This is a genomic window from Paenibacillus sp. FSL H7-0716 (assembly GCF_038002705.1).
In the GTDB taxonomy this organism is placed as follows: domain Bacteria; phylum Bacillota; class Bacilli; order Paenibacillales; family Paenibacillaceae; genus Paenibacillus_AQ; species Paenibacillus_AQ odorifer.
Genome location: NZ_JBBODA010000022.1, coordinates 1 through 57,671, shown reverse-complemented (window position 1 = coordinate 57,671; position 57,671 = coordinate 1). Strand labels below are relative to the sequence as shown.

The 57,671-nt window shown below is 46.5% G+C and carries 46 protein-coding genes and 1 riboswitch (1 of these 47 running past the window's edge); of the genes, 31 read left to right on the top strand and 15 right to left on the bottom strand.

Going from position 1 to position 57,671, the window contains the following annotated elements:
- On the bottom strand, nucleotides 1-688 hold the 5' portion of the coding sequence (gene mqnE / locus MHH60_RS23430; protein WP_036685236.1) for an aminofutalosine synthase MqnE. Its footprint begins 419 nt before the window's first position; 688 of the gene's 1,107 nt are visible here — the first part of the coding sequence; its start codon is at nucleotides 686-688; its stop codon lies off the left edge, out of view.
- 458 nt (nucleotides 689-1,146) lie between these two features.
- On the opposite strand from mqnE, the gene MHH60_RS23425 reads away from it, so the two are divergent.
- Complete coding sequence (locus tag MHH60_RS23425) at nucleotides 1,147-1,506, top strand: HesB/IscA family protein (protein WP_036685235.1); 360 nt, start codon at nucleotides 1,147-1,149, stop codon at nucleotides 1,504-1,506.
- A 106-nt stretch (nucleotides 1,507-1,612) separates the two neighbouring features.
- Entirely contained in the window at nucleotides 1,613-2,065 is a 453-nt protein-coding gene (locus MHH60_RS23420; protein WP_076128052.1) for a GNAT family N-acetyltransferase, read from the top strand.
- Nucleotides 2,066-2,502: 437 nt separating this feature from the next.
- Here MHH60_RS23420 and MHH60_RS23415 read toward each other — a convergent pair whose 3' ends face one another.
- Nucleotides 2,503-2,712, bottom strand: coding sequence for a hypothetical protein (locus MHH60_RS23415; protein WP_036685233.1), 210 nt, complete (start codon nucleotides 2,710-2,712; stop codon nucleotides 2,503-2,505).
- Between the two features lie 333 nt (nucleotides 2,713-3,045).
- Here MHH60_RS23415 and MHH60_RS23410 point away from each other — a divergent pair, with 333 nt between their 5' ends.
- On the top strand, nucleotides 3,046-3,708 hold the full coding sequence (locus MHH60_RS23410; RefSeq protein WP_076127972.1) for a YheC/YheD family protein: 663 nt from the start codon (nucleotides 3,046-3,048) through the stop codon (nucleotides 3,706-3,708).
- A 315-nt stretch (nucleotides 3,709-4,023) separates the two neighbouring features.
- Complete coding sequence (locus MHH60_RS23405; RefSeq protein ID WP_036685584.1) at nucleotides 4,024-4,167, top strand: sporulation histidine kinase inhibitor Sda; 144 nt, start codon at nucleotides 4,024-4,026, stop codon at nucleotides 4,165-4,167.
- Nucleotides 4,168-4,299: 132 nt separating this feature from the next.
- On the opposite strand, the gene MHH60_RS23400 is transcribed toward MHH60_RS23405, so the two are convergent.
- Nucleotides 4,300-5,274, bottom strand: a complete 975-nt coding sequence (locus MHH60_RS23400) for an NAD(P)/FAD-dependent oxidoreductase (RefSeq protein WP_076134261.1) — start codon at nucleotides 5,272-5,274, stop codon at nucleotides 4,300-4,302.
- A 331-nt stretch (nucleotides 5,275-5,605) separates the two neighbouring features.
- On the opposite strand from MHH60_RS23400, the gene MHH60_RS23395 reads away from it, so the two are divergent.
- Both MHH60_RS23395 and MHH60_RS23390 read left to right on the top strand, forming a co-directional pair.
- The gene (locus MHH60_RS23395; RefSeq protein WP_036685230.1) at nucleotides 5,606-6,799 is read left to right on the top strand and encodes an NAD(P)/FAD-dependent oxidoreductase; all 1,194 of its coding nucleotides are present in this window, start codon (nucleotides 5,606-5,608) and stop codon (nucleotides 6,797-6,799) included.
- 1 nt (nucleotide 6,800) lies between these two features.
- Nucleotides 6,801-7,079 (top strand): hypothetical protein, encoded by a 279-nt coding sequence (locus MHH60_RS23390; RefSeq protein WP_076134188.1) that lies wholly within the window; start codon nucleotides 6,801-6,803, stop codon nucleotides 7,077-7,079.
- Between the two features lie 67 nt (nucleotides 7,080-7,146).
- Here the strand turns inward: MHH60_RS23390 and hemQ are convergent, their stop codons facing one another.
- Nucleotides 7,147-7,905: a hydrogen peroxide-dependent heme synthase gene (gene hemQ / locus MHH60_RS23385; RefSeq protein WP_036685226.1), complete on the bottom strand. Its 759-nt coding sequence runs from the start codon at nucleotides 7,903-7,905 to the stop codon at nucleotides 7,147-7,149.
- 306 nt (nucleotides 7,906-8,211) lie between these two features.
- Between hemQ and MHH60_RS23380 the strand changes: the two genes are divergently transcribed.
- The 3 genes from MHH60_RS23380 (at nucleotide 8,212) to dnaI (ending at nucleotide 11,262) form a co-directional block, all read left to right on the top strand.
- On the top strand, nucleotides 8,212-8,508 hold the full coding sequence (locus tag MHH60_RS23380; protein WP_036685224.1) for a YuiB family protein: 297 nt from the start codon (nucleotides 8,212-8,214) through the stop codon (nucleotides 8,506-8,508).
- A gap of 240 nt (nucleotides 8,509-8,748) precedes the next feature.
- Nucleotides 8,749-10,287 (top strand): DnaD domain protein, encoded by a 1,539-nt coding sequence (locus MHH60_RS23375; protein ID WP_076134189.1) that lies wholly within the window; start codon nucleotides 8,749-8,751, stop codon nucleotides 10,285-10,287.
- A gap of 18 nt (nucleotides 10,288-10,305) precedes the next feature.
- Nucleotides 10,306-11,262 (top strand): primosomal protein DnaI, encoded by a 957-nt coding sequence (gene dnaI, locus MHH60_RS23370; protein WP_076134190.1) that lies wholly within the window; start codon nucleotides 10,306-10,308, stop codon nucleotides 11,260-11,262.
- Between the two features lie 195 nt (nucleotides 11,263-11,457).
- Here dnaI and MHH60_RS23365 read toward each other — a convergent pair whose 3' ends face one another.
- Nucleotides 11,458-11,616, bottom strand: coding sequence for a YqzM family protein (locus MHH60_RS23365; protein ID WP_094902239.1), 159 nt, complete (start codon nucleotides 11,614-11,616; stop codon nucleotides 11,458-11,460).
- A gap of 353 nt (nucleotides 11,617-11,969) precedes the next feature.
- Here MHH60_RS23365 and trxA point away from each other — a divergent pair, with 353 nt between their 5' ends.
- Together trxA and uvrC are read left to right on the top strand one after the other, a co-directional pair.
- Nucleotides 11,970-12,287: a thioredoxin gene (trxA, locus tag MHH60_RS23360; protein ID WP_036679814.1), complete on the top strand. Its 318-nt coding sequence runs from the start codon at nucleotides 11,970-11,972 to the stop codon at nucleotides 12,285-12,287.
- A gap of 121 nt (nucleotides 12,288-12,408) precedes the next feature.
- Nucleotides 12,409-14,361, top strand: a complete 1,953-nt coding sequence (gene uvrC / locus MHH60_RS23355) for an excinuclease ABC subunit UvrC (protein WP_269473518.1) — start codon at nucleotides 12,409-12,411, stop codon at nucleotides 14,359-14,361.
- 98 nt (nucleotides 14,362-14,459) lie between these two features.
- On the opposite strand, the gene MHH60_RS23350 is transcribed toward uvrC, so the two are convergent.
- On the bottom strand, nucleotides 14,460-16,136 hold the full coding sequence (locus tag MHH60_RS23350) for a CPBP family intramembrane glutamic endopeptidase (RefSeq protein ID WP_076134193.1): 1,677 nt from the start codon (nucleotides 16,134-16,136) through the stop codon (nucleotides 14,460-14,462).
- Between the two features lie 320 nt (nucleotides 16,137-16,456).
- A riboswitch (cyclic di-AMP (ydaO/yuaA leader) is annotated at nucleotides 16,457-16,634 on the top strand.
- Nucleotides 16,635-16,695: 61 nt separating this feature from the next.
- Here MHH60_RS23350 and MHH60_RS23345 point away from each other — a divergent pair.
- Both MHH60_RS23345 and MHH60_RS23340 read left to right on the top strand, forming a co-directional pair.
- Nucleotides 16,696-18,054: a TrkH family potassium uptake protein gene (locus MHH60_RS23345; protein WP_076134194.1), complete on the top strand. Its 1,359-nt coding sequence runs from the start codon at nucleotides 16,696-16,698 to the stop codon at nucleotides 18,052-18,054.
- Between the two features lie 13 nt (nucleotides 18,055-18,067).
- Nucleotides 18,068-18,739: a potassium channel family protein gene (locus MHH60_RS23340; RefSeq protein ID WP_036679808.1), complete on the top strand. Its 672-nt coding sequence runs from the start codon at nucleotides 18,068-18,070 to the stop codon at nucleotides 18,737-18,739.
- Between the two features lie 524 nt (nucleotides 18,740-19,263).
- Here the strand turns inward: MHH60_RS23340 and MHH60_RS23335 are convergent.
- The gene (locus MHH60_RS23335; protein ID WP_076134195.1) at nucleotides 19,264-20,166 is read right to left on the bottom strand and encodes a LysR family transcriptional regulator; all 903 of its coding nucleotides are present in this window, start codon (nucleotides 20,164-20,166) and stop codon (nucleotides 19,264-19,266) included.
- Nucleotides 20,167-20,568: 402 nt separating this feature from the next.
- Between MHH60_RS23335 and MHH60_RS23330 the strand changes: the two genes are divergently transcribed.
- From MHH60_RS23330 to MHH60_RS23300, 7 genes are all read left to right on the top strand, one after another.
- A complete protein-coding gene (locus MHH60_RS23330; protein WP_036679804.1) occupies nucleotides 20,569-21,234 on the top strand; it encodes a succinate dehydrogenase cytochrome b558 subunit in 666 nt (221 codons plus the stop codon).
- Nucleotides 21,235-21,279: 45 nt separating this feature from the next.
- Nucleotides 21,280-23,022, top strand: coding sequence for a succinate dehydrogenase flavoprotein subunit (gene sdhA, locus MHH60_RS23325; protein WP_076127961.1), 1,743 nt, complete (start codon nucleotides 21,280-21,282; stop codon nucleotides 23,020-23,022).
- Between the two features lie 75 nt (nucleotides 23,023-23,097).
- Nucleotides 23,098-23,862 carry a succinate dehydrogenase iron-sulfur subunit gene (sdhB, locus tag MHH60_RS23320; protein ID WP_036679800.1) on the top strand — a complete coding sequence of 255 codons (765 nt, stop codon included), beginning with the start codon at nucleotides 23,098-23,100 and terminating at the stop codon, nucleotides 23,860-23,862.
- A gap of 210 nt (nucleotides 23,863-24,072) precedes the next feature.
- Nucleotides 24,073-24,864, top strand: coding sequence for a DUF3891 family protein (locus MHH60_RS23315; RefSeq protein WP_076134197.1), 792 nt, complete (start codon nucleotides 24,073-24,075; stop codon nucleotides 24,862-24,864).
- 57 nt (nucleotides 24,865-24,921) lie between these two features.
- Nucleotides 24,922-25,851, top strand: coding sequence for a metallophosphoesterase (locus MHH60_RS23310; RefSeq protein WP_081388911.1), 930 nt, complete (start codon nucleotides 24,922-24,924; stop codon nucleotides 25,849-25,851).
- Nucleotides 25,852-25,889: 38 nt separating this feature from the next.
- Nucleotides 25,890-26,432, top strand: coding sequence for a GNAT family N-acetyltransferase (locus tag MHH60_RS23305; RefSeq protein WP_076134198.1), 543 nt, complete (start codon nucleotides 25,890-25,892; stop codon nucleotides 26,430-26,432).
- 209 nt (nucleotides 26,433-26,641) lie between these two features.
- The gene (locus tag MHH60_RS23300) at nucleotides 26,642-27,373 is read left to right on the top strand and encodes an NADPH-dependent oxidoreductase (protein ID WP_256715078.1); all 732 of its coding nucleotides are present in this window, start codon (nucleotides 26,642-26,644) and stop codon (nucleotides 27,371-27,373) included.
- A 143-nt stretch (nucleotides 27,374-27,516) separates the two neighbouring features.
- On the opposite strand, the gene MHH60_RS23295 is transcribed toward MHH60_RS23300, so the two are convergent.
- Nucleotides 27,517-28,326 carry a histidinol-phosphatase gene (locus MHH60_RS23295; RefSeq protein WP_076134201.1) on the bottom strand — a complete coding sequence of 270 codons (810 nt, stop codon included), beginning with the start codon at nucleotides 28,324-28,326 and terminating at the stop codon, nucleotides 27,517-27,519.
- 71 nt (nucleotides 28,327-28,397) lie between these two features.
- Nucleotides 28,398-29,300: a LysR family transcriptional regulator gene (locus MHH60_RS23290; RefSeq protein ID WP_038573173.1), complete on the bottom strand. Its 903-nt coding sequence runs from the start codon at nucleotides 29,298-29,300 to the stop codon at nucleotides 28,398-28,400.
- A gap of 254 nt (nucleotides 29,301-29,554) precedes the next feature.
- Between MHH60_RS23290 and MHH60_RS23285 the strand changes: the two genes are divergently transcribed.
- From MHH60_RS23285 to MHH60_RS23255, 7 genes are all read left to right on the top strand, one after another.
- Nucleotides 29,555-30,010 (top strand): chemotaxis protein CheX, encoded by a 456-nt coding sequence (locus MHH60_RS23285; protein WP_036679793.1) that lies wholly within the window; start codon nucleotides 29,555-29,557, stop codon nucleotides 30,008-30,010.
- Between the two features lie 28 nt (nucleotides 30,011-30,038).
- Nucleotides 30,039-30,815 (top strand): SDR family NAD(P)-dependent oxidoreductase, encoded by a 777-nt coding sequence (locus MHH60_RS23280; RefSeq protein WP_076134202.1) that lies wholly within the window; start codon nucleotides 30,039-30,041, stop codon nucleotides 30,813-30,815.
- 97 nt (nucleotides 30,816-30,912) lie between these two features.
- Entirely contained in the window at nucleotides 30,913-32,421 is a 1,509-nt protein-coding gene (locus MHH60_RS23275) for a DEAD/DEAH box helicase (RefSeq protein ID WP_076134204.1), read from the top strand.
- Nucleotides 32,418-33,164 carry an ABC transporter ATP-binding protein gene (locus MHH60_RS23270; RefSeq protein WP_036679788.1) on the top strand — a complete coding sequence of 249 codons (747 nt, stop codon included), beginning with the start codon at nucleotides 32,418-32,420 and terminating at the stop codon, nucleotides 33,162-33,164. The genes MHH60_RS23275 and MHH60_RS23270 overlap by 4 nt, the downstream gene beginning before the upstream one ends.
- Before the next feature lies 1 nt (nucleotide 33,165).
- Nucleotides 33,166-34,386: an ABC transporter permease gene (locus tag MHH60_RS23265; protein WP_076134205.1), complete on the top strand. Its 1,221-nt coding sequence runs from the start codon at nucleotides 33,166-33,168 to the stop codon at nucleotides 34,384-34,386.
- Nucleotides 34,387-34,647: 261 nt separating this feature from the next.
- Nucleotides 34,648-39,162: a glycoside hydrolase family 3 N-terminal domain-containing protein gene (locus MHH60_RS23260; protein WP_143766654.1), complete on the top strand. Its 4,515-nt coding sequence runs from the start codon at nucleotides 34,648-34,650 to the stop codon at nucleotides 39,160-39,162.
- 9 nt (nucleotides 39,163-39,171) lie between these two features.
- A complete protein-coding gene (locus MHH60_RS23255) occupies nucleotides 39,172-42,498 on the top strand; it encodes a chitobiase/beta-hexosaminidase C-terminal domain-containing protein (RefSeq protein WP_076134207.1) in 3,327 nt (1,108 codons plus the stop codon).
- Between the two features lie 561 nt (nucleotides 42,499-43,059).
- Here MHH60_RS23255 and MHH60_RS23250 read toward each other — a convergent pair.
- The 3 genes from MHH60_RS23250 to MHH60_RS23240 form a co-directional block, all read right to left on the bottom strand.
- Nucleotides 43,060-43,179 (bottom strand): YjcZ family sporulation protein, encoded by a 120-nt coding sequence (locus MHH60_RS23250; RefSeq protein ID WP_212592220.1) that lies wholly within the window; start codon nucleotides 43,177-43,179, stop codon nucleotides 43,060-43,062.
- 150 nt (nucleotides 43,180-43,329) lie between these two features.
- On the bottom strand, nucleotides 43,330-44,631 hold the full coding sequence (locus MHH60_RS23245) for an aminotransferase class I/II-fold pyridoxal phosphate-dependent enzyme (protein ID WP_076134264.1): 1,302 nt from the start codon (nucleotides 44,629-44,631) through the stop codon (nucleotides 43,330-43,332).
- Between the two features lie 111 nt (nucleotides 44,632-44,742).
- Nucleotides 44,743-45,360, bottom strand: a complete 618-nt coding sequence (locus MHH60_RS23240) for a pyridoxamine 5'-phosphate oxidase family protein (RefSeq protein WP_076134208.1) — start codon at nucleotides 45,358-45,360, stop codon at nucleotides 44,743-44,745.
- 143 nt (nucleotides 45,361-45,503) lie between these two features.
- Here MHH60_RS23240 and pdxR point away from each other — a divergent pair, with 143 nt between their 5' ends.
- The 3 genes from pdxR (at nucleotide 45,504) to gpmA (ending at nucleotide 49,545) form a co-directional block, all read left to right on the top strand.
- Nucleotides 45,504-47,009 carry a MocR-like pyridoxine biosynthesis transcription factor PdxR gene (gene pdxR / locus MHH60_RS23235; RefSeq protein ID WP_076134209.1) on the top strand — a complete coding sequence of 502 codons (1,506 nt, stop codon included), beginning with the start codon at nucleotides 45,504-45,506 and terminating at the stop codon, nucleotides 47,007-47,009.
- Nucleotides 47,010-47,225: 216 nt separating this feature from the next.
- Nucleotides 47,226-48,011, top strand: coding sequence for a helix-turn-helix domain-containing protein (locus MHH60_RS23230; RefSeq protein WP_036679782.1), 786 nt, complete (start codon nucleotides 47,226-47,228; stop codon nucleotides 48,009-48,011).
- 790 nt (nucleotides 48,012-48,801) lie between these two features.
- Nucleotides 48,802-49,545 carry a 2,3-diphosphoglycerate-dependent phosphoglycerate mutase gene (gene gpmA / locus MHH60_RS23225; RefSeq protein ID WP_076134210.1) on the top strand — a complete coding sequence of 248 codons (744 nt, stop codon included), beginning with the start codon at nucleotides 48,802-48,804 and terminating at the stop codon, nucleotides 49,543-49,545.
- A gap of 305 nt (nucleotides 49,546-49,850) precedes the next feature.
- Here the strand turns inward: gpmA and MHH60_RS23220 are convergent, their stop codons facing one another.
- The 3 genes from MHH60_RS23220 to MHH60_RS23210 all read right to left on the bottom strand — a co-directional run bounded on the left by MHH60_RS23220 (nucleotide 49,851) and on the right by MHH60_RS23210 (nucleotide 52,361).
- The gene (locus tag MHH60_RS23220; RefSeq protein ID WP_143766655.1) at nucleotides 49,851-50,036 is read right to left on the bottom strand and encodes a hypothetical protein; all 186 of its coding nucleotides are present in this window, start codon (nucleotides 50,034-50,036) and stop codon (nucleotides 49,851-49,853) included.
- Between the two features lie 352 nt (nucleotides 50,037-50,388).
- Nucleotides 50,389-51,180, bottom strand: a complete 792-nt coding sequence (gene asd / locus MHH60_RS23215; protein ID WP_076130450.1) for an archaetidylserine decarboxylase — start codon at nucleotides 51,178-51,180, stop codon at nucleotides 50,389-50,391.
- Nucleotides 51,181-51,266: 86 nt separating this feature from the next.
- On the bottom strand, nucleotides 51,267-52,361 hold the full coding sequence (locus MHH60_RS23210; RefSeq protein WP_076134211.1) for a YheC/YheD family endospore coat-associated protein: 1,095 nt from the start codon (nucleotides 52,359-52,361) through the stop codon (nucleotides 51,267-51,269).
- A gap of 217 nt (nucleotides 52,362-52,578) precedes the next feature.
- Between MHH60_RS23210 and MHH60_RS23205 the strand changes: the two genes are divergently transcribed.
- Complete coding sequence (locus tag MHH60_RS23205; protein WP_076134212.1) at nucleotides 52,579-57,267, top strand: WIAG-tail domain; 4,689 nt, start codon at nucleotides 52,579-52,581, stop codon at nucleotides 57,265-57,267.
- Nucleotides 57,268-57,671 lie beyond the last annotated feature (404 nt).

Genomic DNA, 57,671 nt, shown 5'->3' with positions numbered 1-57,671 from the left:
ATTCAATGGAGCCGTACAGCATAGTGGTATGGGTCTTCATCCCAAGCTGATGTGCTGTCCGATGGACTTCCAGATATTCTTCCACATTAGCTTTGTCTACACGCATTTTTTTACGATATTGGTCGGATAATATTTCTGCGCCACCACCAGTGAGTGTTTTGAGTCCAGCAGCACGTAATTGTTCCAGTACCTCACGAATACTCAAACCGCTAATACGGGTGAAAAAATCAATTTCAGCGGCAGTGTAGGCTTTTAAGGTAACCTCAGGGAAACGTTCGTTCAAAGCTTTTAAAGAATCCACATAATATTGGAAGGGAACCTTGTCGTTATGGCCACCAACAATGTGGAATTCGCGTACGCCTGGGTGGATATGCTGTTCGACATATTGCACCATTTCTTGACCGGAAAGGGTATAGGCTCCCTCTTCTCCATCATCTTTGCGGAAATTGCAGAATGCACAGTGCGATTCGCAAACATTGGTGAAATATAGACTCATGTTTTCGATAAAATATACCCGGTTGTGATTCTTGGCGATATTGACTTCATTCGCTAGCTGGCCAATGGTAAGTAAATCGTTGCTTTGATATAAATAAACGCCATCTTCCAAATTCAATCTTTCGCCGCTGCGAACCTTATCAATAATGTTCGCCATTCGGGCATCCGTGTGGGGGGTAAAAAGAGTAGACATATTATGATTTCCTCCTGAAAGTTTACGAGCAGACTGCTCGAAGATAAATTCCAGACGTACCCAAGTGGTAGCTGTTCATTCTAAAAAAGAAAGAGGCGAGCTTGCCTCCGTGACAAATTTCCGAATTTTTACTTAGAGTGCCTTCCCTATTATAAACCTACTCTCCTAAGGGTATCAACAGCTTGATATTGATGGTGTTTTTTGTTGCGAAGGGTCATGCCTAAGGCAGTTGTGACTTGAGGGTAACGGAATAGTCGGTTATACTGAATTTATCAAGCATAAACGTCATTGGCATCCTTATAAAGGTGATAAGCGTTTGAGCGAGAAATATAAGAGATAAAGAATAGGTGCAACACTTATACTTTCTTATATTTTTAAGAAATAACTTTTGGCCGGAAGGCCCCTTAAACATAAGTTTCCGCTTATGAAGTGAGACGAATTTGTAGGAGGATGAGATCATGATTAATATTAGTGAAAAGGCAGCAGAACAATTAAAGGCGATGCTTGCTGAACAAGAAGTACCGAACATGTTCCTCCGTATTGGAGTAACGCCCGGCGGTTGCAGTGGATTCTCGTACGCTATGGGCTTTGATGATAATGAAACCGATCAGGACGTATATATGGACATTCAAGACATGAAAGTGGTTGTGGAGAAGGAGAACCTTCGTTACCTGGACGGTCTTGAAATCGACTTTGAAGAATCCGGCATGACGGGTGGATTCACCATCAACAACCCTAACGCTACTGCAACTTGCGGCTGCGGTTCAAGCTTCCGTACAGCTACGGATGCAGGGAAACCTAACGAAGAGCCTTGCTAATCACAGCAATCACGGCTCCAAGCCCCGTGTTGGATTCTAACAACACAGGCTTGGAGTTTTTTTATTCTCAATGACAAAAATCATCACAAGGAGTCCGGAAGTGGAAATGGAAATCAGAAAATTAAAAGCTGGTGAACAGCCTCCATTAGAATTACTTCTATTAGCAGATCCTTCGGAGAGCTTGGTTAACGGATATTTACAAAGAGGGTTATGTTGTGTGGCTGAGGTGGATAACAGCATCATCGGAGTCTACGTTGTGCTGCAGACAAGACCGGAGACTGTAGAGATCGTAAATATCGCCGTCGACGAAAATAAACACGGGCAAGGAATAGGTAAACAGCTGCTGAACCATGCGATTCAGAATGCCAAGCTGCTTGGAGCAAAAACCATTGAAATTGGCACAGGAAATTCGAGTGTTGGACAATTGGCACTTTATCAGAAATGTGGATTCAGAATCACCGGCATTGATAGAGATTTTTTTATTAGACATTACAGTGAAGAGATCTTTGAAAATGGGATTCAAGTCATAGATATGATACGCCTGTCGCTGGATTTATGAGTAAAGAGGAGTTTATCAAAAGCCTGGTAATGACCGCTGGGGCAGCCCTCTATTCTTTTACATAGGAAGCAAAACTTGTATCGCAAACCATGTATCGGACACAGATGACCCCAAACGCCGCATTTTCCCATATTTGTGGTGCCAACGGACCGCATTGCCGCTATTGATATGAAAATCAGTAAATATGAAGCTCTTTCTAAGCAATAGTGTCACTGGAGTCCGAAACCACGCCTCAAAGGTTGAAAATCTGCAAATAACGTCATCTGGGTCCGAAATACTCATGGGTTAACGACACTGTTGAAGCAGATAGCTATTGATTAAAAACACAGAGCAGCGATTCTCCAGATAACTGGAGAATCGCTGCTCTGTGTTTTTTTGCGATGGTCGGACCGTCTGTGCATAGAAATAAGCTGTTTATAGGACAGTCTCTGCGTACATTAGGCTGGAATAATAAACTTGTAATTAATCATAAATACGATGAGCGCTGCAGCTCCAAGGGAGAAGGCGATACAGCCCGTACCCAGTGCTCTGCGTTTGTCTTTAATAAATTTAAAGCCAATGGCGCAGATCAGTATAGTCGTTCCAGCCAATACAATGGACATCCCAAGCATAGCCACCCAATATAAAACCTCAAAAAACTGTGCCATTCTGAGCCCTCCCCGCGCTGTGCTTTTTAGTGATTCTGTTAGTACTCACTATAATAGTAGAAATTGAAAATGTAACCGCTATTAATAATACAACGATTTTGAAGATTATTCTAGTTATAGTGAACTCATCCATTAAGATAATCTTGTCGAATTTTTTGAGAATTGAATCTACAAAATCCGCGGTTGTACCCTATCGCTGTCGACTGATGCTGTGCTAAACACTAAGCCCTTTTTGCTAAGAGCGGCATCTTACACGGACAATCATACAAGAGGGCGAGACCTTCTCTGAGTAATGTATAGGGTAGGCTGGAATGTGAAGGGAGGGAAAGGACGATGGCAGGAAGACAATTGGCCAGTAAGTGGCTGAAGACAGAGGCGTTGCTGACCGACGCTCGGGTTGCACCCTATATCCCAATGACAAGGGGGTACAGGGCAGAAACGCTCCTGGCAATGCTTCGTAGATATGGAAATGTTGTCATTAAACCTATTGTGGGTGGCGGGGGTTACGGTGTAATCAAAGTTTTTCGGGATAGTCGCGGTTATGGATTCACCTATATGGACAGAACTCGAATTTACAAGGATTTTGGATCCATGAGACGTGCGCTTAATACTGTGAAGGCAAGACGCAGATATTTGATCCAACAAGGGATTTCCCTGGCTAGAATCGGCGGGCGGCCTATTGATTATCGGGTCAAAGTAGTTAAGAATGGTGAGGTTTGGGAATTTCGCTCCATGGTAGGGAGATTGGCTCGGCCAGGTCTGTTCGTAACCAATCTTTGTAAAGGGGGAACGATGCTATCATGTCGTGAAGGACTTCGTAGATCGTTGCCGCGGATTAAAGCTTCAGCGAAGAAAGCAGAAATGCGAAGACTAACCCATGTATGTATCGGAATTATGGAACGGCATTTTCCGGGAATAGGTGAGCTGGGCTTTGATTATGCTGTGGATTATTCAGGGAAAATATGGATTCTGGAGGTTAACACAAGACCTCAATAAATTAACAATTATTTTAAGAATTGACGATAATAGAGTAGTAAGATAAAATTGCGTTTAGTTGCGTTCTTTTGGGGTAAATAACATTGTAATTTATTTACAATAAAAATATATTTTTTGCTGTATACAAGTGGTTCAATCCTGTGTATAACTATTATCCCCATAGTCCACTGTGTAGCTAGTACCTTTACAACGCTTACACACATTTTATACACAGGATTTCCACATGTACTTGTGGATAACGCGAACGCTTGTTCGAAAAATGATAGTTTGATATGATAGATTCAGATCCAAATAAAGGAAAGGTAGATGAAGTTTATGGTTGAATTGTCGGATGAGATGCTGCTTGACTCTTACCATAGAGCAATAGAGCTGCAACTAGAGCATGATTTCATCGCTCTTCTACTCGTTGAAATTCGCAAACGAAACTTACACTCTCCAGTACATGCGGTTCTTCATTAAAAAGCGCAAAGGATAACTTTGTAGCAGGCTACATATATAAAACCGCGAGGCACAAACAAACATAAAAGGGTATCCTCACAGGCTGTTATTAACAGGCCTGTAAGAATACCCTTTTTTATTGTGTTAATAGATTTAGAGTTTCATATTACTGCTGTGACCCGGTGAAAGCTTCGCTTCTGGATCAATGTACACCTTAGCATTATTCACAGCCGTTGGAGCTTCGCCAAATCCTACAGCAATCAGCTTCAGCTTACCAGGATAAGTTGTGATGTCGCCGGCAGCAAATATGCCTGGAATGCTTGTTTCCATACGTGAGTCAACAACAATGGAGTTCCCTTCAATCTCAATACCCCATTCGGCAATAGGACCTAGGGAAGAGATGAATCCGAAGTTTACAATAACGCTGTCCACTTCAATTTCTTGAGTTTCTTTGGTCTTGATATTTGACAATGTAACCTTGGTAATGAACTCATCACCATGCAGCTCTGTAATTTCAGTAGGGGTAACTACGTTAACCTTGGAAGCCATCAGGTTCTCAACGCTATGTTCATGCGCACGGAATTTATCCCGGCGGTGAATCAGGGTTACCTGTTCAGCGATGGGTTCCAGCATGAGCGCCCAGTCAACTGCAGAGTCACCGCCACCGCTGATCAGAACTTTTTTATCTTTAAAGGCATTTAGATCATTTACAAAATAATGGAGGTTTGCTTTTTCAAAACGTCCAGCGTTGGGTAATTCCAAACGACGAGGTTCAAATGCACCTACACCAGCTGTAATGATGATCGCCTTACTGTGGTATTCGGCTACATCGGTTGTAACCACAAAATGACGTTCGTCCCGTTTTTGAACAGAAATCACTTTCTCCTCCAGCCGGATATTGGATTGGAACATATCCATTTGCCGAGACAGGTTGTCGACCAATTCTTGTGCTGTTACTTTTGGAAAACCTGCCACATCATAAATGTATTTTTCTGGATAAAGGGCAGCAAGTTGTCCCCCCAATTGGGGCATACTTTCAATAAGGGTTACTGATGCCTGACGCATTCCGCCGTAAAATGCGGCAAACATGCCAGCTGGCCCGCCACCTATGATTAAAAGGTCGCTCATAGGAACGCTGGATTGCTCTTGGGTCACGGGATATTACACCTCCGAGTTGATATATTCATTTTGCCATACTTGTGTACCTACTTATTATAATCATTGTGACACATACCTGCAAAGAAAGACTTTAGAAGTCAATAAAAGTGTGACGTTTTTTAGTATTTTAATGTTTGATTAATGCTACACTAAGGTTTACAATGGATATGGTCAATTTAGAAATGCTTCAAGTTTGATTGGAATTTCTTCTAAATATAAGTGTATAAATTCACAAAAAGGACCGTACATTGTTTCAATAAAAAATACAAAGACAGATTTACCTCTTGGAAGGAGCCGGAACATGAGTAGTATTCCCAAAATCGTTATCTTAGGCGCGGGCTATGGGGGTATTTTGACCGCACAGCGCTTGCAGAAGGCTTTGAATTATAATGAAGCGGATGTCACGCTTGTAAACCGTCACGAGTACCACTATTTTACTACCCATCTACATATGCCTGCGGCGGGTACGGACAGTATTGAACACACTCGGGTGTCCATTTCGAAACTAATCGATGAATTCAAGATCGACCTCGTGAAGTCATCTGTTCAGGAAATTCGTACTCAGCAGAAAAAGATTATTTTGGAGGATGGTACCCTATCGTATGATTATCTTGTCATTGCTTTAGGTGGAGAACCTGAAACATTTGGTATTCCTGGACTTGATAAATACGCACTGACAATCCGGAGCATCAATTCCGTTCGTTTAATTCGCGAGCATATTGAATATCAATTCGCTAAGTACAAGAACGAGAACAATGCTCAGGAGCATATTAATTTTGTTGTCGGTGGTGCCGGCTTTAGCGGTATCGAATTTGTAGCTGAATTAGCTGACCGTATCCCTGGATTGTGTAAAGAATATGACGTTGATCCAAGTATGGTTAATATATATAACGTAGAGGCTGCTCCGACAGCACTGCCTGGTTTTGCTCCTGAGCTTGTTGAGTATGCGATGGACTTGCTCACCAAAAAGGGAGTTACCTTCAAGATGGGTGTTGCGATCAAGGAGTGTCTGCCAAACGGGGTAATTCTGGCATCCGGCGAAGAAATCAAAGCCTCCACAATTATTTGGACAGGCGGAATCCGTGGCAATCGTCTTATTGAGGCTGCCGGATTTGAAGCTATGCGTGGGCGCGTGAAGGTAGATGAATATCTACGTGCACCGGGCCAAGAGAATATCTTCATTATTGGTGATGGCTCCCTTATGATTAATCCGGAAGGACGCCCTTACCCGCCAACCGCTCAAATTGCTATGCAGCAGGGTGAATGCTGTGCGCATAATTTGGTGGCGGCAATCCGGAATCAACAGCCGAAGAAATTCGCATTCAGCAATAAAGGAACCGTAGCTTCCCTAGGCAAAGGCCAAGGAATCGCTGTAGTAGGCAGCAAAACTTACAAGGGCTGGACTGCAGCTCAGTTGAAAAAAGTTGTAGATATGCGCTACTTGTTCATTATCGGCGGAATTCCGCTGGTTCTGAAAAAAGGAAGATTCTTATAATATGCGCCATTGCAGCGTACAGGTACGCGGACTGCTGACTCGTGAAGAATTGGACCGTTATAACGGACTGATAGGGGTTGGATCTTATCTGGAGGATCAGAACCAGTATGATCTGGCTTATATCGTTCAGAAGGAAATTGATCTGCTCATTCTCCCTGGTATCGAACGTCTGAAGGATAAAGGGCGCGCTCGGGATCGGGCCACGGCTGAATATCTGGAAAGTTTACGTGAAGATGATGAGGATAAAGAAGACGAGGATTCAGGAACTTCGGTGTCTTAATCTAATGATATGGCAGTTAAAAAGGGTGTGTCTCCATGCGAACTGGAGACACACCCTTTTTTTGTTGTTACAGCTTGAGCATTTCTTCAAAAGATTCTTCAGTCAGCAGATTGCCGACATAAAAAGGTCCGAATTCGCCGTAGCGAGCACTTACTTCGTCAAAACGCATTTCGTATACCAGCTTTTTGAATTGCAGTGCATCTTCAGCGAACAGAGTTACGCCCCATTCCCAGTCATCAAAACCGACGGAGCCGGTAATAATTTGCTTCACTTTACCTGCATATGAACGTCCAATTAACCCGTGTGAAGCCATGAGCTCCCGGCGTTTGTCCATATCAAGCATGTACCAGTTATCGGCAAGCTCGCGTTTTTTGTTCATAGGATAGAAACAGATGTGTTTCGCTTGCGGTAAAATAGGCTTTAGACGTGCGGCAACATGCGGATTCTGCATAGGATCGCTACCGTCGCTGCCACTGCCACCAGCAGCGTAGTTGCTTAATTCAACAATACTTACATATGAATAAGCTTTGGTTGTATATTGAGCAAAAGCGATTTTGTTAAAGGCGGTCTCAAGTTGGTTCAAAGCTTCTAGGCTTTCGCGCAAAAACATCATTACAAAATCGGCCTTTTGGCCCACTATGGAGTATACTGCGGTGCTGCCTTCTTTAGCTTCCTCAACAGGGCTCCACTCCTGCATAAAAGCATGTAGTTCTTCCAGGGCAACGGCACGTTCTTCATCATCTGCTGCCGTCCAAGCGGTCCAGTTCAGAGAGCGGAAGTCATGCAGTGCATACCAGCCTTCCAGTGTCAAAGCGGCTTCGATCATGATCTCACTCCTTAAAAGTTTTACGAAGCATAAGCCTCGCTGAAATAACATCGCGTAAAACTCGCAATTGAAGCATAAACTTAGTCTTACGAAGCATCTGCTTCATAGGCTATGTATGATCTGATTAATCTACTTGCATTGTATCGCAATCAAGCCGCCAAGAGCAAACGGAGGCATCCTGTAAGTGTGCGAATTAGTGCGTGAATTTGAATAAAGTTCATTGCTTCGTGACATTTTTTCTAGTAAACTTACTACTAGCTTGTAAAAGATGTGCGCTTCTTTATAGAAAGGGGTGGAGACGGTAAGATGGGATTTATTCCAGTGTTTATCCTAGCCGTTTTATTCTTTGTGATGATGTTTGGTATCGGCTTTATTCTTAACATGTTAATGAAGACAACCTGGTTTCCCGCTTATCTATTCGTACTTATTATTCTACCCGTCGTAATCTATTCTATTTGGGATAGAAACGCGATGTCGCTCTGGGAGCATCTCTCCAGTTTCCACTTTGTTGATTATCTTACAGGTGTCGCTGGTCTTGCAGGTGCTATACTTAGTGGATGGACCATTCAAAAGCTGCGCTTTGGCGGTTACAAGATGTTTTAAAGATTTGAAAGAGCCTATGTTATGAATCAGTCTTATATTTCTGCGAGAAACGGGATACCTTCCTCTTTAGAGGTCGGCGAAGCCGTTTCTTCTTGTTTAATAGAGGTAGATATTCGTAAGAAGAAGTTGATTATATTGCGAAAAGAGTCGAAATTGGGAGTTTATTTACATTTTCGCTATGTTAATTTGTGATAGAATAGAATCCTGTATGAATTCGTGTAAACAAGGGGGTATCCGTAGATGCGGATGAGTAACTTACATCATTTCACCGAACATCATCGGTACTGCGTTTCCCGCGAATTTGGTCTTAGTGTTATAGATGGACGTATGCTTAGCTCTGTATATCAACCTATGGTAGGAGCCTTTGCAATCAGTTTCTATCGCTTGCTGGTTGAACATGTGCCAGCAGATAGCATTGGCTATTCTGGAGTGGAGCAACAGCGCAGGCTATTTATGACTTTGGGTGTTGAGCCCAATGAGAAAGGCCGCAAATATTTAATTGATCAGGCTTCCCGGTTAGAAGCAGTGGGTCTGTTGCAGACCTGTCGAATCTATGTGCCGGAAACAGATGATTATTTATATGAATATGAGCTAATGCCGCCGCTATCGCCAGCCGACTTTTTTGCCACTCAGCATTTAACCTTGCTGTTACGTGATAAGATTGGCAAATTTGCTGTGCTGTCCTTACGGGAACAGTTCTGGAATCGCGAGCCGGAAGAGTGGAGCCGCAGATCTATAGGCAAAGAGAATATTTCCGTGCCTTTTTATGATATTTTTCAACTTAATACACATGTCATTGATTATGAGCTGGAGCAAGCTTTGGCAGAGGTAGCCTCTGTTCGACAGCCCGGCACGCTTGAATCCGGAGAGCAGGCAATCGGATATAGTGACATTATTTTGCGTTTTCCACGGGAGTCTGTGAATCGGGCTCATGTAGAAAAACTGCGCTTTGACCATACTCAAATGGGTGTAATTAACTATGTTGCTCATAAATACGAACTGAGTCCGCAGGATTTATGTCGTTTGCTGGATGAGGATGGAGTGTTCTCACCGGAGGGCGAGGTCATGCTGGATGCGTTGCAATATAAAGCGAGCCAACATTTCAGGCAAGATATGAAACGACAGGAAAAACGTGAAATTGCAGCTGCGAAAGTTGTTTCTATCCGGTCCAGTGCGACCGAAGAGAATGATGATTCTATAGCACCACCAGAGCAATCTGTTGAGATGGAGTATTATGTAGAAGTACCGCCACAATTTTTGTCCAAATGTGACATTCACCAATATAATATGATGCTGCGGAACGAACCTTATACGAGACTGCTACAAACCTTTTTCCCGGGTGCAGTGCCCAGCCATCTGATGGATATGTTCGAGAAAATAGATCTGAACTATAAGCTGAGCGGTGAAGTAATTAATGTACTCATTCATTATTTAATGACTATGGTAGCCTCGGGTGGAGAACAGCGGATGAACCGCAATTTTGTAGAGGCTATCGCCTCCAATATGCTGGTTAAACAAGTGAACACCTACGAGAAGGCTGTAAGATATATTAGAGATCAGTCCAAAGTGAAGGGCAAGGGGACAACGGCTAATACGGCTGGAGGAACACGATCACGTTCTTATGCCAAAAATACAGGCCGCTCTAATAAACCGGAAATTCCGATTGTGCTGGATGATGGAAGTGCTGGAACAGTATCGGAAGAGGAATTCGCGGCGATGATGAAGAAAGCGGCAGAAATTAAGGCCAGTAAGAAAAAAGGCGTATCGCAAACGCCTTAATGAAAGAGAGGTGGAACAATGGAGTCTATGGGCGATGTACTTCGTTCGATCAACAATCCAACTCTACGGCAGCGTCAACGCGATCTTGAACAGGGGTTATTCAATCATCCACTTGTGAAGGCATTACAGTCCGAACATCCTGAACTGGACGAATCACGACTGCGGCTTCATATGAGTCGCCTGTATCAATATGTAGAGGAAAGCCGAAACTGTGCGAACTGCCCAGGACTAGAGAAGTGTCCAAATGATTTTCCTGGCCATTATAGTAAACTAACGGTAGAAACTGTGAATGGTTCAGTGGATCTATATGAACGCAAGACGGCATGCCGACTTAAAGTGGCACAAGATAATCAGGATAACATCCGCAAACGTATTCGTAGCTTTTATGTGGACGAGCGTGTACTTAACGGCGGTTATGATGAGATAGATATTATGGGCAAAGACCCGCGCCGGGTCTCGGCTGTGAATAAAATATTTGATTATATCACGAATGTTAAAGAGGAAGGCCTGACTTCACGCGGCATTTATTTACATGGCTCTTTTGGAACAGGCAAAACTTTTTTGATGTGTTATTTGCTGCATGAGCTTGCTGTTGCTGGATATACCGGAGTGATCGTATACATGCCAGACTTTATAGAGGACTTGAAATCGATCATGATGGATGGCCAGAAGATGAAGGAAACTGTCGATACGATGAAAAACTGCGATTTACTTATTTTTGATGACATTGGTGCGGAAAATCTGAATCCTTGGGCTCGTGATCATGTACTTGGGGCGATCTTAAATTATCGGATGAACCGCAAACCAACCTTTTACACCTCGAATTATCCGTTGGATGGCTTGGAGAAACATCTTAGCTTTACGAGCAAAGATGGTGAAGAGGTCTATAAAGGCCAACGGCTAATGGATCGCATTGCTCCTTTTGTGGATGTTCTTCCACTGCATGGGGAGAATCAGCGAGGGGCCAATAGATAAGCCTGAAATATTCATAATGTAAAATTCTAAAGAGCAGTGGTTCTCCTTTTATTGGAGGATGGCTGCTCTTCGTTTTCTTTAGTTATCCTAACTCAAACGCCGCTTTTTCCCTCATTATTCTCAAAAAAAGAAGCCGCCCCATAAGTAGCATTCACTACTTTTGAGACAGCTTCTTTTTATTGTGCGATGATTCCTTTACTCCGAGAGAATGAACTTAAGGATGACCATTCCGAAAAAGACAACCGTCATAAACGTGGTCATTCCGAAAAATCCGGTCATTAAATCCCCAAGATCATTGCGGGGTTCTTCGTTGATATGTTCTCGTGGGTCCCGTACTTGCGCGTTAACATCCATAGTTTCTGCCTCCTTACAGGGACAAGCCCTGTATTATTAGATGCAAATTGACATTAGTTTATGAAATAAGTCATTGACAATTAATGCGCTTTCTTTAAGTATACCGAAATGCTGGGGAGGTTGTAAAGAAAAGAGTGCGTAAAAAAAATACATTGAAGGCAATATAATTGCGAGTGATATTTCACATATCCCATAAAGATATGTTATACTTGTAATGTGTCGGTAAGTGGTAATTTGGTTATCATATTACATGAAACAATTTATTAACTCATATTTCGGAGCAGCTTCCATGAACTAAGCTTTGGCTTAAGATGTGCGTAATGCTTCGCAAAACTTAAAGGAGGAACAATATCATGGCTATCGTGAACGTGTCTGACCAATCCTTCAGTAACGAAGTGGAAGGTCAAGGTACTGTAGTAGTAGACTTCTGGGCTCCTTGGTGTGGTCCTTGTAAAATGCTCGCTCCAATCTTGGATGAATTGTCCACAGAGCTGGGAGACGACGTGAAAATTGCAAAATTGAATGTGGATGAGAATCCGGAAACGGCTTCCCGTTTTGGTGTTATGAGTATCCCAACTCTGATCTTCTTCAAAGACGGTCAACCGGTAGATAAAGTTGTGGGACTGAACTCCAAAGAATCCCTGAAAAATATCGTAGCAAAACATCAATAATTGATAGATGCTACTGTTCGGGCCTCGGCCCTGCCACTCAGCGCCTTCGGTTCATTCCGGAGGCGTTTTGTGTGCTGAATGCCAACTAATCATGGGTCCAATTTAGCTGGAGGGGATCATTTTGGACAATATCCGCAATAAACTGGCACTACTACCCGATCTGCCTGGTTGCTATCTGATGAAGAATCAGGAAGGCACTATTATTTATGTGGGCAAAGCGAAAGTACTCAAGAATCGGGTGCGGTCTTATTTTACAGGCAGTCATAATGGTAAAACGCAGCGGCTTGTCGCTAATATTGCTGATTTCGAATACATCGTTACGTCCAGTAACATGGAAGCGCTCATTCTAGAGTGTAATCTAATTAAGAAACATATGCCGCGTTATAATGTGCTTTTGAAAGACGACAAGACGTTTCCTTATATAAAAATAACGAATGAAACTCACCCGCGCCTTGAGGTTACACGCCGGGTGATTAAAGATAAAGCAAAATATTTTGGCCCTTATCCTAATGCTTATGCTGCTCAGCAGACAAAAAAGCTCCTAGATCGTATGTACCCGCTTCGTAAATGCGGCGTGATGCCAAAGGAGGTCTGTCTTTATTATCACATGGGCCAGTGTCTGGCACCGTGTGAGAAGGAGGTTCAGAAATCCGAGTATGAGCAGATTACGCAGGACATCGCTGCTTTTCTAGGCGGAGGTCATGAGGCGGTTAAAAAGGATTTACAGCAAAAAATGCAGGAAGCTGCTGAGGAATTATATTTTGAGCGGGCGAAGGAACTGCGGGATCAGATTATCCATATCGATGCATTGATGGAGAAGCAGAAGATCAACACTACAGATACTAAGGACCGGGATGTATTTGGTTATGCTGTAGACAAGGGATGGATGTGTGTGCAGATTCTGTACATGAGACAAGGGAAGATGATTCAGCGCCATTCCTCCGTGTTCCCGTTTTATGGTGAAGCCTACAGTGACTTTATGTCTTATGTGACGCAGTATTACAGTGATAATCCCGCTTTGCCGCAGGAGATTCTGCTGCCGGATGTGCTCGATGAGGAGTCTCTGGTAAATAAAGAGACTAAACCCGAGATCGCCATAGCTGCTCCAGCAGAAGCGGATTTACAACAGGGTGAAGATACTCCTGAATCGGCTGAAGAGGCTGAGGCACGTGCGACGGCGGCTGAGGAAGCTGCGGCAGCAGGGATCGTGGATGCCGCTGGCGGTGCCTCCATTCTGCAGGAGTGGCTGGGCATTAAGGTGCTTGTACCACAACGCGGTCTTAAGAAGCAGATGGTTGGCATGGCTTGTCAAAATGCAAGAGTGGCTATCGACGAGAAATTCCGGCTGATTGAACGGGATGAAGAGCGTACCTCTGGAGCAGCGATCAGCTTAGGAGAGAGCTTGGGGCTTGAACGCTTGAGCCGTATTGAGGCGTTCGATAACTCGAACATTCAGGGGACTAACCCGGTCTCAGCGATGGTCGTCTTCATTGATGGCAAGCCTGCACGAAAAGAGTATCGTAAATATAAGGTTCGTACGGTAGTGGGTGCGGATGATTATGGAACGATGCGCGAGGTCATTCGGCGGCGATATGAACGGGTATTGAAGGAGAATCTTCCGATACCGGATCTTATTGTGGTCGATGGAGGGAAAGGGCAAATCTCCTCTGCTATTGATATTCTGGAGAATGAGCTGGGATTATTCATTCCGGTCTGCGGCCTTGTTAAGGATGATAAGCATAAGACGGCTCAGCTTTTGGTTGGAGATCCGCCAGAGCCTGTCGCGCTAGCCCGGGACAGTCAGGAATTTTACCTTTTGCAACGGATTCAGGATGAGGTCCATAGGTTCGCGATCACCTTCCACCGTGAACAGCGCGGGAAGTCCATGGTTACCTCCAAGCTGGACTCTATACCTGGTATAGGTGAGAAGCGCCGTAAAGCGCTACTAAAGCATTTCGGATCGCTTAAGAAAATTAAAGAAGCCTCCGTGGATGATTTCCGTACACTTTCTATTGGAGAAAAGCTGGCAAGACAAATTCTTGATGCGCTCAAGGATGAAGAGCCAACCTCATAGCAATGGTGACAAAAGAAAAAGGGGATCACAGCAGCGACTAAAGCTGCTATGATCCCCTTTTTTAAATTTGGTTATAGGATGTACACTCTTTTATTTTCTTAAATCAAAGAAGACGGCTCCACCTGCTTAGGTTTCTGTGGTGGGTTAAATCGATAGACGATGTAAGCGACTATGAACGGCATAATAATCGCGAAGATACCCGCGCCTACATTTACGCTCTCCTTCATAAAGATCAGCGTAGCGCCCATCAGGATGCTGTCAAACACGACGTGGCTGAACATGACAGCAATAAATCCGTAACGAAGGAAAATATAACTGAACAGCAGCCCGATTACGGTCAGCTCAATGGGACGGGAGCTGATGGGATAGATCGGATATAACGTATGGCCAAACGCCCAAACCAGCGTGGTGATCAAGCAAGCGACAAAAGTGTTCCGGAACACTTTTTTCAGCATAGGAATTCCGAAAAAGCGATAAATGGCTTCCTCAGATAAACCAGCGAGCCATGCGACGATAGGCAGAAGCCAAGCATATCTCATGTTATAAGGAGATTGGGTGGCGTCTGTAGTAGACCAATTGTGCAAGGTAAACGATAATATGATGAACATAACCGTCTGCACCCCTAGCAGAACGAAAGCCCAGATGTAACCAGCCCGGATACTGTCCAACACATATTGTCCATAGCCGGGCTCTTTGGCGCGGGGCCAAGGGTTCATGCCTTCCTCTTTTCGCCATAGGCCATTGCCGCCCACTAAAGAGAAGTAGAGCAAGGAGGACATCAGCAGGCTGTACAAAGCATAAATGATAAACATAATGACAGAGGTAATCTGTGCTTCTAGCCCTTCGCCCGTAGATTCAGGCAGCATATTATAGGTGCTGATCATCATGATTACAAAATAGGCTGAGCTTAGGAATACTCCACGTTTAAAGGAAGTGTGCTCTCTTCTAAGAATACTGTAGACGAGTGCCAGAATTCCTAAAATCAGTGTGGGTATACCGTAACCGAATAATGTTAGCTTTTCCGCTAAAGAGGTCTGTCCTTGTACATAGGAGGTATGCCAAGCCGGTGCAGTGAAGCCGGCATTAAAGCTGGATACCTGCTCTCCACTGAAATCAAAATAATAGTGCAATAAGGATTCGCCGACCTGAACAGTACTATCCGTATACACTAGCCCATGGCTTCCTGTATTCGATTCAATTTGTAGCTTGGCAGGATTTACTTCCCATTCCTGAAGCCAAGGACGAGCAAGATTCTCCTTCTGCGCTAGAGTGAGGTCAGCTCCCTTGTCCTCTTTTGCACCAACGGAAGCGATGCCTGACCCCTCTTCAGAGGCAACTTTTGCAGCCTTTGAGAAAGCGACAATCTTACCGTTATACATATTGAGGTCAACAATGATTTGCGGCTCTTGCTCCGCTGACGGAGTAAGCGTTGCACGAAAGACATCAAAAGGATATTTTTGATCCAGTTTTTTCTTGGTGTAGTCCTCCACAAGCTTCTCGCGAGACATATAACCATAAAAGGAAGAGTCCGTCTCGTAAAGTACATTCCATTGATCGTTTGGTGCTTCGGTGTAGTTGAGCTTTTGTTCTGCAAATAATATGGCTTGGTCACGGGCTTCTGCCTTGCTAATGACGGTGGTATCTTCACCTGTAGGGCTACTAAGCAGTGAAGGGGAAATCTGAAACATAATAAATAGAATAAGACCGATAATGCCCGAGATGATGAGCCTCTTGGAGAGGGCACGTTGCTGTAAGGGCTGGCCGACGGGATTCATGTAACGCCTCCTTGTTATGTACTGACAATGTTATGTTCCATTATAGTATTAGTGCCTGGTTGGTTACAAAAATCATTATATGTTCTTTTTATGGGTAATAGAGATAGTATAGAATAGCCATGTGAATTTATACCATGAATTTTATCGTGTTCATTTCAGCATGAATGGTGAGAATCGGTGTAATTGCAGGGAAAACACGGAAAAGTGATGAGAAAAGGCACTCCTTTTGATGCAGTCTCTTTAAACCGCATTTTTTCATGTGAATGAGCATTAATTGTGTCTTTGTGAATTCACTAAATAACGTATATAATTTGTATGCAATTGTATAGTAGCCGAATTTCTGGTGAAAACGGGGGAACCATAAGAAGTGATGAAAAGTGGAGTGTACACGATAAATGGCACTTTCATCAGGGGTGAATTTCGTTCTGGGAACGAATAGGGCAGCCTGCATAGTCCGAATCCGTCAGCTAACCTCGTAGGCTAATTTACTGCAGGAACCAAGTCAGCATTGGTTTTCCAGTGCTTTTTTTGTTGGAATTTTTGATAAGAAGGTGAGCAAATGGCTTCACAGTTTCGCAGGATTTCTGAATTTAAGTTTCTAAAGCTCTCGCCGCCGCAGATACTGGTGCTGGGTTTTGCATCGATTATTTTGATAGGGGCCTTGCTGCTTATGCTCCCCATCTCAAGCACAAGCGGGAATTCCGTGAAATTTATTGATGCATTATTTACTTCAACTTCGGCAACCTGTGTAACAGGGCTTGTTGTGCTGGATACCGGAACTTCGTTCACGATTTTTGGGAAAACCGTAATTATGGTCCTAATCCAGATCGGCGGCTTAGGGTTTATGACCATGGCCACTCTATTTTCACTGGTGTTAAAGCGTAAAATATCTTTGCGGGACAGGCTAATCCTACAGGAAGCCATGAATCAAGGCTCTATGGAAGGAATTGTGCGACTGATCCGGAGAGTCCTTATATATTCTCTTGTCATAGAAGGCTGTGCCGCTTTGCTGCTGTCTATTCGCTGGGCTTTTGATATGCCGTTGGGAAAAGCGATTTATTATGGCATATTTCATGCGGTGTCTATGTTTAATAATGCGGGGTTCGATATTTTTGGGGATTTTCGCAGTTTAACTGATTACGTATATGATCCGCTTGTGAATATTATTGTGATGTTTCTGATTGTCTCCGGCGGGATTGGTTTTATTGTAATGTCAGATCTGGTGGAGTTTCGGGTAACCCGCAGGCTGTCTCTACATAGTAAAGTTGTCCTGTCCACCAGTACAGGGCTGATTCTGATCGGAGCTCTGGTTATTTTTATATTCGAGTTTACTAACACTCGTACCCTGGGTTCACTGAATTTTGGCGGTAAAATATTATCGGCCTTCTTTCAATCCGTTTCTCCCCGTACGGCTGGCGCGAACACAGTTGATATTGCTGGACTTCGGCAGGCTACACAATTTTTTATAGTGATTCTTATGTTTATTGGTGCTTCTCCGGGCTCAACGGGCGGCGGGATCAAGACAACAACCTTTACGATGATGATTGGTGCTGTAATTGCTATGCTGCGTGGACGGGAAGATGTTGTGTTGTTCCGTTATCGGCTGGCTCAGGAGCGCATCTACAAGGCATTAACGATCACGCTGCTGGCTTTGTTGTTAATCGCCTCTGTGTCGATGATACTCTCCACAACTGAAGACAGTAATTTCTTGGCAATCTTGTTTGAGACGACCTCCGCCTTTGCTACGGTAGGACTGACTATGGGGCTAACTCCGGAACTGTCAGCGATCGGTAAGATTCTACTCTGTCTGACGATGTTTGCAGGTCGGCTAGGTCCACTAACCTTAGCGTATGCACTCGGTCCCAAACAGGGTAAACCATTGTATAAGTATCCGGAAGGTAAAATAATTATTGGATAGGAGTTAATTAGAAATGAAAGCACAGCAATTTGTAGTAATCGGCTTAGGTCGCTTCGGTTCAAGCCTGGCGCTTGAGCTGATGGAAATGGGCTACGAGGTGCTCGGCATTGACCACCATGAAGAACGCGTGGAGGAAATGAGCGATCAGTTGACGCATACGGTAGTAGCAGATGCTACAGATGAGGGGATTATGCGCTCGCTTGGTGTACGGAACTTTGATTGTGGGATTGTTGCGATTGGTGACAATATGGAGAGAAGCATTCTGGCGGCCATTTTGTTGAAGGAGATTGGAGTCAAGCAAGTGGTGGCTAAGGCAATCTCCATCCTTCATGGCCGCGCACTGTCGCGGCTGGGGGTTGATCGGGTTATTTTTCCGGAGCGGGATATGGGGATTCGTGTGGCACACCAGCTGGTGACGCCCAATTTGCTGGATTATATTGAACTGTCCAAGGATTATAAAATTGTCGAGCTGACCGTACCGTCCTGCATGAACGGCAGAAGTTTGTCTGATTTAAACACAAGAGCTAAATATGGCTGCAGTATTGTTGCCCTAAATAGGGAAAGTGGAATAATCGTCGCTCCAACCGCCCATGATTATTTGAGTGAAGGCGATGTTATGGTACTCATTGGTCCTAATGAAAGTATTGACCGTTTTGAGAGTGAAGTTGTGAACCAAGAATCATAGGAAAAGAAGCTGACTCAAAAGTAGTGAATTCTACTTGGGGGCAGCTTCTTTTTTATGGAGTAAAGAGTAGGAAACGTAATGGATTTTACTATGCCATATGACTATAGACCACGCGTAGTGTTCTAAGATATTGGTTTGGGCGGTGGATGATTTGTTAGGTGTGATATTCGTACGGCTGTAGTAGATGATTTGTGGTATCTGTGACGGTGGAATATGGGCGATATGCGTTCTTTGTTTGTACGATGTATAGAGTGGGTGTGAACTAATTAGGGAAAACCTCCCTAAAAATAGCCGCTATTCGCTCTAAATGAACGACATTAGGGAATTCCTCCCTAATAAACAGAGGGATTCCTTTATTAGTTACTGAATCAGCCGAAAATTAGGGAAGTTTTCCCTAATTTTAAGTCTGCTGAACAGAAATCTCTAAATTTCAGGGAGAAATTCCCTAATTACGCTATAAGTGCTTCAGTTATTGCCTCATTTGGAGATCACTAGGTGCGCACCTTGATTCATTTGGTCCGGCTTTACTGCTCACGTTCTGTCAGAAACATCTCTTCGGTAACTTGCACCAGACTGCGAGCCGCCGTGCTCATGCTTCCATCGTCACGGTAAATCAGGCAGGTGGTCCTTTGAGTCTGCTCCAGCTCCTTGATATGTAAGGACACCAGCCCGCCGCCGTTCAGCAGCTCTGGACGCAGATAAGACTTTGGCAGTAACGCAGCCGCTTTGACAGTCGGAAGCAGCCGCACGATGGCTTCGAAGGAGTCAATCTCCATACGCACATCGGGATCAATCCCGCAGCGCTGGAATAGATCGTCCGTCAGACGCCGGTACCAGGTCCCCTTTGAGAAGAGAATCATAGGCAGCCGGGATAGATGATCCATGGTTAGCTTGGAAGATAAATTTAAAGGATGCTGCTCTGAGACGACCAGTCGCAGTTGATCCTCAAACAGAGAAATGCAGCGTAACCCGGGTTCTTGAATAGAGGAAGCGATCAGACCTACATCTGATTTTCCCTCACTAACTGAGGATACGATCTCATGCGTTCGGCCTGTGATCAGCTTCAGCTCTGCAGTCGGATATTTATCCATATAAGCGTTTACCAGCGGCGGAAGCGTGGTCTGCAGAGAGGTAAGACTAGCCCCCAAGGTGACAAGCCTTGGCTCCCCCTCTTTGAATTTAGAAAGGGCTTCCAGAAACTTGGAACGCTGCTGCCGTTGTTCAAGCGCATAGGAATAAGTGAGACGCCCAACCTCGGTTAACTCCAGTCGTTTGCCATAACGATTAAACAGTGCGACCCCCAGACGTTCCTCGAGTTTAGAAATTTTGCGAGACAAGGCGGGCTGGGATAGATTGAGCTGGCGTGAGGCCCGGTTTAAGCTGGAATGTTCCACAACTGCTGCAAAAACATCTAAATCGTCAAACATAATTGAGTTCCTCTCCTAATGCGATGTACGATCAGTAGTGATGAAATTCATAGCCGTAAGAGTAACTGTTCTTATTACATAAGGAAAATCAGGTTATGTCGGAAAATGTTGTTTTGATAAATGAGAATTATTATCATATAAAATCTATTCTTATGCGTTTATTGTATAACGTTTAATAATTAGATTGCAATTCCCTTATAAGCGAAAAAAGAGTAACATGAAAAGTGACACAAGATATTCACATTTTGTGAAAAATAAAACTAAGTCCGGTAAACTCTAGGATAACGGTAAATTAAGGAATTATGTCATTGGATTGTCAACGTTATCCTGTGTCAAATGTAGTTCCGGCGGTGAATACCCATTAATGAAAACGCTGTTTTAATCGGAAAGGGGTTACTTTGTATGAAAGGATTTTATTCCAGAAAGATTCATTCCTTGCTAGGCGTTATCCCACTTGGAGCCTTCTTCATTGAGCACATGATGACGAATTTTGCGGCTGTAGAGGGTGGCGCTTCCGGTTTCACTGACAGCGTGTTATGGCTGAACAGCCTGCCGCTCGTCTTCTTCCTGGAATTGTTCGGTATATGGCTTCCACTGCTGTACCATGGGGTATACGGACTTTATATTGCGTATCAATCCAAGCCGAACTTGAACCGTTTCAACATTGAAAGAAACTGGCGTTACACCCTGCAACGGATTACAGGTATTGTTACCTTCATCTTTATCGTCTGGCACTTGTTCCAAACACGGGTTCAGGTGGCAGTGGGTAATGTGGAGCACGAAGAATTAGGCGGTCTGATGCATGATATCGTGACTCAGCCACTTCTGCTGACACTGTATATTATCGGTATCGTTGCTGCATGCTTCCACTTCTCGAACGGTCTCTGGTCTTTCTTGATCAGCTGGGGAATTACCGTAGGTCCACGTGCACAGCGGGTATCTTCTTACCTCTGTCTTGGCATATTTGTATTAGTAACTTTCATGTTCCTGATTTCGCTGGTTACTTTCCGTGACAGTGAATTTCAAACCGCAGCAACCATTGCCCAGTCCATAAAGACCTTCATTTAATTTAAGAATCCTTTCTGATATTTTCGATAAAAGGAGTGAACTATCATGGCAACATCCGATATCATTATCGTGGGCGGCGGCCTGGCCGGCCTGATGGCTACCATCAAGGCAGCGGAAGCCGGTGCGCATGTCCATTTATTCTCATTAGTTCCTGTAAAAAGATCACACTCCGTATGTGCGCAAGGCGGCATCAATGGCGCTGTAAATACCAAAGGTGAGGGCGACTCCCCTTGGGAGCATTTTGATGACACCGTCTATGGCGGTGACTTTTTGGCGAATCAGCCGCCGGTTAAGGCAATGTGTGAAGCTGCGCCAGGTATCATTCACCTTATGGACCGGATGGGCGTTATGTTCAACCGTACGCCGGAAGGCCTGCTCGACTTCCGTCGTTTCGGCGGAACGAAGCGGCACCGTACAGCTTTTGCCGGCGCGACAACAGGCCAACAGCTGCTGTACGCGTTGGATGAGCAGGTGCGCCGCTGGGAAGCTGAAGGTCTCGTAACTAAACGCGAGAACTGGGAGTTCCTTTCAGCTATCATCGACGACGAAGGTGTATGCCGTGGCATCAGTGCCCAAAATCTTAAGACGATGGAGATTGAGACTTTTCCTGCGGATGCTGTTATTTTGGCAAGCGGCGGGCCGGGTATTATTTTTGGCAAAACAACGAACTCCGTTATTAATACAGGGACAGCCGCAAGTGCGGTATACCAACAGGGCGTACATTATGCCAACGGAGAATTTATCCAGATTCACCCAACGGCTATTCCGGGAGATGACAAGCTCCGCCTGATGTCGGAATCGGCACGTGGCGAAGGCGGCCGTATCTGGACTTATAAAGACGGGAAACCGTGGTATTTCCTCGAAGAAAAATATCCGTCCTACGGTAACTTGGTGCCGCGCGATATTGCTACACGTGAAATTTTTAATGTGTGTGTGGATCAAGGGCTGGGCATTAATGGCGAGAACATGGTGTATTTGGACCTCTCTCATAAGGATCCGAAAGAGCTGGACGTGAAGCTTGGCGGGATTATTGAAATTTACGAAAAATTCATGGGGGATGATCCCCGTAAAATACCAATGAAGATTTTCCCGGCTGTGCACTATTCTATGGGCGGCATGTGGGTTGATTACAATCAAATGACGAACGTTCCTGGTCTTTTTGCAGCCGGAGAATGTGAATATCAATATCATGGAGCGAACCGTCTAGGCGCCAACTCACTGGTATCTGCTATTTACGGCGGTATGGTCGCAGGACCAAAGGCTGTTGAATACATTAAAGGCCTGAAGAAATCATCGCAGGATATCTCTTCATCTGTATTCGATAGCTTCCACAAAAAGCAAACGGACAAATATGAGTCTCTGTTAGCGATGTCTGGGACAGAGAATGCTTATGTGATCCATAAGGAACTGGGCGAATGGATGACCGCCAATATGACCGTGGTGCGGCACAATCCGAAGCTGGAAGCGACCATTGGCAAAATCAAAGAGCTTAAGGAGCGTTATCGCAAGATCAATATGAATGATGCATCGCGCTGGAATAACCAAGGTGTGGCCTTCACTCGCCAGCTCTGGAATATGCTTGAGCTGTCCGAAGCGATGACACTTGGAGCGCTTATGCGGAATGAGAGCCGTGGTGCACATTACAAACCGGAATTCCCGAATCGTAATGATGAGGAGTTCTTGAAGACCACAAAAGCAGCCTGGACTGCAGAGGGTCCACAAATCTCCTACGACGAAGTGGATGTCTCGCTGATTCCTCCACGGGTACGCGATTATTCGAAGGATTAATGCTTTCCAGTAACAGAATAGCTTGCGAGGCAAGCTTCATGAAATAAAATCAGGCAATTTTAGGAGGGAACCATTATGGCGGAAACAGCTGCAGCTCCCAAAAACGTAAAGTTTATCATCACCCGCCAGGACGATCCACAAAGTTCATCGTATGTCGAGGAGTTTGAACTTCCTTATCGTCCAGGTATGAATGTGATCAGTGCTTTGATGGAAATTCAGCGTAACCCTGTGAATGCCAAAGGTGACAGCACAGTTCCCGTATGCTGGGATTCCAACTGTTTAGAAGAAGTGTGCGGAGCTTGCTCCATGGTGATTAATGGCAAACCCCGCCAAGCCTGCGCTGCACTTATAGACAATCTGGAGCAGCCTGTACGCATTGAGCCTATGAAGACATTTCCGGTGGTGCGTGACTTAGTCATTGACCGTACCCGGATGTTCAATGCGCTAAAACGGGTGAAAGCATGGATTCCGATTGACGGTACGTACGATCTTGGACCGGGACCGCGGATGCCGGAGAAAAAACGGCAGTGGGCCTATGAATTATCCAAATGTATGACCTGTGGCGTATGTTTGGAGGCTTGTCCGAATGTCAACGAAAAGACGGATTTCATCGGACCGGCAGCCATTTCTCAAGTCCGTCTGTTCAATGCTCACCCTACAGGTGAAATGAACGCTGACGAAAGATTGGACGCTCTGATGGAGGATGGCGGGATCGATGGCTGTGGTAACTCACAGAACTGTGTGCGCGCTTGTCCAAAGGGGATTCCTCTTACGACATCCATTGCAGAAATAAACAAACAAACAACAAAGCATATGTTCAAACGTTGGTTAGGTGTGTAATTAATAGTACCGCCAAATGTTTATCTATTGAGCTATCCTCAAAGTGGATTCCATTCGCTGGGGGTAGTTTTTTTTATGTGGTTAAGACTCTCTTATCTGCTTGTGGCGGGAAAGTCTTGCAGGGCTGGAGCAGGTTCAGAACATTGACCAATTTATGCTATAATATCCATTGTTAACGTAATGTTAGCTGTGGAACAAGGAGGAATAATCGTGATTTGTCGGGAGCAAGATGGAGCAATTGTAATGGTTAAGCAGCATGATCACGGGAAACTTGCCGGAGAGCTGGCCATTGGGTTCAAAGAGCAGCATGTGCCAACTGAAGGACGCCGGGAAGAGGTTCTGTGGGCAGTAGCGCAGCATGATAGGGGCTGGATTGATCTGGATGAGACCCCTTTCTGGAATGATGCGGAGCAAGCACCCTACACCTTTATTGATTTTCCTGTAGTGCCTAAGTTGACCTTTTATAAGCGTGGATTAGATGAGATCGAGGAACACACACCGTACGGAGCGTTGCTGTGCAGCTTGCATTTTGAACGGCTTATTAAGATAGCGGGACTCGATTATCCAGAACTTACTTTATATCAAGAACATGAAGAGGAGCGCAGAGCACGTATCCATCGGGAACTTGAAGCTTCTAAGCCTATTGGGGAAGATGAGCTGTATTATGATGCCCGTCTTTTAGAATTCTGCGATGATCTGTCCTTGTATTTGGCCTTAAATGAGCCGGGGTGTCCGAAATCAGAGGAGCATCCATGGTGGCGTGAAGGGTTCTCAGGTACTGAAGATTTCAGTTTTACGTCAGGTCGTGTCATCACAGCGGAGTGGCAGGATAAGTCAACGTTAGTGCTTGAACCGTTTCCTTTTGAAAAAACGCTGGAAGTAGCATTTATGCTGAGACGAGTTGAAAAATCAGAAATCGCAAAAAAAGGGATTGCACGCGCTTACAGCGAAACTCCGGAGAAAGAATGCCGGATTGTTCTAACTGCCCGAAATAATATATAAGTTATTATTTGGACCGTCTGTTTTTCGGGGAAAAGGTAAAGAAAGGAGAATCTCCCTATGAAGATACAATCGTCTGGGGCTTCTCCCAATAAGAATGGCGATAAGATCCACAAGGACACCTCTAAGGGGCGTTCTGGTGGCGAGTCTACAATTACCCGCCGGCAGTTCCTGACTCGGAGTGCGGCTGCTGTAATCGGCGCAGGATTGCTCACAAGCGGATATGCATGGCAGGGAGAGCCGAACTGGATTGAGGTCACTAAGCTGGACTTGCGCTTTAAGGAGCTTCCGTCCGCTTTTTCAGGGATGAAGCTTGTTCATTTCAGTGATACGCATCTCGGATTTAATAAGGATGCCAGGGATCTGGCCCGACTCACTAAACATATAAGCAAAGCTGAACCGGATCTTATTTGCTTCACGGGTGACATTGTGGACAGCGATCCTGAGGATCTTGTTGAAGCCGTACCGGTGCTGGCAGCGTTAAGTGCGCCATTGGGGAAATTTGCGATATTAGGCAATCATGATTACAAGAATACCCAACTGGTTACCGAGCTGCTGGAGTCTGCGGGCTTCCGGGTGCTAAGGAATAAATCCTACCTTCTAAAAAGAGGCGGGACAGTCATGGCGGTTACGGGTCTGGATGATTTGTTACACGGTAAACCTGACCCAGCGAAAGCCATTACTGGTGTTCCTGAAGGAACTTTTAACATCCTTTTGATGCATGAGCCGGATTATGCGGATACCGCACAGGCCTATTCATTCGATCTACAGCTTTCCGGGCACAGTCATGGCGGACAAATTCGCCTGCCCTTTATAGGTGCGCCATTTACGCCTTATCGATCTCTTAAATACATAAATGGATTGTATTATACAGAAGACAAAGCCATGCCTGTGTATGTGAATAGAGGGTTTGGAGAGACATACATGCCATTTCGGTTATTTTGTAGGCCAGAATTAACGGTTCTGACGCTGCATCGGTCCATGAGCTGATTAGGCTGGAATTTTAGCTGCACGGAAGGGGAGAGAAGATGAGCACCTATGGAGCAGTGTTGTTAGAGACACAACATGGTTTAGCGGTTGATCTGAGGCTGATCATGCCTGAGGATGTTTTAGCTTTGCGGCAGCTGCTTTCCCATCCAGATGTGCAGCGCCATATTCTAGTACGCTCCGGCCCTGGATCAGCATCTGCCCAGGTGGAGAAGCTGGTAAACCGGATGTTATTTGCCTTCGATCCTTGTGCGCTGCATGCCGGGATCTATTTAAAGGGGCAGCAGCGGTTGATCGGTATAGTGGCTTTGCAGAATTGGAACCGCCGTGAGGGCACAGCTACCTTAGGATATATGCTGGACCCGGCATGGTGGGGATGCGGGCTGGCGACGGAGGCCGTGGGTTTGTTTTTGAACTATAGTGTTCATACCCTTGGGATAAGAAGGATCGAAGGACGCTGCACAGGAGATAATATTAGATCGGAACGTGTGATGCTCAAGAATGGTATGAAGCTGGAGCGGGTGATGCCCAAAGTCGGATCCTTGGACGATGTAATGAAAGTATTCACATTGTTACACAAATGAAATAATGCCGTTATCAAACTCTAACAGTGTGCGGTTAAACTAAGTACATGACCCCCTTTTAAAAATATACTGCTTTGGGACCCGATGATTCGGGTCCATTTTTTTGTTTGAAAAGAGTAGCGTAAGTGATTGGCAGTACCGAATCTGATCGTTTATGATTAACATACTATGGAGTGGAGTGACCAAGGAGGCGTAACATTTTGAATGAAGTGGTACAAACATTAAAAAATCATCGTTCTTTCCGGCAATATTCAAACCAGCCTGTGGAGCCAGAGAAGCTACAAACAATGATTGAATCGGCTCAAGCCGCACCGTCATGGGTTCATGGACAGCAGGTATCGATAATCGCCATCAAAGATCCTGCGCGTAAGGAGGAGCTTTCAGTTTTGTGCGGAAATCAGAAGCATGTAGCGGCAGCACCGGTTTTTTTGGTGTTTTGCATGGATTTTTATAGAGCTAAAGTAGCTAGTGAGCTGGAAGGCAAGTCTTTTGAAGCCGTAAAAGATGTGGATGCACTTTTGGTTGGAGCTACAGATGTGGGAATCTCATTGTCTAACGCGATTGCAGCGGCGGAATCCATGGGACTGGGCATCATTCCTATTGGGGGTGTGCGCCGCAACACAGCGGGTGTGATTGAATTGCTGAAGCTGCCGGAGTACGTATTTCCTGTCGTCGGTCTCTGCGTGGGATACCCAGCGGAGGAGGTTTCTCAGAAGCCGCGGCTGCCGCTGGAAGCTATATTTCATGAGGAGCAATACAATCCGGACGTACAAGGCCTCCTGGAGGCGTATAATCAAACCCACCGTGAATTCTTGCAGCAGCAGGGGATGACGGAGAGAGATTGGACCAATACGATTGCTCATTTTTATGAGATCAACCCGGAATATGGAGATGCGAAACGTACGCTGAAACAACAAGGCTTTAGCTGTGATAATCTGTAAATAAACAAAAAAATGCACCAAGCTGAGATTGGTTTAACGGAGGGTGAACCTTGCCCCTAAACCAATAACGCTTGGTGCATTATTCAATTTCTACCTTAAACGCTTACCGTCCTTACAGGAACATTGAAGGCGTTTAGGCTTGATTACAGAGAAACTTTGACTTTTTGGCGCTGCTTGTAATAAACCCAGTGTGTAAAGCCTATTGCTTTGAGCTGTGCAGCTACCGCATCACGATCCTCAGCGACCCGGGACGGCTTATGTGCATCCGAACCGAAACTAACCTCTACGCCAAAATGTAGTGCCCGCTCCAGAATATCTTCAGAGGGATACCAGCCGCCGACCAGCTTAGTTCCGCCTGAGGTATTGATTTCGATGGCCACGCCACATTCACTGATTACACGCAGACAATCGTCAATCGGCTGAGGTGCAGGAATTTCGGAAAAAGCAGGATAATTTCCCTTCATCGCATCAATGTGTCCGAGTATTTGGAACATACCACTGCGTGCGGAATCAGCAATCAACCGGTAATATTCAGACTTCACGCGGATCTTCTCATTTTTGCTAAGGTTTTTCCAGCGCCCTTTGTTAAAAATGCTGACTCCACCAACACTATGTACCGATCCAATCACATAATCAAAAGGGTAGGCCGATAATGTCTTGCGGTATATCTCAGCATGTTCGGGGAAGTAATCTGATTCGATGCCTAACAGTACGTCGATAACGCCTTCGTACTCTTTTTTGAGGGAGAGAACATCATCTACATAATTAGCAAATTCGGATTTAGCCATTGCGATTTTGGGAAAAGCCTGATCGGATGGATCTCCGAAATAAGGAGTATGATCGGAAATACCTATAACGCCCAATCCAGCGGCAATCCCAGCTTCGATATAATCCCTAATCGTTCCGTCAGCATGGCCACAGCGGAAATGATGGGTGTGTAAATCAAATTTCATCAAGAACATCTCCTTTAAACAAGGTTATGCAATCAGCTCAGAAGTAATCGGTTCCACTTTGTGGTTGGGATTTATTCAGACCCGATAAATTGGGTTTCCGGCATGCCTTTAAGATCGCTTAGGAACTGCCTCATAGCAGAGTTTACGTATTTGCCTGATTTTGTGATCACGCCAACAGGATGGGTGACTTCCAGCTCAATAATTGGCACGATTTTGAGGGTGCCGGCTCGAACCTCAGCAGTAACTGACTGCTTGGAAATAATGGCGGCGCCCAAATCGAGCTCGACCATCCGTTTCACTTCCTCGCTGCTGGTCAGCTCCATAATGACCTGAGGTTGAATGCCATGTTTGTTCAGAACCTCATCTGCAAATTTACGGCCCACTGTATCTGGTGAGAGCAGAATCAGCGGGGTTTTGCTTAAGGCTTCTATCCCAGCGGTCTTCACTTGAGCGAGAGGATGTCTGGGAGAGACCACCAGTTCGAAGGTATCATAATACAAAATGGAAGTAGACATGCCCGGGCTACGTCCAATTAAATAACCGATGCCGACATCAACAATGCCGTTTTCGACATGCTGATAAATTTGTGATGAGGACATAGAAGAAATTGATGTTTTGATATGGGGGAACTGGTCTTTAAAATAAGATAGAATACGCGGTAAAATTTGAATGGCGATTGAGGTAGTTGTGCCTAGAACTATATGACCTTGGGGATTTTCATCAAGATCTGCAAGCCGTTCCTTAAGTTCCTCGACAATCCTCACAATTTGTTCCGCATGCTCCAGAAAAACAGTCCCTCTATCCGTTAATGTAACAGGCTGGTTTCGGTCAACCAGCTGAGTCTTGAACTCTTCTTCAAGGCTCTTAATCTGTGCTGAAACCGCTGGTTGGGTCAGATTAAGCAGTTCTCCGGCCTTGCGAAAGCTCATCGTTTTGGAAATTGTTATTAGTGTCTCCAGCTGGCTGATGTTCATGGAATACCTCCTTTGGACCATCGAATTGGATGTGTAATTGCGTTAATATCTTACGTTCCACGTTGGCATTTGTTTAAATTATAGGAGATAATACCCGGCAGAGCAATGTTGCTGCGTAAACTATCTTGGGTTTGAATTCGACATATGCATTAATTTTTGCTGAATTGTGCCGATATATAAAGTATAATATATCCATATTGCTTGGGACTTTTGGTATATGACCAAAGCACGATAAAGGGGGAGACTAGACATTCATGAAAGCAGAAGTAATTAATCCGTTTCTAGAGTCTGCACGGACTGTTATAGAACAAGTAATTCAGGTCTCGCCTTCTACGGGGAGTTTAGGGATTAAAGAAATTGAACTGATCGATAATCATATATGGATTCAAGTAGGGATGACAGGCCAACTGAGCGGAAATATTATATTTGGTATCGCGGAGCAGGTAGCCTTGCGAATGGTATCGATTATGATGGGTGGCTTTGTGATCACCGAGATGGATGAGATGGGTCAAAGTGCAATTTCAGAGCTGAGCAATATGATCAGTGGGAATGCCAGTACCATTCTATATAATCAAGGTGTTTCGGTGGATATAAGTCCTCCTCAGATTATGAAGATGGAAAGCATGTCTTTTATGCCTCGTAAAGCGCTTAGTATTCCGTTGTTGATGGATGGGGTTGGAGAGATGGATATTCAGGTGATGATCTCTTAGGCAAGAGTTAGGAGCTGAAATACTTTTCATGGTACTCAAAGATAAGGTTGTTGTGATTACAGGAGCGTCCAGCGGCATTGGTGCATTAACGGCACAGATGCTTAGTAAAAAGGGGGCAATCCCTGTCTTGGTAGCACGTTCCGAAGCGAAGCTGAAAGAAACAGCGACCGGTATCCCGGGCGTTTTTGGACTGTATACCTGTGATGTAACAGATGCTGAGGGTGTTCAGAAGACGTTCGCACAAATTTTGGAGGCATATGGCAGAATTGATATTTTGCTAAATAACGCAGGGTACGGCAAATTTGCTGCTTTTACGGAGATGGAGCCTCATGAATTTGACGATATGATGGATGTTAACTACATGGGGATTGTCCGGTGCACAAAGGCTGTTGTTCCACATATGCTGGAGCGGGGAAGCGGCCAGATTGTAAATGTGGCTTCCATGGCAGGGAAGATAGGCACAGCCAAATCCGTAGCCTACACAGCTACCAAACATGCTGTTCTCGGATTCACAAATGCGCTCCGTCAGGAGCTGCGGAAGAGTGGAATTATCGTCTCGGCTGTGAACCCGGGGCCTATCGCCACCGATTTTTTCAAAACGGCAGACCCGTCTGGCAATTATGAGAAGAGTGTAGCCCGGATGATGATGACCCCAGAGCATGTATCTTCTAAGATCGTTAAGGTTATGGAGACCGGCAAAGAAGAGCTCGATCTTCCGGGTCTGGCAGGGTTTGGCATACGGCTTTACGGGCTGTTTCCTCGCCTGGCGGACAAGCTTACTTATAATGCGATGAACAGAAAATAGACCCTGTTGTCAGCTTTATTGGCCTTCCATTTGGTGGAGAGGCCTTTTTGGCATATAATGAAGATATTATCTCAAGCGAAAAGGATGAATTACACTTATGAATAAAGCTTCTTTTGCGGCTATCGGCATTCAGGAAGACCTCATTGCCCGGTTGTCGGAATTCGGCATTAACGCTCCATCCCCGGTACAAGAGCAGACAATACCGCTTCTACTAGAGGGAAGAGATGTTATTGCAGCTTCCCAGACTGGAACGGGTAAGACGCTGGCCTATCTATTGCCGCTGCTTCAAACGATTAATCCGGAGCAGAAGGTGGTCCAAAAGCTGGTGCTCGCCCCTACACAGGAGCTGGCGATGCAAATCTTACGCGAGGCGGAGCGTTATGGCGAACAGCGCGGAATCCGAGTTATGGGTCTTATTGGCGGGGCCGCAATCAAACGCCAGATTGACAAGCTGCGTGAGCATCCACAGCTAGTTGTGGGAACACCTGGGCGGATCCGCGAGCTGATTGGACTTCGTAAATTGAAGATGCATGAAGTCAGTACTATTGTTCTGGATGAGGCGGACCAAATGTTCCAGCTTAGCGGAGCTGGCGAAGTCACAAAAATTGTCAGCAGTGCGCTGCGTTCACGCCAGCTTGTTATGCTGTCGGCAACAATCGGACCAGAGACGAAAGCGCTGGCTAATCGCGAAATGAAGAACCCGGCAGAGGTTGGGATTGCTCCAGGTGTAATGACTGCTGAAAGTTTGGAGCATCATTATGTTGTTGCTGAAGAGCGTAACAAAATGGACATGCTGCGCCGGGTGATTCGCCATTACAATCCCGATAAAGCGATTGTGTTCGTGAATGCTACAGACGATATTGCCGAGGTTGAGGCTAAGCTGAATCATCTTGGGCTTACTGCGGCAGCACTTTACGGAGATGCCGATAAGGTAACGCGCAGCAATGTATTAAAAGGTTTCCGGGAAGGCAAATTTCGTGTGCTTGTTGCCAGTGACGTAGCTGCCAGAGGACTGGATATTGAGAATCTTTCTTTGGTAGTTAGCTACGATCCTGCTTTTGATTCTGAACATTATGTACACCGTGCAGGCCGTACCGGACGGATGGGACGCCGCGGCTTATCTGTAACAATTGTTACAGAGCAACAGACCTTTATCATGCGGAAATTCGCCCGCGAATTGGATATTGCGCTTGAGGAGCGGGAGATGGTCGGCGGTAAGGTGCTTGCAGCAGATGAAGCGCGCAGCGCTTTGCACAATGGACGGGGACGGAGTAGTGAAGGCAGTGGGCAACGCCGTGATGGATCCGCTCCACGCAGCGGCAAGCCGCCTGTAAGCACATCTGGAGCCTCCAATGTTCAGTCGCCATCCGTTGGAGCAGGTACACCGCCTGCCAAAAGAATGGCTACGATTAACACAAGTGAAACAACAAGCGGAGAACAACAGCGCGATCCACAGCGCAGCGCGAATCCTTCTGCGGGAGCACGCGGAGATGCGACTCCTGCACGGAGCAAACGCAGCAGCAATGCCGAACGTGAGAAGAACCGTAAAAATAAAGGAGCTCCAAAGTGGTTGAAAGACAAAACTCCGAGAGGTGACGGTCAATGAATAATGCTCCCGTATTGCAAATTACGGGTCTCAGTGGTGGGTACAGCCTGAATAAGCCAGTGCTGCATGATATTGCACTTCAGGTGCAGCCTGGCGAAATGGTTGGATTGATTGGTTTAAACGGAGCAGGAAAAAGTACGACGATGAAGCATATTCTAGGATTGATGTCGCCCCATAAGGGCGATATCACCGTACAGGGCAAGACGCGTGCTGAAGATCCCGTTGGATACAATAATGCGTTGTCTTTTGTACCGGAATCGCCGCTACTGTATGACGAAATGACAGTTCGTGAGCATGTTGAATTTACTGCCAGAGCTTATGGGGTAGATCAAAAGGATTATGAATCCCGTACCTCGCATCTTGCCAAGCTGTTCCATATGGAGGATAAGATGGACACCCTGTCGACCCATCTATCCAAAGGGATGAAACAGAAGGTTATGATCATGTGCGCTTTCGTTGCACGGCCTGCATTATATGTCATCGACGAGCCATTTTTAGGATTGGATCCACTAGGTATCCGCTCCTTGCTTGATTTCATGATGGATCTAAAGAACTCTGGATCGTCGATTCTGTTAAGCTCTCATATTCTTTCCACAATAGAGAATTATTGCGACCGTTTTATTGTATTGCATAAAGGCAAGGTGATTGCACAGGGGACGTTGGCGGAAATAGCGGCAACTGCCGGGCATCAGGGGCTGACTTTGGAGCAGCTGTTCTACGAGCTGGTTCAGGGAGGGAAATAATATGGATTTGAAAGAGCTGCGGCGCACGCGGCGCGGTCGATTCATGGGAAGTATGCTTCCTTATGTGGGATATATCATTCAAAGCGGCGTAGCCATGGTCTTCCTGTTCGTGTTGATCGTCTTCTCTGCTTGGTATACATCGCTGTTACAAAATGTACCTGAAGGCATTCCCATTCGCTGGATTATGTTAGCATTACTGTTGCCTGCGACAGTGCATAGCGGCTTCCGAACCTATTTGCAGACCCCGGATACGATCTTTCTGCTGCCTCAGGGTCACCGCATGAAGGAATATTTTGCACCCTCCTGGGTCAGTGGAAACGTGTGGAAGATCATTCGTTTGTTATTTGTACTGATTACCCTTTGGCCGTTGTACATACGTACAGATGATTCTCCCAAGCGACTTTTATTTACAGTATTGATCCTGATTGCTGTGAAGCTGATCGCGAGCTATGGATTATGGAAAGAGATAGCTATGCTGTCACGTCCGATGGCGGGTGTGTTTGCTTTCTTGCGCTGGGCAGTTGGAGGTTTGATTATTGCCGCTTGGTTGTGGCAGCCTGCCGGCCCAAGCCTGATATTTATGGTGTTATTGGCAGCAGCCTATCTTGCTGCACTGTCTGTGCCTGGGCGTCACGCTGTGCCATGGGAAAGACTGATCGCCATGGAAAACAATCAAGGTGCACGTGCGCTGATGGTTCTGGGCTGGTTCGTGGATGTACCGGGCCGTGAGCAACGGGTGTATTCCCGCCGTTATCTTTCCAAATGGGGCGCTAAACTGCCTTGGCGCAAGGATACTGCTTATCGGTATCTACTGACCAAAAGCTTTGCCCGGGGCGATATTTTTGGAATCATTATGCGGATATCGGTGTTGGCTCTGCTGCTGAATTGGTGGAACCGTGATAGTTACTTTGGCACCGGAATTTATTTGTTCTTCCTGTTCATCATTGGTGTTCAATTGTCGGCACTCCGTAAATTGCATAGCGAGTCTTTTTGGCTGACAGTGTATCCTTTTCCTGAAGGCAGTAAGGCGGACAACACGACACAATTTGTATTCCGTGCGCATCTGGTTGTGGCATTGATTCTTGGATTACCTTTCTTAGCTTCCATAGGTGACCGTCTGATGCCAGTGATCTTTACCTTAGCGGCAGGTGTTGTGGTAGTCTTTCTGTTTAAAGGATACTTGTCCCGTAAAGCGGCACGATTGGATGATGACGATCTGTAAGGAAATTTCATAGTCACAATAAAAAGGCTGTCTCACAGTAGAGAAATTCTACGAATGAGAGAGCCTTTTTTGCTGGAAGCATAATTTGAGCCGGGCAAGTCCTTAAATTTGCAAAAACGGAACAGAGTATTTAAAAAATGCTGTATGTCTTTTACCAGATAGCTCCAGCATAATAAGCCTGTATCTTACATCGTGTATACGCTTCCATTCATAGGCGTAGTCATCCGTACCAACAAAACAGTATTGGGGGAGGATTCAGGCGTGAAAAGAAGATTATCAATATTCATGGTGGCGCTTTTACTATCATCCTTATTCTTGAATGTGCTTGAGGCGGGTATACCACGGGCCGCAGCGGATGCCGCAGGAGTTCCAGTGTACTATGATCCCACAAAAAGTGTGGAGGAGCGCACTGCGGATCTATTATCCCGAATGACGCTGGAAGAGAAGATTGGGCAGATGGTTCAAGCAGAAAGAGCTGCCGTCACTCCTGAGGAGGTACAGAAATATGCTCTTGGCTCTGTACTCAGCGGGGGAGGCTCATTCCCTAACGGAAAAGAAAGCGACAGCACCCGCGATAACTGGAGAAGTTTGATTGATAGCTATCAGGATGGTGCATTGTCTACCAGATTAGGCATTCCGTTGCTCTATGGGGTGGATGCAGTGCATGGACATAACAATGTCAAAGGCGCGACGCTTTTTCCGCATAATATTGGCCTAGGGGCTGCTAATGATCCCGCATTGACTGAGCTTATTGGTGCAGCTGCTGCTAAGGAAGTAGCCGCAACAGGAGCGAACTGGACATTTGCCCCAACGATAGCCTCCCCTCATAATGCAAGATGGGGTAGAACCTATGAAGGTTTTAGTGATAATCAGGATATTTCAGCAGAACTAGGTGCGGCTTATGTGTTTGGTCTGCAAGGACGGACTGCTGCTGCATTGGCAGGGACAGATACCATCACGGCAACTGCAAAACATTATCTAGGTGAAGGTTATACGGATAATGGTGTAAATCAAGGCAACATCACTAAATATACCGAGCAAGAGATCATGGATAAGGATTTGAAAATTTATAAAGCAGCTGTAGACGCAGGGGTGCAGACGGTTATGGCCTCCTATCACAGCATCCAAGGTCTTAAAATGCATGCCCATAAACATTTGCTGACTGATGTTTTGAAGGGTGACAAGAAAAATGGCGGACTTGGCTTTACCGGTTTCGTTATCTCGGATTATAACGCTGTGCAGCAAATCACAGTGGATAGCGAGGGAAAAGCTGTTAGCGGGTTGAAGAACCAGCTGAATGTGTCCGTAAACGCCGGAGTCGATATGTTCATGATGCCGACCGTTTGGAAGGATACGATTATGTACATCACAGAACTTGTAGGCGAAGGTAAAATCACTACGGAGCGCATAGATGATGCGGCAGAACGTATCCTGCATGTCAAAATCGCTTCAGGATTGTTCGAGCATCCCAAAAGCGATCCGGAGCTGTTGAGTGCTTTTGGCTCAGCAGAAAGCCGCAAATTAGCCCGCCAAGCTGTGGCGGAGTCGCTTGTTCTTTTGAAGAACGATGAGGTAAATGGAAGTCCAATTCTATCGCAATTAAGCGGGATGGATAAAATATTCGTAGCGGGTAAAAACGCTAATAATATCGGTAACCAAGCCGGCGGCTGGTCGATCACTTGGCAAGGGAAGTCGGGCAATATAACTGAAGGCACGACGATCCTCGAAGGGATAAAGGAGGCTGTTCCTGCTTCTACAACGGTCACATATAACCTTAATGGGCGTGGGGCTGCGGGTTATGATGCGGCGATCGCTGTTATCGGTGAGACACCTTACGCCGAGACCGATGGCGACCGGACCAGCTTGAATCTGGATGAGCAGGATCTGGCGACACTTGCGAATATACGTGCTGCTGATCCTAATATTCCGCTTATCGTTGTACTGGTGTCTGGACGTCCATTGACGATAGCCAGCCAATTGGAAGATTGGGATGGGCTTGTGGCAGCTTGGCTACCAGGTACAGAGGGTGCTGGAGTAGCTGATGTGTTATTTGGTACTAAGGATTTTGTAGGCAAAAATCCAATTCGTTGGCCATTCACTTTGAACAATTATCCGGCAGACAATAACAGTACCAATGTGTTGTTCAAAACGGGATATGGCTTGACCAAAAATGAGAAAACACCAAAGCTTCCAACCGCTCCTGTCGATCCGGAAGCTCCAGAGATTCCTTCTCTGCCGATTCCCGGCAAAATTGAAGCAGAGGATTTTTTGAACAAAAGCGCAGGACTGCAGACTGAAAATACGCAGGATATAGGTGGCGGTCTCGATGTCGGCTATACCTCGGCTGGACAGTGGCTCGAATATAACGTGAATGTGGCGCAAGCAGGTACGTATCAAGCCGATTTCCGCTATTCCGTTAATAGTGGCACTACAGGCATCAACATCAAATCAGCAGAGGGAACCAAGCTAGGAACATTAAGCGTGACCTCAACAGGTGGCTGGCAGAATTGGCAGACGAAAGCTGTAGAAAACGTTGTGTTTAAGAAGGGAGGAGTGCAAAAGATCCGTCTGGAATTTACCGGTGGGGATATCAACCTGAACTGGGTAAGCTTCACTCGAACAGGTGATGTGCCTGTAGATCCAACGAATCCCGGAGATGGCGGGGAAAGCACTAAACATGTTATTAAGTCAGATGTAGTTAGATCCTGGGTATCGAGTGAGCGAGATCCTTCCGATCGGAAATGGTATTATGCTGACCGTTATCAAGAGGGTGATTTGAAGCTGGAAGAGCAGGCGAAGCTGGATATTGTGGTTCCCGACGTGAAGGCAGGTACAGAGATCCATATTGATCCGGACCGGAAATATCAATCTATTCTAGGGATCGGTACCTCCATGGAGGAATCGACGGTTAATAATCTGGCGAAGATGTCTGCGGCGAAGCAGGAGGAATTGCTGCGGAAAATGATTGATCCTGTATCAGGGATCGGAATGAGTATGCTCAGGTTGACGATTGGGACGGCTGACTTTACAGATAAACAATTTTATACCTACGATGATATGCCTCCAGGACAAACCGACATTAATTTGGAGCATTTCTCCATCCAAAAGGACATTGACTACCATATCATCAGCACGGTTAAAAAGATTCAAAACATCAACCCGGATATCAAGTTTTTTGCCTCACCTTGGAGCCCGCCCGGTTGGATGAAGACTACAGACAGTATGATCAAAGGCCAAGTGAAGGATGAATATCTGCCTGTACTGGCCAAATATTATCTTAAATTCGTACAGGAGTACGAGAAGCTGGGAATTACCTTTGAAGGTCTGACCTTGCAGAATGAACCTTTGCTGGAAATTGAATATCCAAGCACCAAAATGCCGTGGGAGCAAGAAGCGCAGCTGGCTAAACTGCTGCGGAAGGAATTAGATGAACATGGTTTCAAAGACGTGAAGCTGTGGACATTTGATCATAATCCTGGTGACACGATGGCCTATCCAGCACAAATCCTAGGCAATCCTGAATTAGGTGCCTACGATGCGGTGGACGGAACTGCTTTTCATGATTATGGCGGTGACCTTGGTCTGATGACCCAGCTCCATAATCTCTATCCTGACAAAAATGTATATTTGACCGAACGCGCAGTCTGGGGTACCTCAGGCGCAGACCGCATTGCTCAATATTTCCGTAATTGGGCCCGCAGCTATAACTCCTGGGTAGCGATGCTGGACAGTGATATTGCCTCTCATCAGTGGACCGGAACGCCAGACCCAACCCCGATTGTGCAGGATTCGGGAGACCGTAACCATTACTGGCTGCTGCCAGAATATTATCTGATGGGCCAATATACGAAATTCGTTAAACCGGGGTACGTGCGGATTGATAGTGACTACGGCTCAAGCAGCACTGTAACGAACGTAGCTTTTGCTAGTCCGGATGGAAAAGAGATTGTGACGGTAGTAATCAACCAGACGTCGGATCCACAGCCGTTCAAATTGCTAGTGGACGGTGCGCAAATTAGTGCTGTGCTGCCGGCGAAATCAGTGGGCACTTATAGCTGGGAACGTCTGAATGGTATACAGACGGTGCCGGGTGTAGTGAGTGCTGTTGATTTTGAAGAAGCGCAAGGGGTTTACACTGTGAATGAGCAGGGTTATATTGGCGGGTTCTCGTCAGACGCCTCGTCCACCTTCGACTATGTGATTGATGTTAAAGAGAGCGGTGAATATTCACTTCAATTTAAGCATGCCGCTCAATTCAGCGATGGCGCCGGAAAATCGGTGGAGATTAGTGAAGATGGTAAGGTCATTGCTACGTTTCCAATTGTGCAGCAGACGGAGAGTCTGACCGATTTTGCAGATTATCAATCCTTGATCTCTCTGAACAAGGGCATTCACAAGCTCACCTTGAAGACGAACGGGAACGGTTATAATATCCGTTCATTAGCTTTACGCCAAGCGCCTTCCGGATCACATGAGCTTCCTGCTGTGCTTCAAGGGCAAGACTACACGACAGCTTCAGGTGTATTAGTAACGGGTGGTGCAGTGGGTTATACTGACCCCGGCGATTGGGTGAAGTACAAGATTAATGTACCTGCCAGCGGTACCTACCCACTCTTGATCTCCTATGCTACTAATCAGGATGATGCAGAGCTGGAACTGCTGACGGGAGAGGATGGAGCAACGGTAACGGCAGCGACTTATGCTTTGACGAAGACGGGGGGATGGTCCAATTGGCAAATAGCTAATGGAACGGTAATCTTGCCTGCCGGGGAGTAGACGCTGACCATGAAAGTAAATGGAGCAGGATTTCATCTGCAGTCGCTTACGATCGGCCCCGCGCTTCAATCGGAGACTGCTCTGGTGGAAGGAAATGAGGAGGGTGCAGAAGTTATCGTCAAGCTAGTAAATGACAAATATGCACCCGAACTGGACACAGCTTATTGGTCTATTGAAGGTTACGAAGGTACAGTTGTAAATAGCGTATACCGGGTGGATGATTATACAGCGAAGGTCGTATTAGCGGGTACGCGAATTATTGATTTCGACACTGATCGTATTCTTACGGTTACCGCTGATGTGTATCAGACAGAATCAAATCAGTCTTTTGGCAGCGTCGATGTTCTGAAATTGCCTCTTATAGTTACAGCAATCAACGACGAAGAGAGCATTAGTCTTTCTCCGAGTACTCTTCCATATCAAGTAAACGGGAATGAATTGGTAGTCAGCCTTACAGGAGGGACATTTAATCCTGATGCCATTCAGAGCATTTCTGTCTCGGGCCCAGGTAAGGATCAGGGGCATGTAAGTATTGGGGCAGCTGCCTTACTTGACCCTACCCATGTGAAGCTGACGCTGGCCTGGAATGATCATACCCCGTATTATAGTGATTTGCAGCTTACCGTGAATGTGCCTGCAAATGCCTATGCCGATTCAAGTGGTGGCGGCGTGCTGCGTGCGGAGGTTAAGCTCTTAGGAACAACTAGTGCTACAGCACCTATAGAAGTCACAAGCTTGAACGCACTGGATCAATTCTACCAGCTGCAAGGTATCACAGTCAGCGGCCAAGGCAGCGGAGCGAAGCTGACCGGCATTGATGCTGGAGACAGCATCGATTACTGGGTAAATGTGCCGCAGGATGGAAACTATGCTTTTACGCTTACCGTAACTTCCGCGAATGGTGCTCCTAAGGGCATTATTTATAAAACGGAGGATGGGAAGACATTAAGAACCGTTGATGTGCCGAATCTTTACTCGCAAACCGTTGGCATACGCACCGTTCTTCAATTGAAGGCGGGTGAACAGAAGCTGCGCCTGCAAGCTGGATCAGCAGGATACGAGCTCAGTGGTATTCAAATAGAACCTTATACTGAAGAAATCATGGATAGCACTGGTTCTTTGAAGGTGGAAGCCGAGAATTATTACGATGCTACACCCAATGGAATTCAGAGTACCATGACTAGCGGTGTGTTGGATTTTAGAAATGTAGGGTTTACCGTTGCAGGGGGTTCCATGGATTATGTCCTTGATATTACTGAAGCCGGATTTTATAAAATCGTATATCGGTATGCTACAGCACAAGGCGGAGTAAGCACTACGATATCTGTAAAGGGTACAAAACTCTCAACAGTGCCTATGCCTACTACAGGTGGCTGGGCGAATTACACGCTGGCGAGTGGTGTCGTACAACTTGCGCAAGGAAAACAGGTAGTACGGATGAGCTTCAATAATGACGGTGCCAATCTAGATTGGTTTACGCTGGAACGGACGGAAGAAGGAGAGCAGCCGATTCATTCAAAGGTTTCCTTACCCGTTTCTTCTTTGAAACCGGGAGCTTACAGCGGATTACAAACGATCAGCCTTACTACAGCGACCTCAGGAGCAGAGATTCATTACACAACCGATGGGTCGTTGCCTACAGCAGACAGTCCACTTTATACCGGAACTATTGACGCAGCAGGAGTCACAGTTCTTCGTACGATAGCGGTAAAAGAGGGCATGGAGAACAGTTTTGTAGCTCCATTCACGTATGTGATCAGCGGAGTGGTTGATATGAAAACGGTGTCTGCGCCGCAGGCTGATCCTGCCGGGGGAACTTATACAGGGCAGGTTGCCGTGAAGTTAACTACAGCTACAGCTGGAGCGTCTATTCACTACACGTTGGACGGCACTGTACCTACAGCAGCCAGCGAACTGTATAGTGGAGTGATTTATGTAGGTAAGAGCAAGACGATTAAGGCGATTGCTGTAAAAGAGGGCTGGAAGCCAAGTGATATTTCCAGTTTTGAATATATTGTTTCTGCGGATAAACCTGATCCAACACCTATACCAACACCAACAGCAACGCCTGAACCAACCCCAAGTCCAACCACTGAACCGACTACTCAGCCAACGACAGCACCAACTTCCGGAAGCGGGGGTACCACAGGTGGTGGAAACAGCGGAACAACAGGGGGGAATTCAAGCGGAAATGCAGGCAGTGTAACGGGCAGCACCATCCTTACAGCAACACCTGTGCTGAACAGTAATACCGGTGCGGCGAGAGCAAGTGTAGACCTGGAGAGCTTGAAAAAGGCTGCTACAGCAGGCTTAAGTGGAGCAACTTCAGCGGTTACTGTTGATATACCGGCAGTAGCTAAAGCTAAGGGTTATGAGCTGCAATTGCCAAACGGTATAATCTTTGCAGATGATAAGACTTCATTGGTCGTTCATACTGAATTTGGTGTGCTGGAGCTGCCAGGTAGTCTGCTGAAACAAGCGGCAAAAGAGGCAGGAACCCCTTGGGTAATTACGATAACCAAGGTGGATTCAGATTCTCGTCCAGAATTTAAACTGAGCGTAACTATCAATGGCAAGGAAGCCGTATGGAACAGTCCTGACATGCGGGTTAAGGTGTCCCTACCGTATACTCCACGATCAGAAGAACGTGGTAAAGAAGGACATATAACGATTCATAGTCTGAATTCGTTGGGGATTCTAACGGTTGTTCCAAGTGGCAGATATAACGCTGCTACGGGGATGGTTTCCTTTACAGGAATTCTCTCTGGTACGTACAGTATCACCTTTACGGAGAAGACATTCCGGGATATCGGCAAATTTGAGTGGGCCCGCAATGCGATTGAGGTGCTTGGCTCCAAAGGCATCATCAACGGAATGACAGAGGATCAATTTGTGCCTCAAGCGGAAGTGAAGCGGGGAGATTTTGTGCTCCTGCTTATAAAAGCACTTGGCTTGGAAGGCGTTAGTGCAGAAAGCTTCACAGATGTGCAGCCTGGCGATTACAGATATGAAGCGTTGGCTATGGCGAAGCAGTTGGGGATCGCCACTGGTCGTCCAGATGGAAGCTTTGATCCTAACGCTTCTGTTACACGGCAGGAAATGATGACGCTGGCTGCAAAAGCGATTGCAGCAGCCGGCAGACAGCTTCCAGCCGGCAACGGAGCTTCAATGTCCAGTTTCACGGATAGCCAGCAAGTATCAGCGTATGCACGTGACAGTGTGGCAGCACTAATACGTGCTGGCCTGATCAAGGGAGACGGCTTGCGGATTCATCCACAAGGTGTTACCACCCGTGCAGAGGCAGCGGTTTTGATCTACAACCTGTACAATCTGTAATACATCAGCTGTAAAGATACTTTTAGCTTTTGGGCTGTCGCAGCCGTAGATTTTCTACGTTTGCGACAGCCTTTTTTAGGTGTGGTTGTTGGGTGAGTATCTAAGTTTAGAAGTTCGCATTAGCTAGATCTACATTAAGTCTGCACCTCCGCCGCCGATCATAATTATCCCCTGAGGTTTACGGACCCAGTTGACGTTATTTGCAAATCTACAACCTTTATCGGGGAAGTTCGGACACCAGTGGCATTATTCCCTATGAAGAGGTTCATATTTGGGGTTTGGCATGCCAATAACGGCTTTGGGGTCCGTAAGTGGGTAAAATATGGGATTATACTGCCTTTAGGATCTGCGGTGTCCGATAGCTGCTTTTGTGCGGCAAATGTGATCTGAGGTAACTAAGGTTCGTGCGGTTGGTGCTTAGACCAAGGCGGAATTTTAAAAAAAGACGCGGACGTCACAGCAGCCATTATCATGACCTACTGGACACCCACGTCTATTGTAAAAAAAGGGATTGAAAATAGGAAAGAGCTTAAAGCTCTCTCCCGAGACTGTCATTAATGGTTAGACAAAAAGTGAACGGCTGATGATAACCAGCAAGATAAAGAGAACCAGGATGGCGCCAGTGCTAGTGAATGGGCCACCTCCACAACATCCATATCCGCCTCTAACTTCTTCGCTCATGTTCATTCCCCTTTCGGTGTGTGTGTTGTACTTGAGTACATCGTATTGTATGTGCGGAGAGAGGGGCGTGTATAGGCCAATGTCGGATTCGTGTACAAAAAAAATCAGCTCCATGAAAACGGAGCTGAATGTAAGCTATATAAAGTTCAGTTAGGCTTTTTCTAAATCGCGAACACCTGCGTATACAAGATCGAAAAGATCTTCGAGCTGTTCCTCTTCGATACATGAGAAGGCAATACGTAGATCAGTTTCACCCAAAGCAATAGTGCCTAGTCCGTAATTATGAATCAGGTGAAGCCGGAGCTCTTCAGCCGCAACTGTGTGCAGCTTCAGACACATAAAGTAACCGGAGTTAAAAGGATAATACGTCCATACATCCTCGCCGTATTTGCCGCTATCCAGCAGTGCTTTTACTTTATTCGCACGGCCTTTCATGATCTGGAACTTCTCTTCCTTCTGTGCTTCGAATTCCGGCGACTTCAAGGCGTCTAGTACGAAGGTCTGCGAAGGATGCGCACCGCTGGAAATGGTGGCACGGATGATACCTAGTGTTTTTTGCTCCAATGCTGCCAGCAGGTCTTTGTCCTCCGAGGCATAAGTGATGAAACCCACACGGAAGCCCCAGACAAATTCTTCTTTGGTCGCACCGTCAATTTTGATTGGAAGCACACGAGGATGCAGATGAGCCAGTTTGCCGAACAGCGATTCTTTAAGTGAATCCTCAAAGAATAACCCGAAGTATGCATCATCACTTACAACAACAACGTTGATGCCTTCCTCAGCCGCACGAAGGATAGCTGCAACGATCTCTTCGCCTTCCTTAATCCCTGGAGTATATCCGGTAGGATTGTTAGGGAAGTTCAGCAGCACAATCGCTTTGCCGCGTTCTTTTTGAGCAAGCAGCGCGTCTTGCAGACCTGCACTGTTAAACGTCATTTCTTCTGTGAACAGCGGATAGTTAACGGTCTCCCCATGGCGGCGGATTCCGAAGGTTAATTCGTAGTTCTCCCAGTTCTTGTCCGGGTAGATAATCGCGTCACCTGGCTCTGCGAAGAGGTCAGCCACAATGCTAAGCCCGTGAGTCAGGGCATTGGTTACAACGGGATTGCTGATGGTTTTACCTTCTAGCGATGGATTTTCGCGCAGCATCTTTTCACGCCATACAGTACGCAGCTCTGGTTTACCTGCCGGAGGGGCGTAACTATAAAGATCCTTAGGACTGTAAGCGGAGAGTTTATCCTGAATGACGCCGAGGTGCATAGGTACGCCACCTTCAGTAGCAATACCGATGGTTGCGTTGTATTTCTTGGCGTGAGCTCCTGCTTCAGCGGATTGGCTCAGGATGCCCTCTTTTGGGAAGTAAATCTCTTTGCCAAGCGTAGAGAGCATATCATACACATGTTCATTTCCTGCTTTGATACTTTCGTTTAATTGTCCAGCTAGTGGATTCATCAGTTTCATCCTTCCAGGGTTCTTTGGGGATAACATACTGTTAACATTGCCTAACATTATATCACCGCCAATTGCAACCGTCACTTGGAAAGATACGATTTTAAAAAAATATCATTCGGCGTGGAAAGGGCAGTATTTTTTCATCATTTCTATCGTTTCTTCATCACGCGGATTATTTCTTTCAGACAGGCCGGAAATGATGCCGGAGCGCTCTTCTTCTTTTAGGTTTTGCCCAAACTTAAACTTCGCAGTGATCTCATCGGGGGTAATGCGCACAACGGCGACTCCCTTTAGACGGGGACGATATTTAGGGTCCTCTGCATCGATGGAATCATAACCCCCCTCGGGCTGGAGCTTTTTCATAAATAAGGAGAGTACACTGGCTTTTTCACTAATGTCTTCAACAGGTTCGGCTGTGCCGTAGGCGGTCACACTTTTAAAATAGGCGGTTGCTGGGCAGGCCAGCTCAGGATCGCTAAAATAAGACGGGATAAGAGCATACTCATCCGCTACCGTAAAGCAGACCTTCTGCTGATTGCGGATCGACTTCATTTTGCCACCAGCATGACTGCCATGGAAATAGAAACAACCATCTGTATATACAAAATTCAGCGGTGTCACCCGCGGTTGCCCCTGTTCATCGCTTGTACCGAGAAAACCAAAACTCATTCCGTTAAGAAAAGAGACCAATTCTTCCTCCTGATCTACTTTAAATTCTTTTCTGCGCATAGGGATCACGTCCTCTTTCTTTTTAGTCTAGAGCGTCTGCTCCAATGTAAATGTTCTTTAAAGAATAGTAGAGTGGTTGACAATTAAAAAGGACCAATTAAGATAGTTTTTAATGGACCACTTGCTGGTCAAGGAGGATAACGATGAATATCACGCTGGCATACGATCAATATCTGGCGATACACCGCTACAAATATTTAGCGTTATATCACGCGCTCCGCGCAGGAATTTTGGAAGGAACACTTCCGGGAGGCACTTCGCTGCCGTCTACACGAAGTCTTGCTAAGCACTATCAGCTGTCGCGCGGATCGGTCTCGCAGGTGTATGAAATGTTGCTCGCTGATGGTTATGTAAGGACTGAAACGGGGCGGGGGACATTCGTATCGGAAGATAGCTTTGCTTCAGCTGCCAGTCGCAGTGACGGTGAAAATCGGGCTTTGGGTGAAGCCGCAGATGCTGCTGGAGGAGATAATGCAAGCGAGACTACGATTCCAATCTCCGCGTGGGGAAAGCGGCTGCTTGCGCGCCCGATACCCTTTTATGAAAAGACTATCAAGAAAGTAGTGAGCTTCCAGAGTAGTGGTATGCGGATGGAACATTTTCCTTACTCCGAATGGCGCAGTGCACTTTCCTATGCTGGAGGGAAGGAAGGTGGATTGCTGCAAAGCACTTGTCCACCTCAAGGCGATGAAGGGCTTCGGAAGGCTATCGCTGCACATCTGCGGATTACCCGCGGGATTCGCGCGGATGCAGAGCATATCGTATTGTTCAGCGGCTCGATGCAAGGCATCGTTATTTTGACGCAGCTGCTGCTGGATGCAGGAGGCTCAGCGGTCGTTGAGGACCCGGGCTTTCACGGGATTCGCCGAGCCGTAGAGATCACCGGAGGCCGATTGCTGGCAGGGAAGCTGGATGGCAACGGTCTTATTCCGGAGGATTGGGATGCCCGGTTGTTGTTTGTTACACCGAGCCGTCAATTTCCTACGGGTGTGGTACTGCCTTTGGAACGACGCCGAACCTTGTTGGAATGGGCGCAGCGGCATCATGCAGTAATTATTGAAGATGATTATGACAGTGAGTTCCGTTGGGCTGGGCGTCCTATCGAGCCCTTAAAAGCACTGGATCGCGAAGAGCGAGTCGTATATGTGGGCTCCTTTTCAAACACGATGTTTTCGGGCCTGCGGCTAGGCTTTGCAGTGCTTCCGCCCTCTCTGGTAAAACCGACTATCGCCGCCAAGGCGCTATATGAGCCCTTGCCGGTAGGGCTGCTGGAGCAGCGAGCCTTGGCGCGGTTCATGAATACAGGCGGCTATGGCCGTCATCTGCGCCGGATGACACGCATCTATGGTGAACGCGGACGCATCCTCAGGACGCTGCTGTCGGAACGGCTTAAGGAGCTCTTCGAGCTGCTGCCTGGTGATGCGGGCTTGCATGTATATGCCCGCTGGCTGCGCAGCAGCGAAGAGTTTGTAGCTTTCCGTGCGGCAGCGCTTAGGCGCGGCACGGATTTTAGAGATGCCGCGTTATATCAGCTATCACCGGGAGCGCCGGCCGCTTGTTTTTCTTTTGCCCATCTGAATGCCGCAGAGCTGGAGGAAGGGATAACAAGCCTGCATCTGGCGTGGGAAGATGTACAAAATGCAACATGACAAGGTATGATAAAGAAGATGAAATGCAAAACTAAGCGAATGCTTACGAATTTTGACGAAGAAACTCGGAGTAGATTAAGCTAAACAAAACTATATAGACACTGCGAAGTCAGAAAGAACAGATTTGCTGAGAATACTAAGCGGATGCTTACGAAGCAAGTTTTGCGAAGAAGTTTATAGTAGGTTATGCTAACAAAACTTTTAGGAGGGAACGTTATGCTGCATGCATCGCCGTCCTCTTTTGTTATTTTGCCGGCTCTGGCTAAGATTGTATGCGAGCCGGGCTGGAAATGGCAAAAAAGAGAGAAGTCGCTGCAAAATTATGATTTATTTTATGTATGGAGCGGGGAAGGGACGGTTGTGCGTAACGATGAACCCTTTCAAGTAGGCAAGGGAAGCTGCTTCCTTTTTCGTCCGGGTGACCATACAAGTGCTACACATAATCCGCAAAAGCCACTTGTACTTACATATATTCATTTTGATGTCTCCGAAGAGGTGACGGATATTCCGCTGCCCTATCGTGAGCTTACAGAAACCGTTGAATTTGAACATCTGCTTGCTCGGTACGTTCGACTATTTCTGGTGGATACTTACGCCGCTGAGGAAGAAGGGCAGCTTGTACTGAAGCAGCTGATGATTCATCTGCTGAGGGAGGACCGTGTGAAGCCAGTAGAACGTTATGTTAGCAACCATTTGACAGAAATCATTCACGAAATAGCGAACTATGTGAGCCAACATCCGGGGATTGCACATCGAGTAGAGGATCTTGCTGCACGTGCGGGGCTTTCACCGCGGTATTTTTCAATTAAGTTCAAGGAGCTTACGGGTTCTTCTGTGCAGTCTTATGTCATCCGAGCCCGGATTGAGCGTGCTCAGCATTTACTGCTGTACGCGGGAATGAATGTTACTGAGGTAGCAGATGCGCTTGGATATCGTGACATTTTCTTTTTCAGCCGCCAGTTCAAGCAATATACCGGAAAAAGTCCATCTGAGATCCGCTGATTCACTTTTGTTGTTTCAGTTTGTTCAACCAAGGGTAAATACTTTCCAGTTTAGTTTACAGAGAATTTACATAACTTCTTGGAAGGAGACTCTTGGCATGATCATCAGACGCAGAATTTGCAACACGGATTGTAAGAGTGGAGGCGGAGGTATTTTTAGAAACCGCTTAAAACGCTTAAAGCAGGCGAATGCTTTTGTCGTGGATAGCTGGTTCTAATTGAACAAGCAAGCATAGAATTGCATGATATGACTAAAAATATAAATAGCCGGGGCCGTGAGGCATCCGGTTTTTTTGTGTTGTTAGAAAATGAAATATATAATGAACTTAAGTCGAAGATTAGAGTAACCGATGGGCATTTCATCGTGCCTCACTTTTTATTTTGTACAATAGATTGAGTCTAAAAGCAGTCGAATTTGAATTCTGTGGCACATCTTACATTCAAATTCAGGAGAAGCAGTCTTTTTAGAGATTATCACGATAATCTATTGCACGAACTACAATGTAATGTATTTTCAAGTGAAAGTTAAGATTTTCTGTTGCACATTCTGCAATGAAGCGTACGCTCATTTACCACAATATCCACACACCATGCACGCTCCATGCACGCTCCATGCACGCCTCATTCACGTACCTTTGAGGATGTTTAATAGGCCTAACTATGAGGTAGCAGTAGATATTTATTTCTACGATTGGGTTATTACTAAGATGAGAGCTTTCTGCGATACGTTTCGCATAATGTTGTTCGTCGGTAGAAAATATAAGGTCCATAGTTGGAAGGAGAGAGAGAAAATGTACGAAATCGTACTTATACGTCATGGTGAGAGCCAGTACAATGTGCAGAATTTGTTCACAGGCTGGAGTGACCCGGATTTAACGGAGAAGGGTATCCAAGAGGCAAAGACTGCTGGCAAGCTGTTGAAGGACGCTGGGTATACATTTGATCTGGCTTTTGCTTCGGTACTCAAACGCTCGATTAAAACTCTTAACTATATACTGGATGAGATGGATTTGCTGTGGATTCCCGTGCAAAAGTCTTGGAAATTGAATGAACGCCATTACGGGGCATTGCAGGGATTAAGTAAAAGCGAGACAGCGCTAAAATATGGAGATGAGCAGCTGCACATCTGGCGGCGGAGTTTATCGGTGAGACCCCCGTTGCTGGAGCTTGATGATCCTAGGTATGCCAGAAACGATATTCGCTACAGCAGTGTTCGTCCGGGAGATATCCCGCGTGGAGAGAGCCTGGAGGACACTGTACATCGTGTAGGCGATTTCTGGGGAAACCGGATCGTACCTCTTTTGCGTAAAAAAGAACGGGTGCTTATCTCAGCCCACGGCAATACGCTGCGTGCATTGATTAAATTTATGGAGGATATTGATGAAGCGGCATTACTGGAGCTCAATATTCCTACAGGAGTACCGCTCGTGTACAAACTGGATGAGGACATGAATCCTATCAGTCGCTTTTATCTAGGAGATCCGGAACAGGTAGCGGCCAAGGCGCTTGATGTTGCTAAGCAGGGACATGTGTAATTGGCTTGTAATAAGTGTATAGGCGTAGCAGGTGTATTGAGCATAACGGATGTATAGGTTAAATAAGCGCAACAGTTGTAGTAGGTTATATAAGCGTAACAGGTGTAATAGGTTATATAAGTGTAACAGGCGTAATAGGTGTAATAAGCATATTAGGGCGTAGCAGGTTGAACAAGCATAGTAGGTTAAATAGGCACAACAGGAGTAATAGGTGGGTTACATGAAAAGATAAAAGGACAGCCTTGGGGCTGTCCTTTTTGTTATTAGTGTGTTTGTGACCAAGCAAATGTGCGAAAATGGCGCGTTTAAGGGTCAGCTGGTCCGATAGCGTTGAATGCTAACGTTCCACCAACTCTCCGTAGATCCTGACAATGCTCCACCAGCCCTCGACTAACGCTCGGCCAGCCCTTAACTAACTTTCGACCAACCTCCACCAACGCTCTGCAAATGCTTACGGACTCAGCAGCCGTTATTTGCCCATTTATCGCCATTTGGGCGGAGTTTCGGACTCCAGCGTCGCTATTGCCCGAGAATCGACTCTAATATGGCATTTTTGAAGCCAATAGCTGCGGTGGTGTCCAATAGAATCGCAAATGTGTGAAAAAGCCGCGTATAAGGTCAGCTGGGTCCGATAGCTAACGATAGCTAACGATAGCTAACGATAGGTATACGATGGCTAGACGATGGCTAGACGATGGCTAGACGATAGCTAGACGATAGCTAGAGCGTTCGTGTCCGTAACTGTGATTCCACACTAAGTTCCAAAAATTAGAGGGACCTCAGCAGCCATTTTATGGCTTTTGAGGTGCCCTCTAATTTTTCTTGGAATTCGCCTAACTCTCCCTACAAAGGTCGATGCAACGTTCCCAGTAGCTCGCCCATTTTTACCTTCGAGTTGACCTCAAGCTTGGGTCTCGGGGTAAAGGTACCGCTTTCCGTGAGCAGCACTACGGTGGAGCCAAACTCAAAATAAGCCAGATCATCGCCTATTTGCCACTCGGCAGCTGTATCATCCGTATAACGGATACTGCTGACGTTCATTGCGCCTACCTTTACTACCGCGGTTTCTCCGTGACTCCCGGCAATATACGTAATGAGACGTTCGTTGCGGTTCAGGACACCCTTCATATGTCGCATTCCGAAATCGTTGACAGGATAGGCCCGTCCGCGAATATAATCGCTCTCCACCTTTTGTCCGGTAAGGGGAGAGTGAATCCGGTGATAATCGGTAGGACTCAAATAAAGAACGAAGAAAAAACCCTTCTTGTACAGCTCCAGATGCGGGGAGTGATTAAGGAGATCCTCGATCTTATAATCCTGCCCTTTTACATTCATAATCGTACCGGCGTTAATGTCACCCATAGCAGTAATCGTTGCGTCTACGGGACTAACCAAAGCGTCAGCGTCGGTTGCAATAGGCCGCATGCCCGGCTTCAGCCGGCGGCTGAAAAACTCATTAAGAGTGAGATATTCTCCAGGATTTTTCTCCGCTTGAGCGGAGGGGATTTGATAAGTCTTAATAAATGCCGGGATAAGAAAACGGCTGATTCTACTATGAGAAAAAGATCCCATTAACCGTGAAAGCCACCGGTGTGAGGATAGCTCGGTCATCAGCCGTAGCAATTGTTTTACCATGCCCATCTCCCTTCCATAATGCAGCAGTACGGTTGTATACGGGTCGTCTCTGCTCTGCATTATATTGACATAGAATAGGAGACAAATCAATAACTGTTATATACAGTACTGTTCGTTTCTATTAAAAAACGCGCGTATCCCATAGGTCTGCGATAGCTGTCTTTCCAAATTTCCGTAAGGCCGGCTTTATGAAATCCGTAGCGTTGGTCGCGACCGTTACATTCTATAAAGAAGAGTCGTCCGTCCTTAGTAATGCCTATATCCAGTCCGATATCGGCCAGTCCGGGAAGGTCTTGCTCCAGACACCGTGCGATTGCAAGGCTAAGTATTTCGACAGACATACGGATGTGGGCCGCTGTGGATCTTGAAAAGGCTTTTTCGAGCGCCAGGGAGGAGCTTAACGCTTCTCCTCCGCGGGCTATATTGGAGACAAAGCCCCCGGGGGCAGCCAGTTTGGCGAAGAGCCCTGTGACCTGCCAATCTCCTCCCCAGCCGCGCTGAACGGTGACGCGTAGATCAAAGGGACGTCCTCCAATCTCAGCAAGGGGAATACGTTCTTGTACAAGATATGGCACGGAGGTTAGGCGTGCGCGAAGCGCTTGTGGCAACGCCGCCGGATTAACGGGAATACTTCTCCAGCGCTGCATCGAAGGGGAGAGGTAGCTCAAGGTCCAACGCTGAGCTCCCTTGCGGACCAGCCGCATGACCCCATTTCCTATACTTCCACGGCAAGGTTTAAGAATGAGATCGGGATAAAGATTCATCATTTCTTTTAGGCCTGAGACTCTCGTTGTTACGGGTAAATATTCGCGAAGCTCCGTATTTTTTTCAAGCAGCTGATGGATCTCATCTTTGCCGTATCGATTACATGTATTGAAAATCAGGGGATAGTGCTTCAGCAGACGCTGCATCCCAGGGCTGTTTTTGCTGTATATTGCCCGGTTATGGATAACAGCAGGCGTAGGAACAACTACGCTTTTATATCCATTAGCTCCCTTTATATAGGCGGCACTAAAGCCTGTGTCCGTATCGATGTCCGCGAGCTTCAGGAAGCAAGGGACTAAACCGTATGCCGCCGCGGCCTCTTCATAGTTGGCAAGAGACTCCTGTCCTGTTTTTAGCCGGGGAACGCCCCGGTGCATATCGGCATTTAGTAATATTCCAACGAGCTTATGCCCCATGTTTGTTCCTCCTGTTTCATCGGTTACATGATCCCTGCTTTTTCTACTCTTGTCATAGTATGTTTGTACCCGCGTGTCAGGGTGGACGAATGCGCGAAGGCAGATGCCTTTTTTTATACATAATCTTATGAAGGCCTCATCGCAAAAGGGTGTCATAAGCCCATACCGCTGCATATGATGCCTAGGAGAAACATTAGATGGAAGGAGGAGACTGCTTGTGAGGGGTTCCAAAAAAAAGCAGCCGCGCAGTCCACAGAAACGACTCTATTTTGTAGATAATCCCAATAAAGAGGAACTGAGTATGCTGGATACCAAAAGCAGCTCTAGAAGCTCGGGGAATAACAGTGACGGAGTCAGTGAAGCAGAGATCGCGGAAGTTCAGGTAAGTGGGGGAGCAATAGCTGAAGTCGTTCTAGAGGAGCCAACTTCTACTCCAGTTCTACAATTGGAGCCGGAGCTTATAGAGGAAGCGCAGCTTCAGAAACAGGCGGATAATCTTCCTGAAACCGTATGGTTCGCTCCTCCAGAGAAAGAACGTTTTCAGCCCGTTTATACAGATGATCTTTCGGATGCAGCGGTGACCGGAGCCAAAATCGCTCCACGTACCATTGACGGTTCTAAGCTAAAGTTCGGCATTATTGGTACACCTTGGCTGCAAGATTACGCTGTACAGAGTATCAATATCGCGGACAAGGCAGTCACTTCTGCAAAAATCGCACCAGAATCGATTGTGGGCGAGCATTTAGCAGAAGGAAGCGTTAGTGGCGGTAAGCTGCTGGATCATTCGATCAGTGGAGAGAAGCTGAAAAATGGCAGTATTAGTCCAGAGAAGCTGGCTGATCGGATTATAGGCGGCGGTCAAATTGCAGATAAAGCCATTGAGAGCCGCCATTTAAGCGATTTGATTATTACTGCGGATTTACTGGAAGATGGAGCCGTTACTAGTGACAAAATAGGAAGCAGCAGCATCACAAGTCGCCACCTAGCAAACGGCAGTGTTGACCGTTCCAAGCTGGCCGATGCAGCGGTATCTGGCGATAAAATTGCTGATGGTGAAATCAGCAGCTCAAAGCTAGCGGATGCTGTCATTGAAGGCCGCCATCTTAGCGACGCTTTGATAACCGCCAGACATCTGGCCCCGGGAGCGATTGGTTCTGATCAGCTTGCCAGCAAATTGATCGGTAAAGAACAGCTGCAGACGGGTATTATCGAAGGCGGACATTTAGCTGATGGAGCCATAGGCTCCAAGCAACTTGGTGCAGATGTCGTGAGAAGCATCCATTTAAGCCCAGAAAGTGTGAATGGTAATCATATCGGTGATGGCGAAATATCGAGTCGGCATTTGGCTGACCGCAGCATCTCTTTTTTAAAGCTGGCTGAGGGTGCAGTAGGGACTGCACAGTTAGTGGAGCAAGCGGTAACCTCGTCCAAAATTGCTGACCAAAGCATTCTCCCACATAAGCTGGCAGACGAAGCAGTGACCACAAGACATATTGCTAAATCCGCCATTCGCGGACCTCAAATTGCTATGCAAGCCATAACTTCTATTCATCTGGAACGCGAAGCAGTGAATCATTCGCATATAGCTGCGGAAGCGGTCGGCTCGGAGCAGCTCAAGGAAGAAGCTATTCAGACTCAACATTTATCTTCCGGTGCTGTGACTGGAGAACAGCTGGCTTCAGAATCTGTGGGTGGGGAGCATCTTCGTGCACAGAGCGTTACTTCAGCCAAGTTGGCAGATGGAAGTGTGAATGCAGCTAAGCTGGCAGCAGGTGCAGTGATTGGCAGCGCGATTGCGCGTGAAGTAGTCAGTGGTGAACATATCGCTTTTTGTACAGTGGAGGAAAAACATCTGGCGGATGCCAGTGTGAGCGGCCGTGTATTGCAGGATGCTGTGGTAAATAAGGATCATTTGGCCACGGGAGCCGTGGAACGAAGACATCTTGGTGAAAATAGTGTGACTTCCGCTGCGATTCAATCGGGCTCAGTTTCAGGAGATAAGCTGGCTTCCGCTGCGGTGAGAGAAATTCACCTGGCAGCAGGAGCCGTGCAGCCTCATCATCTGGCCGATCATGCAGTGACCTCGTTGAAGCTTTCACCGGAAAGTGTCTCAACGGATAAAATCAGTGATTTAGCAGTCACTTCGGCTAAGCTTGCAGACGGCAGCATAGAATCCAGTAAACTGGCGGCGTCAGCAGTTCAAGCTGAGCATTTGTCGGTAAATGCTGTAAGTTCGAAAACCATAAGCGAAAGTGCCGTTCAAAGTAGACATTTGAATCCCGGCAGTGTCAGTGGAGCGCATATCCGGCCGTTGTCTATCGGGAATGGTCATATCCTTCCGAATTCTATTTCTGCGGTTCAAATCCAAGAGGGCAGTATTAATAGCTCTAAGCTGGTAAAAGGTGCCGTGGATTCTCAGCATCTTTCACCTGGTAGTGTAGACGGCAGCCATCTGTGTATCGATACGATTGAAGGCCGTCATATCCTACCGGGTGAGATCACGCTGGCTCATCTGGCGGAAGAGGTACGTAGCTCTGAGTTGCTGCCAGACGGCTGCATAACTGGGGAGAAGCTGGCAGAAGGATCGGTAGATTCCATTCATCTCCTACCTGGAAGTGTGAACGGAAGCCATTTGAATTCGGGTTCTGTCGAAGGTCGACATATCCTACCGGGTGAGGTCACGCTTGCTCATCTGGCTGCAGATGCATATACCTCCGACTTGCTGCCTGAAGGCAGTATTACCGGGAAGAAGCTGGCGGGAGCATCCGTAGATTCTATTCATTTGGTGTTTGGAAGTGTGGAAGGCGGACATCTGAGTTCAGGTTCTGTGGAAGGACGTCATATTGGAAAAGGTGAGATTACCCTAGCTCATCTCGCCGATGAAACCCGAAGCGCTGATCTGCTGCCAGACGGTAGTATTACTAGAGAGAAGCTGGCGGAAGAATCCGTAAGTTCTATACATCTAGTGCCTGGCAGTGTGGATGGTAACCATTTAGGCCCAGACACAGTTGAAGGGCGTCATATCCGATATGGTGAGATCACGCTGGCTCATTTGGCAAAAGAAACACGCAGCTCTAAATTGCTGCCAGACGGTAGTATTTCTGGAGTGAAGCTGGCACATGCTTCCGTAAATTCAAATCATCTAGTACCTGGAAGTGTGGAAGGCGTTCATCTAAGTTCAGGTTCTGTCGAAGGGCGCCATATTGGAAAAGGTGAGATTACGTTAGCTCATCTGGCCGAAGAAACACGTAGCGCTGACTTGCTGCCAGACGGTAGCATCACTCGGGAGAAGTTGGCGGAAGAATCCGTAAATTCTAATCATCTGGTGCCTGGAAGCGTAGATGGCAGTCATTTGAGTCCGGACACAATAGAAGGACGTCATATCCGATACGGTGAGATCACGCTGGCTCATTTGGCCGAAGAAACACGCAGCTCCAATTTGCTGCCAGACGGTAGCATTACTGGGGAGAAACTGGCGAAAGCATCCATAAATTCAAATCACCTTGTATCTGAAAGCGTGGAGGGAACTCATCTGAGTCCGTCTGCAATAGAAGGACGCCATATTGGAAAAGGTGAGATCAAGCTAGCGCATCTGGCGGATGAGGTACGTAGCTCCGAGCTGCTGCCAGACGGAAGCATTACTGGGGAGAAGCTGGCGGAAGCTTCCGTAGAAGCAATTCATCTAGTGCCTGGAAGTGTGGATAGAACTCATCTGAGTCCGTCTGCAGTAGAAGGTCTCCATATTGGAAAAGGCGAGATCAAGCTAGCACATCTAGCGGATGAGGTACGTAGCTCCGAGTTGCTGCCGGATGGCAGTATTACCGGTAAAAAGTTGGAGGGTGGATCTATTACTGCCTACCACTTGGCTCCTGGCAGTGTCTATGGGGGACACTTAGGGGGGAATGCGGTAGATAGCCGCCATATCCGTGCTGGAAGCATTACTCTGAATCATTTGGCAGAAGAAGTGCGCAGCGCTGATTTATTGCCGGAAGGCAGTATTACAGGCGAGAAGATTGAAGTCGGGACGATCCAGTCTTTCCATTTGGCCCAAGGCAGCGTCTCTGGAGGTCATTTGGCCGGGGATGCGGTGGATGGACGCCATATTCGATCGGACAGCATCACCCTGAAGCATTTGGCAGAAGAGGTACGCAGTGCGGATTTGTTACCGGATGGCAGCATTACGGAAGAAAAACTCGCTGAAGGCTCCGTGAGTTCTTCACAATTACAACCATGGAGTGTTTACGGAGAGCATCTTGCTGACAAGATCGTGGCAGATCGGCATTTGCAGCCTGGCATCATCAAATTAGAACATCTTGCGGATGAAACGCGCAGCTCAGCACTGCTCCCGGATGGCAGTATCAACGGAGCTAAGCTGAAGGAAGGCAGCATCGAGTCCGCTCATCTGACAGAAGGTGCAGTAGGGACAACAGAGCTTCAGGATGAAGCGGTAGTAGCATCCAAAATCTCTTCGTTTGCGATTCAAGCCCGCCATCTGGAAGAAGAAAGTGTTCAGGAATATCATATTTCCCCAGGTGCAGTAAACGGGACTCATCTGGCACCGAACTCTGTAAATACAGATCATCTGTCCTTCAGTCCGATTCAGACAGCTGGGAAGCGAGAAGCACTACAGCAGTTTGGAATGACAGCATTTATGTTCAATGGGGATGCAGAGAGTGTAGAGGTGACCGTATCGTTTGATGAGAGCTTTGGGCATACGGGTTATGTGCTTGTTGCCATGACCAATCAGCCTTACTTCTATGCTTCCTTAAAGAGCAGGGCCAATGGAGAAGCGGTGATTCAAGTGGTGCGGCTGCGCGAAACTCCGCATTTCTATGGGGTCATCTCTTGGATTGCTATAGGCGCTCCCTTAGCTAAACCGGCAGCGGATCATCGCGTATTTGATTGAACCTTAAGCAGTTCCTCTTAAAAACAGCAGAGCAGCGAATCTCCTTATTGGAGATCGCTGCTCTGTTTTTTTGGGGGAGGAACGGTACATGTCAGCATCGCCGGGTTCTAATCAATCGCTGTGGCTGCGGCTCTGTCCGATAGCCTGGTAGTCTAAACATCAGATGCCACTACGGACCCAGATGGCGTTATTTGCAGGTTTATCGTTTTTTGAGGCTGGTTTCGGACTTTAGTGACGCTATTGTATAGAAATAGAGCATTATTGGGTTCTTTTCATGCCAATAGCTGCTATGGAGTCCGTTAATAATCTAAAAGTGTGATAATGCGGCGAATAGGGGCAACTGCAACTGTGTCCGATAGCGCTAAAGTCTAATCATCCGCTGCGGATTCGGTTGTGTCCGATAC

Coding starts and splice junctions, on each gene's coding strand:
- MHH60_RS23425 (WP_036685235.1), top strand. CDS start 1,147: ATGATTAATATTAGTGAAAAGGCAGCAGAACAATTAAAGGCGATGCTT.
- MHH60_RS23420 (WP_076128052.1), top strand. CDS start 1,613: ATGGAAATCAGAAAATTAAAAGCTGGTGAACAGCCTCCATTAGAATTA.
- MHH60_RS23415 (WP_036685233.1), bottom strand. CDS start 2,712: ATGGCACAGTTTTTTGAGGTTTTATATTGGGTGGCTATGCTTGGGATG.
- MHH60_RS23410 (WP_076127972.1), top strand. CDS start 3,046: ATGGCAGGAAGACAATTGGCCAGTAAGTGGCTGAAGACAGAGGCGTTG.
- MHH60_RS23405 (WP_036685584.1), top strand. CDS start 4,024: ATGGTTGAATTGTCGGATGAGATGCTGCTTGACTCTTACCATAGAGCA.
- MHH60_RS23400 (WP_076134261.1), bottom strand. CDS start 5,274: ATGAGCGACCTTTTAATCATAGGTGGCGGGCCAGCTGGCATGTTTGCC.
- MHH60_RS23395 (WP_036685230.1), top strand. CDS start 5,606: ATGAGTAGTATTCCCAAAATCGTTATCTTAGGCGCGGGCTATGGGGGT.
- MHH60_RS23390 (WP_076134188.1), top strand. CDS start 6,801: ATGCGCCATTGCAGCGTACAGGTACGCGGACTGCTGACTCGTGAAGAA.
- hemQ (WP_036685226.1), bottom strand. CDS start 7,905: ATGATCGAAGCCGCTTTGACACTGGAAGGCTGGTATGCACTGCATGAC.
- MHH60_RS23380 (WP_036685224.1), top strand. CDS start 8,212: ATGGGATTTATTCCAGTGTTTATCCTAGCCGTTTTATTCTTTGTGATG.
- MHH60_RS23375 (WP_076134189.1), top strand. CDS start 8,749: ATGCGGATGAGTAACTTACATCATTTCACCGAACATCATCGGTACTGC.
- dnaI (WP_076134190.1), top strand. CDS start 10,306: ATGGAGTCTATGGGCGATGTACTTCGTTCGATCAACAATCCAACTCTA.
- MHH60_RS23365 (WP_094902239.1), bottom strand. CDS start 11,616: ATGGATGTTAACGCGCAAGTACGGGACCCACGAGAACATATCAACGAA.
- trxA (WP_036679814.1), top strand. CDS start 11,970: ATGGCTATCGTGAACGTGTCTGACCAATCCTTCAGTAACGAAGTGGAA.
- MHH60_RS23350 (WP_076134193.1), bottom strand. CDS start 16,136: ATGAATCCCGTCGGCCAGCCCTTACAGCAACGTGCCCTCTCCAAGAGG.
- MHH60_RS23345 (WP_076134194.1), top strand. CDS start 16,696: ATGGCTTCACAGTTTCGCAGGATTTCTGAATTTAAGTTTCTAAAGCTC.
- MHH60_RS23340 (WP_036679808.1), top strand. CDS start 18,068: ATGAAAGCACAGCAATTTGTAGTAATCGGCTTAGGTCGCTTCGGTTCA.
- MHH60_RS23335 (WP_076134195.1), bottom strand. CDS start 20,166: ATGTTTGACGATTTAGATGTTTTTGCAGCAGTTGTGGAACATTCCAGC.
- MHH60_RS23330 (WP_036679804.1), top strand. CDS start 20,569: ATGAAAGGATTTTATTCCAGAAAGATTCATTCCTTGCTAGGCGTTATC.
- sdhA (WP_076127961.1), top strand. CDS start 21,280: ATGGCAACATCCGATATCATTATCGTGGGCGGCGGCCTGGCCGGCCTG.
- sdhB (WP_036679800.1), top strand. CDS start 23,098: ATGGCGGAAACAGCTGCAGCTCCCAAAAACGTAAAGTTTATCATCACC.
- MHH60_RS23310 (WP_081388911.1), top strand. CDS start 24,922: ATGAAGATACAATCGTCTGGGGCTTCTCCCAATAAGAATGGCGATAAG.
- MHH60_RS23305 (WP_076134198.1), top strand. CDS start 25,890: ATGAGCACCTATGGAGCAGTGTTGTTAGAGACACAACATGGTTTAGCG.
- MHH60_RS23295 (WP_076134201.1), bottom strand. CDS start 28,326: ATGAAATTTGATTTACACACCCATCATTTCCGCTGTGGCCATGCTGAC.
- MHH60_RS23290 (WP_038573173.1), bottom strand. CDS start 29,300: ATGAACATCAGCCAGCTGGAGACACTAATAACAATTTCCAAAACGATG.
- MHH60_RS23285 (WP_036679793.1), top strand. CDS start 29,555: ATGAAAGCAGAAGTAATTAATCCGTTTCTAGAGTCTGCACGGACTGTT.
- MHH60_RS23280 (WP_076134202.1), top strand. CDS start 30,039: ATGGTACTCAAAGATAAGGTTGTTGTGATTACAGGAGCGTCCAGCGGC.
- MHH60_RS23275 (WP_076134204.1), top strand. CDS start 30,913: ATGAATAAAGCTTCTTTTGCGGCTATCGGCATTCAGGAAGACCTCATT.
- MHH60_RS23270 (WP_036679788.1), top strand. CDS start 32,418: ATGAATAATGCTCCCGTATTGCAAATTACGGGTCTCAGTGGTGGGTAC.
- MHH60_RS23265 (WP_076134205.1), top strand. CDS start 33,166: ATGGATTTGAAAGAGCTGCGGCGCACGCGGCGCGGTCGATTCATGGGA.
- MHH60_RS23255 (WP_076134207.1), top strand. CDS start 39,172: ATGAAAGTAAATGGAGCAGGATTTCATCTGCAGTCGCTTACGATCGGC.
- MHH60_RS23250 (WP_212592220.1), bottom strand. CDS start 43,179: ATGAGCGAAGAAGTTAGAGGCGGATATGGATGTTGTGGAGGTGGCCCA.
- MHH60_RS23245 (WP_076134264.1), bottom strand. CDS start 44,631: ATGAATCCACTAGCTGGACAATTAAACGAAAGTATCAAAGCAGGAAAT.
- MHH60_RS23240 (WP_076134208.1), bottom strand. CDS start 45,360: ATGCGCAGAAAAGAATTTAAAGTAGATCAGGAGGAAGAATTGGTCTCT.
- pdxR (WP_076134209.1), top strand. CDS start 45,504: ATGAATATCACGCTGGCATACGATCAATATCTGGCGATACACCGCTAC.
- MHH60_RS23230 (WP_036679782.1), top strand. CDS start 47,226: ATGCTGCATGCATCGCCGTCCTCTTTTGTTATTTTGCCGGCTCTGGCT.
- gpmA (WP_076134210.1), top strand. CDS start 48,802: ATGTACGAAATCGTACTTATACGTCATGGTGAGAGCCAGTACAATGTG.
- MHH60_RS23220 (WP_143766655.1), bottom strand. CDS start 50,036: ATGGCGATAAATGGGCAAATAACGGCTGCTGAGTCCGTAAGCATTTGC.
- asd (WP_076130450.1), bottom strand. CDS start 51,180: ATGGTAAAACAATTGCTACGGCTGATGACCGAGCTATCCTCACACCGG.
- MHH60_RS23210 (WP_076134211.1), bottom strand. CDS start 52,361: ATGGGGCATAAGCTCGTTGGAATATTACTAAATGCCGATATGCACCGG.